General features: G+C 51.3%; 61 protein-coding genes (1 of these 61 running past the window's edge). 40 read left to right on the top strand and 21 right to left on the bottom strand.

The genetic code is table 11. The features are described from left to right. Nucleotides 1–147: 147 nt before the first annotated feature. The gene (locus PsAD26_RS21290) at nt 148–1,320 is read left to right on the top strand and encodes an aminotransferase (RefSeq protein WP_063312011.1); all 1,173 of its coding nucleotides are present in this window, start codon (nt 148–150) and stop codon (nt 1,318–1,320) included. Between the two features lie 219 nt (nt 1,321–1,539). Then, a complete protein-coding gene (locus tag PsAD26_RS21285) occupies nt 1,540–2,562 on the top strand; it encodes an asparaginase (RefSeq protein WP_063312010.1) in 1,023 nt (340 codons plus the stop codon). A gap of 34 nt (nt 2,563–2,596) precedes the next feature. Here the strand turns inward: PsAD26_RS21285 and PsAD26_RS21280 are convergent, their stop codons facing one another. From PsAD26_RS21280 to PsAD26_RS21250, 7 genes are all read right to left on the bottom strand, one after another. Next, nucleotides 2,597–3,967, bottom strand: coding sequence for a TIGR03808 family TAT-translocated repetitive protein (locus tag PsAD26_RS21280; protein ID WP_063312009.1), 1,371 nt, complete (start codon nt 3,965–3,967; stop codon nt 2,597–2,599). A 19-nt stretch (nt 3,968–3,986) separates the two neighbouring features. After that, nucleotides 3,987–4,985, bottom strand: coding sequence for a methylmalonyl Co-A mutase-associated GTPase MeaB (gene meaB, locus PsAD26_RS21275; RefSeq protein WP_063312008.1), 999 nt, complete (start codon nt 4,983–4,985; stop codon nt 3,987–3,989). Nucleotides 4,986–5,127: 142 nt separating this feature from the next. Further along, nucleotides 5,128–5,448 (bottom strand): heavy metal-binding domain-containing protein, encoded by a 321-nt coding sequence (locus PsAD26_RS21270; RefSeq protein ID WP_063295737.1) that lies wholly within the window; start codon nt 5,446–5,448, stop codon nt 5,128–5,130. A gap of 161 nt (nt 5,449–5,609) precedes the next feature. Beyond that, the gene (locus tag PsAD26_RS21265; RefSeq protein ID WP_084403763.1) at nt 5,610–6,368 is read right to left on the bottom strand and encodes an ion transporter; all 759 of its coding nucleotides are present in this window, start codon (nt 6,366–6,368) and stop codon (nt 5,610–5,612) included. A 150-nt stretch (nt 6,369–6,518) separates the two neighbouring features. Beyond that, on the bottom strand, nt 6,519–7,370 hold the full coding sequence (locus PsAD26_RS21260; RefSeq protein WP_063312007.1) for an SDR family NAD(P)-dependent oxidoreductase: 852 nt from the start codon (nt 7,368–7,370) through the stop codon (nt 6,519–6,521). A 304-nt stretch (nt 7,371–7,674) separates the two neighbouring features. Further along, the gene (scpA, locus tag PsAD26_RS21255; protein WP_063312006.1) at nt 7,675–9,840 is read right to left on the bottom strand and encodes a methylmalonyl-CoA mutase; all 2,166 of its coding nucleotides are present in this window, start codon (nt 9,838–9,840) and stop codon (nt 7,675–7,677) included. Then, the gene (locus PsAD26_RS21250) at nt 9,840–11,834 is read right to left on the bottom strand and encodes a methylmalonyl-CoA mutase family protein (protein WP_208985790.1); all 1,995 of its coding nucleotides are present in this window, start codon (nt 11,832–11,834) and stop codon (nt 9,840–9,842) included. Before PsAD26_RS21250 ends, scpA begins: the two co-directional genes overlap by 1 nt. A 747-nt stretch (nt 11,835–12,581) precedes the next feature. On the opposite strand from PsAD26_RS21250, the gene PsAD26_RS30260 reads away from it, so the two are divergent. Continuing rightward, nucleotides 12,582–13,283 carry a LuxR C-terminal-related transcriptional regulator gene (locus PsAD26_RS30260; RefSeq protein WP_057465853.1) on the top strand — a complete coding sequence of 234 codons (702 nt, stop codon included), beginning with the start codon at nt 12,582–12,584 and terminating at the stop codon, nt 13,281–13,283. A gap of 120 nt (nt 13,284–13,403) precedes the next feature. Here the strand turns inward: PsAD26_RS30260 and PsAD26_RS21240 are convergent, their stop codons facing one another. Next, nucleotides 13,404–13,793, bottom strand: a complete 390-nt coding sequence (locus tag PsAD26_RS21240; protein ID WP_084403762.1) for a DUF2780 domain-containing protein — start codon at nt 13,791–13,793, stop codon at nt 13,404–13,406. Between the two features lie 379 nt (nt 13,794–14,172). Here PsAD26_RS21240 and PsAD26_RS21235 point away from each other — a divergent pair, with 379 nt between their 5' ends. Then, nucleotides 14,173–15,561: a dipeptidase gene (locus PsAD26_RS21235; protein WP_063312004.1), complete on the top strand. Its 1,389-nt coding sequence runs from the start codon at nt 14,173–14,175 to the stop codon at nt 15,559–15,561. Nucleotides 15,562–15,658: 97 nt separating this feature from the next. Next, a complete protein-coding gene (locus PsAD26_RS21230; protein ID WP_063312003.1) occupies nt 15,659–16,240 on the top strand; it encodes a TIGR00730 family Rossman fold protein in 582 nt (193 codons plus the stop codon). 75 nt (nt 16,241–16,315) lie between these two features. Here PsAD26_RS21230 and PsAD26_RS21225 read toward each other — a convergent pair whose 3' ends face one another. Further along, the gene (locus PsAD26_RS21225) at nt 16,316–17,221 is read right to left on the bottom strand and encodes a DMT family transporter (protein ID WP_063312002.1); all 906 of its coding nucleotides are present in this window, start codon (nt 17,219–17,221) and stop codon (nt 16,316–16,318) included. A 189-nt stretch (nt 17,222–17,410) separates the two neighbouring features. After that, a complete protein-coding gene (locus PsAD26_RS21220) occupies nt 17,411–18,073 on the bottom strand; it encodes a haloacid dehalogenase type II (protein WP_063312001.1) in 663 nt (220 codons plus the stop codon). A 566-nt stretch (nt 18,074–18,639) separates the two neighbouring features. Here PsAD26_RS21220 and PsAD26_RS21215 point away from each other — a divergent pair. Further along, nucleotides 18,640–19,509, top strand: coding sequence for a branched-chain amino acid aminotransferase (locus PsAD26_RS21215; protein ID WP_063312000.1), 870 nt, complete (start codon nt 18,640–18,642; stop codon nt 19,507–19,509). 46 nt (nt 19,510–19,555) lie between these two features. Here PsAD26_RS21215 and PsAD26_RS21210 read toward each other — a convergent pair whose 3' ends face one another. Then, entirely contained in the window at nt 19,556–20,770 is a 1,215-nt protein-coding gene (locus tag PsAD26_RS21210; protein ID WP_063311999.1) for a YbfB/YjiJ family MFS transporter, read from the bottom strand. A 236-nt stretch (nt 20,771–21,006) separates the two neighbouring features. Between PsAD26_RS21210 and PsAD26_RS21205 the strand changes: the two genes are divergently transcribed. The 5 genes from PsAD26_RS21205 to PsAD26_RS21185 all read left to right on the top strand — a co-directional run bounded on the left by PsAD26_RS21205 (nt 21,007) and on the right by PsAD26_RS21185 (nt 24,838). Beyond that, nucleotides 21,007–21,606, top strand: a complete 600-nt coding sequence (locus tag PsAD26_RS21205) for a superoxide dismutase (RefSeq protein WP_063311998.1) — start codon at nt 21,007–21,009, stop codon at nt 21,604–21,606. 141 nt (nt 21,607–21,747) lie between these two features. Then, nucleotides 21,748–22,356: a TetR family transcriptional regulator gene (locus PsAD26_RS21200; protein WP_063311997.1), complete on the top strand. Its 609-nt coding sequence runs from the start codon at nt 21,748–21,750 to the stop codon at nt 22,354–22,356. Continuing rightward, nucleotides 22,331–22,636, top strand: coding sequence for a hypothetical protein (locus PsAD26_RS21195; protein WP_063311996.1), 306 nt, complete (start codon nt 22,331–22,333; stop codon nt 22,634–22,636). The genes PsAD26_RS21200 and PsAD26_RS21195 overlap by 26 nt, the downstream gene beginning before the upstream one ends. Then, a complete protein-coding gene (locus tag PsAD26_RS21190) occupies nt 22,623–23,783 on the top strand; it encodes an aromatic ring-hydroxylating dioxygenase subunit alpha (RefSeq protein ID WP_084403761.1) in 1,161 nt (386 codons plus the stop codon). The genes PsAD26_RS21195 and PsAD26_RS21190 overlap by 14 nt, the downstream gene beginning before the upstream one ends. Beyond that, nucleotides 23,780–24,838: a ferredoxin--NADP reductase gene (locus PsAD26_RS21185; RefSeq protein ID WP_063311995.1), complete on the top strand. Its 1,059-nt coding sequence runs from the start codon at nt 23,780–23,782 to the stop codon at nt 24,836–24,838. The genes PsAD26_RS21190 and PsAD26_RS21185 overlap by 4 nt, the downstream gene beginning before the upstream one ends. A gap of 1 nt (nt 24,839) precedes the next feature. Here the strand turns inward: PsAD26_RS21185 and PsAD26_RS21180 are convergent, their stop codons facing one another. The 4 genes from PsAD26_RS21180 to msrB all read right to left on the bottom strand — a co-directional run bounded on the left by PsAD26_RS21180 (nt 24,840) and on the right by msrB (nt 28,652). Beyond that, complete coding sequence (locus PsAD26_RS21180; RefSeq protein ID WP_063311994.1) at nt 24,840–25,223, bottom strand: hypothetical protein; 384 nt, start codon at nt 25,221–25,223, stop codon at nt 24,840–24,842. Between the two features lie 48 nt (nt 25,224–25,271). Further along, nucleotides 25,272–25,637, bottom strand: coding sequence for a hypothetical protein (locus PsAD26_RS30050; protein ID WP_208860516.1), 366 nt, complete (start codon nt 25,635–25,637; stop codon nt 25,272–25,274). Nucleotides 25,638–25,855: 218 nt separating this feature from the next. Beyond that, the gene (locus PsAD26_RS21170) at nt 25,856–27,949 is read right to left on the bottom strand and encodes a S9 family peptidase (RefSeq protein WP_063311993.1); all 2,094 of its coding nucleotides are present in this window, start codon (nt 27,947–27,949) and stop codon (nt 25,856–25,858) included. Nucleotides 27,950–28,244: 295 nt separating this feature from the next. Further along, entirely contained in the window at nt 28,245–28,652 is a 408-nt protein-coding gene (gene msrB / locus PsAD26_RS21160; RefSeq protein ID WP_063293251.1) for a peptide-methionine (R)-S-oxide reductase MsrB, read from the bottom strand. 258 nt (nt 28,653–28,910) lie between these two features. On the opposite strand from msrB, the gene PsAD26_RS21155 reads away from it, so the two are divergent. The 10 genes from PsAD26_RS21155 to PsAD26_RS21110 all read left to right on the top strand — a co-directional run bounded on the left by PsAD26_RS21155 (nt 28,911) and on the right by PsAD26_RS21110 (nt 37,339). Beyond that, on the top strand, nt 28,911–31,259 hold the full coding sequence (locus tag PsAD26_RS21155) for a putative monovalent cation/H+ antiporter subunit A (RefSeq protein ID WP_063311991.1): 2,349 nt from the start codon (nt 28,911–28,913) through the stop codon (nt 31,257–31,259). After that, nucleotides 31,259–31,675, top strand: coding sequence for a Na+/H+ antiporter subunit B (locus tag PsAD26_RS21150; RefSeq protein WP_063301932.1), 417 nt, complete (start codon nt 31,259–31,261; stop codon nt 31,673–31,675). The genes PsAD26_RS21155 and PsAD26_RS21150 overlap by 1 nt, the downstream gene beginning before the upstream one ends. Next, a complete protein-coding gene (locus PsAD26_RS21145) occupies nt 31,675–32,052 on the top strand; it encodes a Na+/H+ antiporter subunit C (protein ID WP_063311990.1) in 378 nt (125 codons plus the stop codon). The genes PsAD26_RS21150 and PsAD26_RS21145 overlap by 1 nt, the downstream gene beginning before the upstream one ends. Nucleotides 32,053–32,056: 4 nt before the next feature. After that, nucleotides 32,057–33,643: a Na+/H+ antiporter subunit D gene (locus PsAD26_RS21140; protein ID WP_063311989.1), complete on the top strand. Its 1,587-nt coding sequence runs from the start codon at nt 32,057–32,059 to the stop codon at nt 33,641–33,643. Then, nucleotides 33,640–34,119, top strand: coding sequence for a Na+/H+ antiporter subunit E (locus PsAD26_RS21135; protein ID WP_082827139.1), 480 nt, complete (start codon nt 33,640–33,642; stop codon nt 34,117–34,119). The genes PsAD26_RS21140 and PsAD26_RS21135 overlap by 4 nt, the downstream gene beginning before the upstream one ends. Continuing rightward, entirely contained in the window at nt 34,116–34,469 is a 354-nt protein-coding gene (locus PsAD26_RS21130; RefSeq protein WP_063296268.1) for a cation:proton antiporter, read from the top strand. Before PsAD26_RS21135 ends, PsAD26_RS21130 begins: the two co-directional genes overlap by 4 nt. Then, nucleotides 34,466–34,828, top strand: coding sequence for a monovalent cation/H(+) antiporter subunit G (gene mnhG, locus PsAD26_RS21125; RefSeq protein WP_084403760.1), 363 nt, complete (start codon nt 34,466–34,468; stop codon nt 34,826–34,828). Before PsAD26_RS21130 ends, mnhG begins: the two co-directional genes overlap by 4 nt. A 463-nt stretch (nt 34,829–35,291) precedes the next feature. Then, nucleotides 35,292–35,708, top strand: a complete 417-nt coding sequence (locus PsAD26_RS21120) for a MucR family transcriptional regulator (protein WP_008549808.1) — start codon at nt 35,292–35,294, stop codon at nt 35,706–35,708. Nucleotides 35,709–36,198: 490 nt separating this feature from the next. Beyond that, nucleotides 36,199–36,609, top strand: coding sequence for a helix-turn-helix domain-containing protein (locus tag PsAD26_RS21115; RefSeq protein WP_063311988.1), 411 nt, complete (start codon nt 36,199–36,201; stop codon nt 36,607–36,609). After that, nucleotides 36,593–37,339, top strand: coding sequence for a DUF6456 domain-containing protein (locus PsAD26_RS21110; RefSeq protein WP_063311987.1), 747 nt, complete (start codon nt 36,593–36,595; stop codon nt 37,337–37,339). The genes PsAD26_RS21115 and PsAD26_RS21110 overlap by 17 nt, the downstream gene beginning before the upstream one ends. Here PsAD26_RS21110 and PsAD26_RS21105 read toward each other — a convergent pair. Further along, nucleotides 37,302–37,733, bottom strand: coding sequence for a SufE family protein (locus tag PsAD26_RS21105; protein WP_063311986.1), 432 nt, complete (start codon nt 37,731–37,733; stop codon nt 37,302–37,304). The two genes, PsAD26_RS21110 and PsAD26_RS21105, sit on opposite strands and share 38 nt — an antisense overlap. Before the next feature lie 146 nt (nt 37,734–37,879). Continuing rightward, nucleotides 37,880–38,464, bottom strand: coding sequence for a DUF5330 domain-containing protein (locus PsAD26_RS21100; RefSeq protein ID WP_063311985.1), 585 nt, complete (start codon nt 38,462–38,464; stop codon nt 37,880–37,882). 529 nt (nt 38,465–38,993) lie between these two features. Between PsAD26_RS21100 and PsAD26_RS21095 the strand changes: the two genes are divergently transcribed. Beyond that, entirely contained in the window at nt 38,994–39,872 is an 879-nt protein-coding gene (locus PsAD26_RS21095) for a peptidoglycan-binding protein (RefSeq protein ID WP_063311984.1), read from the top strand. Between the two features lie 33 nt (nt 39,873–39,905). Then, nucleotides 39,906–40,292, top strand: a complete 387-nt coding sequence (locus PsAD26_RS21090; protein WP_063311983.1) for a DUF1491 family protein — start codon at nt 39,906–39,908, stop codon at nt 40,290–40,292. Here the strand turns inward: PsAD26_RS21090 and PsAD26_RS21085 are convergent. Further along, nucleotides 40,266–40,922 carry a hypothetical protein gene (locus PsAD26_RS21085; protein WP_208985789.1) on the bottom strand — a complete coding sequence of 219 codons (657 nt, stop codon included), beginning with the start codon at nt 40,920–40,922 and terminating at the stop codon, nt 40,266–40,268. The two genes, PsAD26_RS21090 and PsAD26_RS21085, sit on opposite strands and share 27 nt — an antisense overlap. Before the next feature lie 388 nt (nt 40,923–41,310). Between PsAD26_RS21085 and PsAD26_RS29460 the strand changes: the two genes are divergently transcribed. Together PsAD26_RS29460 and PsAD26_RS21080 are read left to right on the top strand one after the other, a co-directional pair. Further along, nucleotides 41,311–41,511 carry a hypothetical protein gene (locus PsAD26_RS29460; protein ID WP_153041545.1) on the top strand — a complete coding sequence of 67 codons (201 nt, stop codon included), beginning with the start codon at nt 41,311–41,313 and terminating at the stop codon, nt 41,509–41,511. A 55-nt stretch (nt 41,512–41,566) separates the two neighbouring features. Next, the gene (locus tag PsAD26_RS21080; RefSeq protein WP_063311982.1) at nt 41,567–42,409 is read left to right on the top strand and encodes a hypothetical protein; all 843 of its coding nucleotides are present in this window, start codon (nt 41,567–41,569) and stop codon (nt 42,407–42,409) included. A 14-nt stretch (nt 42,410–42,423) separates the two neighbouring features. On the opposite strand, the gene PsAD26_RS21075 is transcribed toward PsAD26_RS21080, so the two are convergent. Genes PsAD26_RS21075 through PsAD26_RS21065 form a run of 3 tightly spaced genes read right to left on the bottom strand, consistent with a single transcriptional unit; the run spans nt 42,424 to nt 45,946 of the window. Further along, complete coding sequence (locus PsAD26_RS21075) at nt 42,424–43,014, bottom strand: hypothetical protein (RefSeq protein WP_063311981.1); 591 nt, start codon at nt 43,012–43,014, stop codon at nt 42,424–42,426. Beyond that, the gene (locus tag PsAD26_RS21070; RefSeq protein WP_063293242.1) at nt 43,011–43,712 is read right to left on the bottom strand and encodes a DUF1214 domain-containing protein; all 702 of its coding nucleotides are present in this window, start codon (nt 43,710–43,712) and stop codon (nt 43,011–43,013) included. Before PsAD26_RS21070 ends, PsAD26_RS21075 begins: the two co-directional genes overlap by 4 nt. After that, nucleotides 43,709–45,946 carry a PBP1A family penicillin-binding protein gene (locus PsAD26_RS21065; protein WP_063311980.1) on the bottom strand — a complete coding sequence of 746 codons (2,238 nt, stop codon included), beginning with the start codon at nt 45,944–45,946 and terminating at the stop codon, nt 43,709–43,711. The genes PsAD26_RS21070 and PsAD26_RS21065 overlap by 4 nt, the downstream gene beginning before the upstream one ends. Before the next feature lie 112 nt (nt 45,947–46,058). Here PsAD26_RS21065 and PsAD26_RS21060 point away from each other — a divergent pair, with 112 nt between their 5' ends. The 15 genes from PsAD26_RS21060 to PsAD26_RS20990 form a co-directional block, all read left to right on the top strand. Further along, the gene (locus tag PsAD26_RS21060; RefSeq protein ID WP_208985788.1) at nt 46,059–46,553 is read left to right on the top strand and encodes a YcgN family cysteine cluster protein; all 495 of its coding nucleotides are present in this window, start codon (nt 46,059–46,061) and stop codon (nt 46,551–46,553) included. Nucleotides 46,554–47,010: 457 nt separating this feature from the next. Next, complete coding sequence (locus PsAD26_RS21055) at nt 47,011–47,523, top strand: hypothetical protein (protein ID WP_063311978.1); 513 nt, start codon at nt 47,011–47,013, stop codon at nt 47,521–47,523. Next, nucleotides 47,456–48,787, top strand: a complete 1,332-nt coding sequence (locus tag PsAD26_RS21050; RefSeq protein WP_193758326.1) for a terminase family protein — start codon at nt 47,456–47,458, stop codon at nt 48,785–48,787. Before PsAD26_RS21055 ends, PsAD26_RS21050 begins: the two co-directional genes overlap by 68 nt. A 218-nt stretch (nt 48,788–49,005) precedes the next feature. Then, on the top strand, nt 49,006–50,184 hold the full coding sequence (locus PsAD26_RS21045) for a phage portal protein (protein ID WP_063311976.1): 1,179 nt from the start codon (nt 49,006–49,008) through the stop codon (nt 50,182–50,184). Continuing rightward, entirely contained in the window at nt 50,177–50,365 is a 189-nt protein-coding gene (locus PsAD26_RS21040) for a hypothetical protein (RefSeq protein ID WP_057465884.1), read from the top strand. Before PsAD26_RS21045 ends, PsAD26_RS21040 begins: the two co-directional genes overlap by 8 nt. A 51-nt stretch (nt 50,366–50,416) precedes the next feature. Then, on the top strand, nt 50,417–50,596 hold the full coding sequence (locus tag PsAD26_RS21035; RefSeq protein ID WP_057465885.1) for a hypothetical protein: 180 nt from the start codon (nt 50,417–50,419) through the stop codon (nt 50,594–50,596). A 25-nt stretch (nt 50,597–50,621) separates the two neighbouring features. Further along, complete coding sequence (locus PsAD26_RS21030) at nt 50,622–51,047, top strand: HK97 family phage prohead protease (protein ID WP_063296280.1); 426 nt, start codon at nt 50,622–50,624, stop codon at nt 51,045–51,047. Nucleotides 51,048–51,130: 83 nt separating this feature from the next. Next, a complete protein-coding gene (locus PsAD26_RS21025; protein ID WP_084403758.1) occupies nt 51,131–52,462 on the top strand; it encodes a phage major capsid protein in 1,332 nt (443 codons plus the stop codon). A gap of 32 nt (nt 52,463–52,494) precedes the next feature. After that, entirely contained in the window at nt 52,495–53,067 is a 573-nt protein-coding gene (locus PsAD26_RS21020; protein ID WP_193758325.1) for a phage head-tail connector protein, read from the top strand. Beyond that, nucleotides 53,064–53,402, top strand: a complete 339-nt coding sequence (locus PsAD26_RS21015) for a phage head closure protein (RefSeq protein WP_063311974.1) — start codon at nt 53,064–53,066, stop codon at nt 53,400–53,402. Before PsAD26_RS21020 ends, PsAD26_RS21015 begins: the two co-directional genes overlap by 4 nt. Continuing rightward, the gene (locus PsAD26_RS21010; protein WP_063311973.1) at nt 53,386–53,796 is read left to right on the top strand and encodes a DUF3168 domain-containing protein; all 411 of its coding nucleotides are present in this window, start codon (nt 53,386–53,388) and stop codon (nt 53,794–53,796) included. The genes PsAD26_RS21015 and PsAD26_RS21010 overlap by 17 nt, the downstream gene beginning before the upstream one ends. A gap of 24 nt (nt 53,797–53,820) precedes the next feature. Further along, nucleotides 53,821–54,237, top strand: coding sequence for a phage major tail protein, TP901-1 family (locus tag PsAD26_RS21005; protein ID WP_063311972.1), 417 nt, complete (start codon nt 53,821–53,823; stop codon nt 54,235–54,237). Between the two features lie 10 nt (nt 54,238–54,247). After that, nucleotides 54,248–54,598: a gene transfer agent family protein gene (locus tag PsAD26_RS21000; RefSeq protein ID WP_063311971.1), complete on the top strand. Its 351-nt coding sequence runs from the start codon at nt 54,248–54,250 to the stop codon at nt 54,596–54,598. Next, on the top strand, nt 54,595–54,822 hold the full coding sequence (locus PsAD26_RS20995) for a phage tail assembly chaperone (protein ID WP_063311970.1): 228 nt from the start codon (nt 54,595–54,597) through the stop codon (nt 54,820–54,822). The genes PsAD26_RS21000 and PsAD26_RS20995 overlap by 4 nt, the downstream gene beginning before the upstream one ends. After that, nucleotides 54,819–55,240 carry the 5' portion of a phage tail tape measure protein gene (locus PsAD26_RS20990; protein ID WP_063311969.1) on the top strand. 124 nt of this gene lie beyond the right edge of the window, so 422 of the gene's 546 nt are visible here — the first part of the coding sequence; the start codon lies at nt 54,819–54,821; its stop codon lies beyond the right edge, outside the window. The genes PsAD26_RS20995 and PsAD26_RS20990 overlap by 4 nt, the downstream gene beginning before the upstream one ends.

Genomic DNA, 55,240 nt, shown 5'->3' with positions numbered 1-55,240 from the left:
ACGGTTTGGGCACAAAAATCCGCAATAGATGAAACCGCTTTATGTGGAAATACGCAGGAAATGCATCTAATGCAGACTTTGCAGGATGCCGCCTAATCGTTAGCTTGTCGTCCTGCAAAGAAGCGTGTCAGGCAAGGAGCACCCCGGATGAAACCGACAAACTCAGTATTTACCGGAATAGAAACGACGGTATTTGAGCGCATGTCGCGTCTGGCTATGGAACATCAGGCCATCAATCTGGGGCAGGGCTTCCCGGATGTAGATGGCCCGCAGGATGTGAGACAGGTTGCTGCTGACACCTTGATGGAAGGGCCAAACCAGTACCCGCCTATGTTGGGCGTTCCGGCTTTGCGACAGGCTGTGGCGGACAACAACAAGCGCTTCTATGATCTGGATGTAGATTGGCAGAGCGAAGTACTCGTCACCTCAGGCGCCACCGAAGCGCTGGCAGACAGCATCTGCGCGCTAGTTGAACCGGGCGATGAAGTCATCCTCATAGAACCGCTCTACGATTGCTATCTCTCGTTGGTCAAACGGGCAGGCGCCACTCCGGTCTTCGTGCAGGTAACACCGCCAAACTGGGAGCTGCGCGAAGAGACACTGCGCAAGGCGTTCTCCAGCAAAACCAAAGCCATCCTGCTCAACAACCCAATGAACCCAAGCGCAAAGGTCTTCTCCACGAAGGAACTGCAACTCATTGCAGACCTGTGCCTGGAGTTTGATTGCTATGCGATCTGCGATGAAGTCTACGAGCACATCGTCTTTTCCGAGGACAAGCACAAGCCACTCATGACCCTTCCGGGGATGCGTGACCGCTGCATTCGCATTGGCTCTGCAGGGAAGACGTTTTCACTGACAGGCTGGAAAGTTGGCTACATCACAGCCGCCCCAAACCTGCTGGAGCCAATCGCCAAGGCGCACCAGTTCATCACCTTCACCACACCGCCCAACCTGCAAAAAGCAGTCGCTTACGGTCTGAGCAAGGAAGATGACTACTACACCGCACTGGAAGATGACTTGAGAGCAAAGCGAGATCTGATCTCCAAACCGCTGGAAGACATGGGCTTTAAAGTGCTGCCGTGCGAAGGCACCTACTTCGTCACCTGCGACTTCTCTCCACTTGGCTTCAAAGGCAATGACGTAGACTTCTGCCAGAAGATGGTGGAACAGGCTGGGGTCGCAGCTGTCCCAATCTCGGCATTTTATGGCACCGAAGGCCCGCAAACATTCGTCCGGTTTTGTTTCTGCAAAAAGGACGAAGTCCTGCAAGAAGCACTGGGCCGTTTGCGTGCATGGATGGGAGAACTGGCAGTTTCCTGAGGGCTCGCACCAGACGGTAGACACTGCTTCTCTGATAAGCAGTTCTGGCTTTCGGGAATACGCGTAAAAATAAAGACAAATTCGCAAAAGTAGCTCTGCGTTTAAAAATAGGGTATGCAGACTACAACGAGCCGGAGCTGCTTGGTCAGGCAAGGACGACTGACAGCCTCCCGCAAATAACCAATTGGCCTGTAATCCAACCCCTGGAAGTTTGAGTGAATGGATAATCCCGTACTCGTCGAAGTGACACGCGGCACCACAGTCGAGAGCCGTCACCGTGGTTCAATCGCTATCGTTGATGCCGATGGTAAGCTGGCATTCAGCGCAGGTGACGTGGAGCAGGGCATCTTTGCACGCTCCGCAATCAAAGCTCTTCAGGCAATTCCAATGGTGGAATCTGGCGCAGCTGAAGCTCTTGATTTTGATGATGCTGAACTGGCACTGGCCTGCGCCTCTCATAACGGCGAAGAGACCCATGCCAACTCCGCACGCATCATGCTCTTCAAAGCTGGCCTGACAGAAGAAGACCTGCTGTGTGGCGCACAATGGCCTAAGCACATGGATGATTGCGTTGGCCTTGTGAAGACCGATGACAGCCCATGCCAGCTGCACAACAACTGTTCTGGCAAGCATGCCGGTTTCCTGGCCATGGCCAAGACCCTGGGTATTCCAACCGAAAACTACATCGATTTTGACCACCCAGTTCAGATGGAAATCCGCAATGTGCTGGAACAGATGAGCGGTGGCATTCTGGCGAGTGATGTATGCGGCACAGATGGTTGTTCCATCCCGACCTACGCCATGGACCAGCAGAAAACTGCGCTGGCCTTTGCCCGCTTCGCAACAGGTGTTGGCCTCGATCCGGTTCGCGCCAGTGCAGCGGAAACGCTCTACGAGGCGTGCGTCAACGAGCCATACATGGTCGCAGGCAAAAACCGCTTCTGCACCGAGATCATGGATATCTTCAAAGGCCGCGTCTTCGTAAAAGTTGGCGCAGAGGGTGTCTTCTGTGCAGCCTTGCCAGAGCTTGGCTTCGGCGTAACGCTGAAATGTGAAGACGGTTCCGTGCGTGGTGCTGAGGTGATGATGGCATCCACCATCAGATCGCTTCTGGATATTTCTGATGAAGAAGAAAAAGGTCTGAACGCCTGGGAACACCAGCAGTTGAAGAACCGCCGCGATGTTCTCGTCGGCGAAGTACGCCCTGTTGCAGACTTCAAGCGTCTTCTGAACGCCATGTGATACAAGGCAGGAGTTTCATCTCCTGCCGCCTCATCTAAACTGCACTGACAAGATTGTCTGTCACGCGAATGGAGTGTGGCAGATCCTCCGTTGAAACTGCCAGATCGCCGCTCACCTGTTCATCCCATTTGAAGCCAGCGATATTCACCGTGCAGTCTGCAATGATATTCTGGGAAATGAGCGCACTTTGTCCTTTAGCCGCAAAGCTGACGGCAATGCCCACCGGGGCAGAGCGCACAGTATTTTGAGCTGCAATCAAATTAAGCATATATGGCCCCCAACCCAGATTAATGCCAATAACCCGCGCATCCTCGACAACATTGCCAGTCACACTGGTATCCGCCTCAACCGCAATACCAACCCCAAAACTCGGATTGTCCTTCGCATAAGGCCCAGTGCCAGTAATATCGCGCAATACATTGTTGGAGCACACGGCCAGACGACCACCCTCGCGGAAGTTGGTGATGGAAATCCCGTTGGCAGTTGTCTCAATCAGATTATTGCTGACAATAGCGCCTTGAAAACCGAACTCGACAAACAAAGCCACCTCGCCGGAACGAAGGCAGGTATTACCAAGCACCTGAACATTAGACGCAGCATTGGCGCGGATTGCGGAGAACGTGCAGTCGCTCACCTTGTTGTTGGAGATACTAACATCGTCCGCCCGAAACACATTGATGCCATTGCCATTTTGACCGGTTCCATCACTTTGCGCTCGAATGTTGGAGACTTGATTGCTGGAAATGATCGAACCATCATGCCCTTCAGACCACCGATGCACCAGAATACCGCCGTTTCCGCAGTCAGAAACGATATTCCCCTCAATCTGAAGCGCTCTAGCATTGTAGCTGAGAAGAGCAACATCTCCGATTGCGTGGATGTGGTTACCAATAACAGAGCCTGAACACTGCTCCAGCACCAGACCAGCCTTGCTGCTTTTGGTTATCTCACAGGAACTGAGATCAAGCCGCTCACATTGAGAAAACCACAGCAGCGCCGAGACGTCGTCGGATAGTGACAGGCCGTTGCCATCGCAGATAACACCACTCAGGCTAACATGATCTGCTTGAATGCCCTGCAGAAGAGGACCGCTTCCACTGAGCGCCAGACGCGTATGTCCGGGTACACCGCGTAAGGTCAGTCCACTTGGCAGAGTAAGGCCCGAGCACAAATAGCTGCCAGCACCTAGCTGAAGGATTTGCCCCTGCGTTGCAGTCTCATTCATCGCGGTCTGCAGCGCCTCAGAGATATCTTGCTGTAACGGAGGAGCTGGAAATTCCACGATTACCGGTTTTAAAGGAGCTGCCGCCTGGGTGTCTTTAGCAGCAACAAGCGTCCCGGCTCCGGCAATGACACCAGCACCAAGGAGGGCACGTCGCGAAAGTCTCTCTTGATCCTCTGTCATCTTGTCCCCCAACGCTTGCTTAAATCCCGAACAGGCTCGCCAGTTTACTCGCCGCAGCGGTTGCTGGCAGGTTGCCGGACTTCACCGCGCTCTCAACATCAGGTAGAGCTGCTTGAATATCAGGGTTTGCCTTTAAAGCTGCCTGAAGCTTCTCGTTCAGCAAGCCCCACATCCACGCCAGCTGCTGTTCAGCGCGTTTGTTGTTCCAGTCACCGCTCGCCTGCATCCGTTCTTTGAAGATGCCGAGCTGCGCCCACACTTCATCAAGGCCCTCATTGGCAAGGCCGGAAACAGTCAGGACTGGAGGGGACCAATGCTTGGACCGCGGTGCAAGGATATTGAGAGCCGCACGATATTCAGAAGCTGCGGAACGTGCTCGCAACTGCCCGTCACCTTCTGCCTTGTTCACGGCAATAAGGTCTGCAATCTCAAGCACGCCCTTCTTGATCCCCTGCAGCTCATCACCAGCACCCGGCAACATCAGCACGAGGAAGAAATCAACCATCTGCGCAACCGTCGTCTCGGATTGCCCAATGCCAACCGTCTCCACCAGGATGACATCAAACCCCGCCGCCTCACAAAGCAGCATGCTTTCGCGGGTCTTAGCCGCCACACCGCCAAGCGTACCTGCGGAAGGGGAAGGGCGGATGAAGGCATTACGATCTATAGCCAACTGGGCCATACGGGTCTTATCACCCAAAATGGAACCGCCAGTGCGCGTTGATGACGGATCGACAGCCAGCACTGCCACTTTGTGCCCGGCAGCGGTCAGGTTGGAGCCAAATGTGTCTATGGTGGTGGACTTGCCAACGCCTGGAACACCAGTGATGCCAATGCGGAATGCATTCCCGGTGGAGCCCATCACCTTGGTCAGCAGCGCTTCGGCCTGCTCCCGGTGTGCTGGCTTCTTGGATTCAACAAGCGTTATGCCGCGTGCAAGTGCTGCACGCTGCCCATTCAGCAACCGCTCGGCAAGATCACCAATGTTGTCTCTGGAAGAAGCAAGGCGTGCATTCATTCAAATAAGTCCGGTCAGAAGAATCTCTTCTGACAACCTTGAACAGATGACGCCCCTTTGCAAGTCAGCGACTTGGAGAAGTTGTGGGGCAGGGCAGAACCCTGCACCAGTTCTTCAGGAAGGATACGCGAAGAATAATGCGTTAGCGATAAGTGACAGCAGTACCAGTTGCAGTCACCATCAACATGGAACCGTTGCTGCCAACAGTTTCATAGTCAATGTCGATGCCGATCACAGCATTTGCGCCATAACGCGATGCTTCCTCAGTCATCTCATGCAGCGCAATCTGACGGGCTTTCTTCAGTTCACCCTCGTAGGCGCCGGAACGACCACCGACAATATCGCGAATACCAGCGAACAGATCCTTAAAGACGTTCGCACCCAGAATTGCTTCACCGTGAACAATTCCTTTGTACTCAGAAATCTCTTTGCCATCGAGAGAGTTAGTGGTCGTAGTAAGCATATGTCATCCTCAAATCCGTGCCATGGCCCTCAGCCAGACACACATCAATCCGTTCAATCAAAACCAACAAGCCAAGATCGAAGTGCCCGAGCCCATAAATCAAATGAGCGCTTACCTCATGTAGGAAAGGATCTGGAAAATGCCAGAGGCAACTAACTTAGTCAGATGCGTGAATTTTCTTTTTGCTTGCTTAACTCACGTCTCATCTCGGCCAATTCAACGTGAAGCGCGTCAAGCTTAGCCTCTAGAGCCTGTAAATCCTTAGTGTCCGTCTCTTTGTTCTCATTGATAAAAAGATTAGCAACGATTGTACCTGTCAAAGAGGCAAACATACCAACGCCAACGGTCATCAAAAAAGCTGCGATCACGCGACCTACGGGGGAGACAGGAAAGAAATCTCCATAGCCTACTGTTGTGATGGTAACGAAGGCCCACCAGATAGCATTTCTCAGGGTGAGAATATTTGCGCCTTCTGCGTTTTTCTCTACCTGAAGAACAGCAATTGCGGCAAGGATGACAATCAGGATGGAACTGATGAATACAAGAGTGAGAACGCTGTTTGTTCTCTTATTATAGATGTACCGTACAATGGTATGGGAAGCACGAATTGCGCGAATTATTCTGAAGAGCCTGATTACACGTCCGTATCGTAGAGGGTCTACCAATGGGATGCTCGAAACGAGGTCGATCCAGCCCCATTTCATAAAGTCAACTTTCCGTTCTGCTTTTATGAAGCGGATAAGAAAATCAATAAAGAAGATTCCGCAAATTGCAGTATCTGCGTAAATCAGAAGGGTAATGGTTTCTGCATCAAGGTGCATTGCATCCTGAATAAGAAGCGCAGCAATGACATAAATTGAGAGGATGACAATAAACAAATCAAAAAGATGAGGTGCCGTTTGCAAAGAACGTTGGTTCATTACAGAAAATACCTAAAGTTAAATTTGAACGCTATTCCATCGGGATTGAAAAAAACAATCCGATAGATTTGATGCTGATACTTCCTACTCAACACAATGACTTATGCAATTAATAGTTGCTAGTGTCTACAATGCACTAGCTAGCAAAGACTACCTGATCTTTCCAGATTTCTGGAAACTGGCGAACTTCTCGCTGTAGTCTGGATGCCAACGTGAAAGAGCTGGTCGATTTTCGATAATATCGCCAGCTGCCCAGGCGATCCTCAGCTTGTCGGTGTTGGAGTCCACAGCATTGTCCGGGCACAGAATGTAAAAGTCATCTTCCGCCATACGCTGAAGGAAGTAGTCGACCGTTTGCTCACTGGTCCATGCATCCGTAGGCTTCTCTGGATACTGAGCCATATTTATGCCCGTGTGAGTAAAGCCCGGTACAAAGAGATGCACTGAAATGGGTGCATTCGCCTCTCTAAGCTCATGGCTGAGTTGCTCACTAATGACTTTGATACCTGCCTTGGTCGTGTTGTAGGCAGGATTGCCGGGAGGGGTTGTGATCCCTTGTTTTGAGCCTGTGTTGATCACAACAGCCGGACGGTTTGCGTCCACCATGCGCGGCAGGAAAGCATGAACGCCGTGGATCACACCAAACAGATTTACCGAGATGAGCTTCCGCCAATTCTCCATCTCACCCCAGCTTGAAGATGGAATTTCAATCCCGGCATTGTTCATAAGAATTGCTACATCACCAGCCTCAAAGGCTTTGTCGGCCAACGTTTTCACCTGGCTCTCATCAGAGACATCCGTAGGAACACCAAACACGCTCGCAGAACTGGAAGCAACCGCGCGAACGTCTTTTACAGCTTGCTCAAGTCGCCGTCCGGGCAGATCCGCCAGAACTACGCCTAACCCCTGTTGGGCAAACCGAAGGGCAGATGCTTTGCCGACACCACTCGCTGCACCGGTAACGACTGCTAAACCACCGAGTTCAAGAGCTTCTTTAAACATTGTTATTCGCCTGATGACTGGAAGTTCTATTATGGAAGGAGACCTGCTCTTTCTACCCCACCTGTATGAGCTTTATTCATTAAGGGTTCATTGCAGCACAGATCGCAGGCCTCTGAGAGCCAGTCTGTCACGACCATCTGGCGCAGCAGGAGATTTTTAATTTTGGGGGAGGTGTTCGGGCAAAGCTGACTTGCCATCCGCCGATAGAGTCCAGCGAAGGTAAAGAGCATGAAAGCGAGAACAAAAGTCTCGCATTCATGCTGGGTTAAAAGCAGTCATCAACTGTGGGAGTGCCTATCGGTTGTCACTCAGCCGCTTTTTGCGGCTCGTAGCCAAGTTTGCCGTTGAGTTCGTGGATGAGGCCCTCAGCGGCCTCGGAGATCACAGTCCCTGGAGGGAAGATCGCGGATGCGCCAGACGCATAGAGCTCATCATAATCTTGAGGAGGCACAACGCCGCCTACAACGATCATGATGTCTTCGCGGTCTTCATCAGCCAGTGCCTTTTTCAGAGCGGGTACAAGGGTGAGGTGACCCGCGGCAAGGGAGGAAACGCCAACGATATGCACGTCGTTTTCAACCGCCTGACGGGCAGCTTCCTCAGGTGTGGCGAACAATGGTCCGATATCCACGTCAAAGCCAAGGTCAGCAAAGGCAGAGGCGATAACCTTCTGCCCACGGTCATGACCATCCTGCCCCATTTTAGCAACAAGAATACGCGGGCGGCGACCGTCGTTTTCTTCAAACGCCTCAACCAGTTGCTCAATTCTCGAGATGCTCTCAGACATTTCACCAACCTCGCGCTTATAAACGCCAGCAATGGACTTGATTTCAGCTTTGTGGCGGCCAAACGCGTTTTCCATTGCCAAAGACATTTCGCCAACAGATGCCTTCACACGAGCGGCTTTCACGCAAAGGTCCAGCAGGTTACCCTCACCAGAGCGTGCTGCGTCTTCAAGTGCTTTAAGCGCTGCCTGAGTATCCTCTTCGTTGCGCTCTTCGCGCAAACGATTCAGCTTCTCAATTTGCTTGGCACGAACCTCTTCGTTGTCCACTTTCAGAACTTCAAGCTCTTCTTCGCGATCAGGGCGGAACTTGTTCACGCCCACAACAGTCTGATGACCACTGTCGATACGGGCTTGTGTCTTTGCAGCGGCTTCCTCAATGCGAAGCTTCGGAATGCCTTTCTCAATGGCTTTCGCCATGCCGCCAAGGCTTTCAATCTCTTCGATATGCTTCAAGGCTTTCGCAGCCAGATCAGCGGTCAATCGCTCCACGTAATAAGAGCCACCCCATGGATCGATGGTTTTGGTGGTGCCGCTCTCCTGCTGCAGGAACAGCTGAGTATTACGGGCGATGCGGGCAGAGAAGTCAGTCGGCAACGCCAACGCTTCATCCAGAGCGTTGGTATGCAGAGACTGTGTATGCCCCTGTGTCGCTGCCATCGCTTCAACCGTTGTCCGGATAACGTTGTTGAACACATCCTGCGCCGTCAAAGACCAGCCAGAGGTCTGGGAGTGTGTTCGCAGTGACAAACTCTTTGGGTTCTTTGGCTGGAAGTTCTCCTGCATCAGCTTCGCCCAGATCAGGCGCGCTGCACGCAGTTTTGCAACTTCCATGAAGAAGTTCATACCAATCGCCCAGAAGAAGGACAGGCGCGGAGCAAAGGTATCAATATCCATGCCTGCAGCCACGCCAGCACGAGCATACTCAATGCCATCTGCAATGGTAAAGGCCAGCTCCAGATCAGCCGTCGCACCCGCTTCCTGCATATGATAACCGGAAATGGAGATCGAGTTGAACTTCGGCATATTCTCCGATGTATAGGCAAAAATGTCGGAGATGATGCGCATGGAAGGTACAGGCGGATAGATATAGGTATTCCGCACCATGAATTCTTTCAGAATGTCATTCTGAATGGTCCCGGAAAGCTTTTCAGAAGGCACACCTTGCTCTTCAGCAGCCACGACATAAAGGGCCATAACGGGCAAAACCGCACCGTTCATGGTCATGGACACACTCATCTTGTCCAGTGGAATGCCGGAGAAGAGCGTGCGCATGTCATAGATGGAGTCAATGGCAACACCCGCCATACCCACATCACCTGCAACACGTGGGTGATCACTGTCATAACCGCGGTGCGTTGCCAGATCGAACGCGATGGAAAGACCTTTTTGCCCAGCTGCCAGATTGCGACGATAAAAGGCGTTGGAATCTTCCGCAGTCGAGAACCCGGCATACTGGCGCACAGTCCATGGTTGCTGCACATACATGGTTGGGTATGGCCCGCGCATATATGGCGGCAAGCCTGGCCATGTGTTCAGGTGTGTCAGGCCATCAAGATCCTGAGGCCCATAAGCAGGCTTAACAGCAATACCTTCCGGCGTATTCCATGTGGCTTGTGCGTCAGTGGAGGCAGACACGGCGCAGTCTTTGTAATCAATCTGGGTGTAGTCAGGAAACAAGCTCATCAAATTGCCTCCACTTCATCAGCCAGCGAAACGCCAACCACTTCAAAACATGTCTTCAATTCAGCAAGCATATCACAGCCTTGGTATATGGTCCCATCAAGGCCATTCTCGGTCAGTTCAGGAAGAAGGTCCTTCGGACGCCCGGCCAGTGTAATGCGTTTCGCCCCAGCTGCTTTCAATTGTTTCAGAACAGTCACAGCCTGCTCTTCGTAAACCTTGTCAGAGGAGCACAAACACACAACCTTGGCATCGCTGATGCGGAAACAGGAGATCATGTCATCAAGGCTGTCAAATTGCTTGCCACCACCACTGACAAACCCGCCAGTTGCATAAAAGTTGCTGGCAAATGCTGCGCGGGCTGTATGCTGAGCAACCGGCCCAAGCGTTGCCAAAAAGACTTTCGGCGGGTTGCCCTGAGCTTCCTGGAAGGCCTCGGCTTTGTCGCGGAGACTCTCAAATGGTGCTGCCAGACGAGAAAGCTTCAGAGCCTGACAATCATTATCGCCCAATTGTTTGCGGCTGGCCTGAATGTCAACAAGACCAGCACCCTCAGTCAGGGCTTTGGCAACAGCCTCAATCAACTGCCCGTCTGCGCTTGGTTCTGGTAAGTCCATGCGTGTTGCAATCTCACCAATCTGGTCTGCATCTGCTTTCAGCACGTCAACATCAAGCTCGCCCAGGTTCGGGAAAGCGCTTGTGCCAGTCAGTGGATGACGCCCCGTCGCGACCAACTTGTCCTCTTCATGTCTGGCCGTCGTAACATCAGAATAGATCACGCCAGACGCCAGTGCCCCAAGCACGCCGCCTTCCTTCTCTATCTTCTGGAAGTACAACCATGCCGCATTGGCAAGGTCCTCAGTGCGCTCTTCAACCAAACCACTCCCGGCAGCAGGATCACTGACCTGCGCCAGATTGCTTTCTTCAATTAAAATGAGCTGGGTGTTACGGGCTATGCGCCGAGCAAATGCATTCGGCAAACCAAGAGGGCTTGTGAAGGGAAGAACGCTCACACTGTCAGCACCACCAATCCCGGCTGCAAATGCAGCAACTGTGGTGCGCAGCATATTTACCCAAGGATCGCGCTTGGTCATCATACGCCAGCTGGTTTCCATATGAAGATGGAGCGGTTGGGAGGGCAGCTGAGCAGCATTTAGCAAACGAGACCAGAGCTGGCGCATCGCACGCGCTTTGATGATGGTGCCGAACTGGTCAGCACTCGCACTTAGGCAGGCTGATACATGTCTTGGAAGATCCTCGGCAGACACACCGCCTTTTTCCAGCGTGCGCATATAATAGAGCAGGCTGGACAGGATGAGGCCAAGCTCTTGAACGCTGTTAGCGCCTGCATCGTGGTAGCAACGTCCATCGCTGCGCAAAAGGCTGCCCTGAAGGCCGTTGTTGCGGGCGTATCCCGCAAGATCCTGAGCACGCAGTTCGAGCCGCTCAAAGGAATTACGAACCCGCCCGGAGTTGACAAACACACTCAACGGATCGGAGACACCATGAACTGTCAGCTGGTTTGGCTCGATATCCAGACGCTTGCAGGCTTCAATGAGAAGCGCAAGTGTTGCGCTGCCCTCATAACCACATTCAAGACGAAAATCGATCAGGTCAGGTTTGACCCCCTCAAGGAGGTTCAGCATATCGTCTATACGCTGAACACTCAGCCCACCACTCAGAACACGTGGGGAGGCGGGAAGAACCAACTCAATGCTGTCTGCGCCTCCTTCAAGGTCTTCAAGCATCTGGGCGTTGGCCTCGGAAATGATGGGATGATCACTTCGCTGAACGATCTTCCAAGGGTGAGAGCACTCCCTCAATTGCAATGGAGCACTGTCCGTGCGCCCTTGGTATAATGGCTTGTTCTCAAGGCCACCGGCAATTGGTGTGTTTAAGGCATCCAGTGCCGCGCCTTTGAGGGCACGCAGAGCAGATGCTTCCCAGTCGCTGTGCGTCGCTTCTAGGAAATCGCTTGGAAAATCAATATTTTGCATGTCCATCCCATGTCCTTCTGATAACTTTATACGAAGGAACCTTTGATGGTTTCAAGCTATGCGTTAGGACGAGATTGGAAAACAACTGCCTCAAACACTGCGTAAATTGCAGAACTACTGATGTGACAATGGTTAGATAGTTTTCGCATTAGCTTAATTTATCCTAAACTTGTCGCAATTGACCCTAGGGCATGTAACGCTGTTACTATTGCCGAGAGCTAAGCAGTAGTTTCGTACTCTTACTATAGATATTTCGGAGTTTCTGCGAAATAGCTCCTAGTTAAACTGTTGGGGTAATGCGTTTCTGGGGCAACAGTGGGGCCACTATTTACAAGTACTCTGAATACTTGGAGGTCAGTTGATCTACCTCCGAAAATGAGAATGACGGTATTGCCGAGATTGCTGTAATAACAAGTGGTCTAAGAGTAATGCAAAATACAAGAGATGGTTACATCTTGTAGAAGCGAGGCAACTCAAAGAATTGCCAGCAAACTACAAAATACAGCGATTAACAGGCGTGCAATTTATTTTCTGAGCATGAGATACGGCAACTGTCATAACTCCGCGATGATGCAGTCCTGCGCTGAATAACCATTCAAAATGAAGAGTTTTCGAATTTACCTGCGCAAACCATCGGTTTGCGAAAGTTAGTTGGCATGCCTTCGGTATGTCAGGTGGGCAAGTGCGTCTTCAATCCAGCAGCACACGAGCGAGTGCCGAGCGGATAGAAACGGGAAGGCAGGGCAAATGAACGATACTTCAGATATCGAAGCAAAGGTAAAAGCGATTTCAGAAGCACGGGCAGCGAAACCGGTTCTGGATATTGTGGAGTCCTATTTAAGGCGATTGGGTGCGTCCCATATCCTGATCACAGGTCTACCTATGCCAAACAGAACAATTGACAGTTTGGTTCATAGGTTCAGATGGCCTGATGAAAGAAACGGCGGAGTCGAGCGGACAACGCTGAGTGCTGGTGACAGTGCGTTGATGTTGGGACTATCCGGCAATCGCCCGGTGGTCTGGTCCGTATCCAGCACGGACACTGGCAACTCCGAGCTCTTTGCAGCAATTGGTGAAGGTGCACGAGTCATGGTGATCCCGGTAGATGCTCTTCATCCGTTCCAGGCAATGGTGGTTGGTGCAGGGCATCAGATCGCCGCTGAACCTTATGATCTGGCATCGCTGGAAATTGTATGCTCGGCAGCATTCCGGCGCTTGTTCGAGCTGGGCGTGATCTCTGATCAAAGACCGGGAGATTTGTCAGCACGCGAACGCCGTGTTCTGGAATTGACCGCGCTAGGCAAGACGGCTCATGAGATCGCGGAACTTCTGGAGATTTCACAAAGAACGGTTCATGCGCACCTGCAAAACGCAAGTGCCAAGCTCAATGCATCAAATAAGACCCACACGGTGGTTGAAGCATTGCGCTACGGACAGATCAAAATCTGACCAAAACGTTCTCTCAGAACTGGTGAAAAGCAGGCTCATTTTAAATGCGTCTGCTTTTTGCGTGAGCGAATTATATGGAGAGGCTATGATCTGAGTTACACCACGAAAGTCCCAAGACACCTATGTTATTTCTGCAAGTCCGGGTACACGAGCAACGATTTCATCTGTCATTTTTGGACCGACTTTTTCGCGAGTATATTGAACGGTTTCTTTCGCAACCTGCTGAATTTCTTCAACCGAGAGTCCAAGGCTGGTCATCTCATTCAAGGCAGCCAATACGCCAACACTGGCATTCATTTTGCTGGCAAGACCGCCCAGAAGCCCTTTGTTCTCAGTGGCTTCATCAATAGCAAGAAAGCCCTCGGCAGCAGGGAAGGCCTCCAGCAAAGCTTCGACTTCTTCTTTACTGCTGTTTTTGGCAATGAAGTTCAGCATGATCCCAACAGCAGGTTGAGCCTTCGCAGGATCCAGCCCGGTTCTTTCGGTAATGCGATCAACAAGTACGTGCATTGTAATCTCCTGTCCCCTAATGAATCTAATATAGTGATCATCGGGTGCAATGTTAGAGACAACGGAACAGGCGCAGGGCAACTCTGTGTTACCATCCCTTAAAAATCAGGCCTGGTCTCGCGTGTTTCCTTCAAATTCCGCATCGCATGGCCTCTTATGTGCCTTCGTTGTACAAAGTATCGCTCACGCACCTTAAAAGAGTTTAACCGACCTGTTTAAACAGTGCATCGGAATTACAAGTGGTTACCAAGGCAAAGCCGTAGCTTTGGCTTTGAAAATTATGTTAGAGCTTCTAACAGCCTCATATCTACGCAATGACCTGCGTCCTATCCCATCCTACAGGTGATAAACACGAGCCTGCACTACAAAGGAATGAACCATGTCGAATCTCGACAAAGTCCTTGATCGTATTGACCAAAATCTGGATCAAAGTCTCGATCGGTTGTTTGACCTCCTGCGCATCAAAAGCATTTCTACCGACCCTGAATATAAGGGTGATTGCCGCGAAGCAGCGGAGTGGATGGCCAGAGAACTGACAGCAATTGGCATTCCTTCAAAGGTCAGAGACACCACTGGCCACCCAATGGTTGTTGGTCATCGCGTCGCTGATGGAAAGCCGGGTCCACACGTTCTGTTTTATGGTCACTACGACGTGCAGCCAGTTGATCCGATTGAACTTTGGAATGCTGATCCGTTTGACCCGCAGGTTGTTACCCGTGAAGACGGCTCTAAAATGATCGTCGCTCGTGGGGCAAATGATGACAAAGGCCAGTTGATGACCTTTGTTGAAGCTGTCCGCGCGTGGGTTGAAGAATCTGGTGATGTTCCGATCAACATCTCTGTTCTGCTCGAAGGTGAGGAAGAAAGCGGTTCTCCATCCCTTCAGCCATTCCTGGATGCAAACAAAGAAGAGCTGTCTAAAGATCTGGCACTCGTTTGTGATACCTCCATGTGGGACAAAGATACTCCTGCAATCTCCGTCATGCTGCGTGGTTTGGTTGGTGAAGAAATCACCCTGAAGGGCCCAAGCAAAGACCTTCACTCTGGTATGTATGGGGGCGCAGCACGCAACCCGCTTCACGTTCTTTCTGATATGGTCGCTGGTCTGCGTGACGAAAACGGGCGCATCACGCTTCCTGGCTTCTACGATGGCGTTTTGGAACTGCCAGAAGACGTCAAGAAAATGTGGGATAATCTCGGCTTTTCTACTGAGGAGTTCCTTGGTGGCATCGGCCTAAAAGATCTTGGGGGCGAGAAAGACCGCTCTGGCCTGGAGCAGATCTGGGCACGCCCAACCTGTGAGGTAAATGGCTTGTGGGGTGGGTATACCGGTGCGGGCTTCAAAACAGTTATCCCTGCAGAAGCACATGCAAAAATCTCCTTCCGTCTGGTGGGTGATCAGGACCCTGAGAAAATCAGAGAGGCATTCCACTCTTACCTCAAGTCCAAAACACCAGCTGACTTTGAGTTGGAACTGCATCCTCATGGTGGTGATCGTGCGCTGCGCATGGACTTTGATGCACCCGCTCTGGCCAAAGGCCGCGCTGCGCTCTCTGCTGAATGGGACAAGCCTGCGGCTTTGGTTGGCTGCGGTGGTTCCATTCCGATTGTTGGTAGCTTCAAACGTACGCTTGACATGGATAGCCTGCTGATCGGCTTCGGTCTGGATGAAGACCAGATCCACTCACCAAACGAAAAGTACGAGCTGAAGAGCTTTCACAAAGGCATCCGTTCCTGGGCGCGTGTTCTGGAAGAGCTGGCGAAGTAATCAGTCATTGAAAATTTCTGGCTCTGGATTGCTTAGTGCAGAGCCAGCATCTTTGAATTGAAGTTGTATTTTGGGCTCAGCCGACTGGAGAATTGAAATGGCATCTATCTGCGTGTTTTGCGGATCATCAATCGGGAAACGTCCGGAATATGAAGCTGCTGCCCGCGTTTTGGGCACCGAAATTGCAAAGCGCGGCAATCGTCTCGTTTATGGGGGGGCTGAGGTCGGGTTGATGGGTGTCGTTGCAAATGCAGCGCTGGAAGCCGGCGGAGAAGTTGTTGGCGTATTACCAGAAGCACTTGCAGCAAAAGAACTGGCGCACAGAACTCTAACGGACCTACACATTGTCGGCTCTATGCACGAGCGTAAAGCGATGATGGCTGATCTGTCTGATGCGTTTGTGGCACTGCCAGGTGGCATCGGCACCATGGAAGAGCTCTTTGAGGTTTGGACATGGGGACAGCTCGGCTACCACAACAAGCCATGCGGCCTTTACAATGCGAACGGTTTTTACGGTCGCATGCTGGCATTTCTGGACTTCATGGAAGAAGAAGCGTTCATGAAGAAAGCACACCGTGACATGCTGTTGGTTGGTGACAATCCGACCCAGCTACTGGACCAGATTGAAAACTATCAGGCGCCGATCGGCCATAAATGGATCACACGCGCCGAAACTTGATAGCTTACTGCTCTGCAGGACTGATTATCTCCTGATTAAAGCATGTTGCGTGAATGCATATGACTGCAACGTGCTTTAATCTTGCAAATATCGAGGAAGGCGGGAAGGTTCGTTTGTCAGGTAAAGCGCGCCCAGCAAAAAAATGAAGCCGGTAGCTTGTCCGATACCTAAAGGCTCTGCAAAGACCCAATACCCTGTCAGGATTGCCAATCCAAACTCAATGAAGCCGGTGGTGTACGCTGTCTTTCTACCAGATTTGTCTGAGCTTCCATAGGCAAGTAAAAGCTGCGGCAACAATCCTGCAATCAGTGCCAGCCCAAGAATTGGAAGGGTACTCGGCATGGAACCTGCACTGTCCCAAACCTTGAGTTCGATAAGCGCAAACGGAAAAGCGGTCAAAATCGCTCCGGCAAAAATGCAAGCGGCAATGGATAACGAGGGTAGGTAACTCGGGGTTCTTCGGCTGACCATCTGCAATCCGCCATAACACAAAGGCCCAACCAACCCGATTGCAACGGCGACAAAATCCACATCAGGCAATGGTGTTGAAGCAATGATGATCAGCAGTGCTCCAAACACCAGTCCAAGCGTGAGTTTGTCACTGCCTCTCAACTTTTCACCGCCAATAGCTCTCAGAATCACCAGAAGTGCGGGATAGGAGAAAAATAGGCTGGCAGCCAGATAGATCGGCAAAACGCTCAGAGCATAAAAATAGCTCCATGCGCCAAGTCCCATTATCATACCGAACAGCACATAATGTCGGCTGCTTGGGCCGGACTTAAGCGCTTGTGGCAGGTAGGGAGCAAGCAACACTGCTGGCAGAATATAGCGCAAGAGAACTGCTGCGCCAGGTGAGATTCCGGCAGCAAAGCCGATCTTTGCAAAGTAGGGGATGCTTCCAAAACAGGCAGCACCCAAACCCAACGCAATCAGGCCCACAAACCTGTGGCCTTTGCCTCCACTATTAAATCCATGAAACATGAAGTCTAAGTAACGCCGATTGCTTCTACTCTGAAATAGGTTCTGGCCTCAAAGCCGCCACAAATATGAAACCTGCACGGGCTAAGAGCAAGTTTATTCGCTGAGCCAGCCGAGTTCGAGCTCAGATGGCCACAGAAAACACACCTGCAAAGAGGTTTATGCCAATTCAAGGTCAGGTGTACTCAAGGTTCAACCCAGTGCAGGAAGTCCGCTCAGGTCTTTCAAAACAGCAGATGGCGCCAGGTCTGTATATTCATCTGGCATCTGAGAGCGATTGATCCAGACCGTCCGCATACCGTACTTTGTTGCACCTGCGATATCCCAGCGGTTGCTGGACTGGAATGAAATCGCTTCCGGATACATACGGAAATGAGTGGTCACAAGATCATAAACATCTGGATGCGGCTTGTAGGTTTGCACCGGATCAACCGAGAAGACTTCGTCAAAGGAATCCGTGATACCAGCGTTCTTGAGGGCACCATCCATCATCTTCATTGGAGCGTTTGACAGGATCGCGAGCTTGGAACCACGTTCACGCAGATCTTTCAGAAGTTGAGGAACTTCCGGATAGCAATCCAGTTCCCAGTAAGCGGCCAACAGCTCATCGCGGGCGCTTCTGTTTGCTTCTGGTACAAGCGCAAATGCAGTGTCCAGAGCTTGAACTGTCAGCTCCCAGAAATCTACATACTGCCCCATAAGGGAACGAACCCAGGAGTACTCCAGCTGCTTCTCACGCCAGATGGATGAGAGTTTTTTGCCTTCAGGACCCACGGCACCCATGTGTTTTCTGGCGGCAGCATGCACGTCAAAAAGAGTTCCATAGGCATCAAAAACATAAACTGAGTGGCTCATCTCTGCTCTCCGGCTTTGCACCAAGCGTCAAGATTGGCAAATTCCAACACCTCTAAGAAAGCCATGTCATGCGTGTTCGTCAAGGCATGGTAAATACGTGCTCCCTATGCTTTGGGCGCAAAAATTTAACAATTGTCCCAGGAAACCAACATTTGACTCCAAAATTGCTGGTATGCGCACAAAACACGGCCAGAATCTTTAGCCAGCTCTCACGAAGGTTGCGGCAATCTCAAAAGTCTTCAAAACACGATTGCGTTAAAACTGTGCAAAAGAACAAAGAAGAAGCGTCAGGCCTGTAAACTACACGTAAGTCACAAGTCGCAATGTAATTGCGTTTTCTCACCATTTATGTAGGTGCAGTGATATTTAGTTGCGTTTCAAAGCTGAATTAACTGCGGGATATAACTTTGAGCCTGTTCGTGTTGGGCATGATGACCGCTCCTTGATGCTTTATCTTCTTTGTCGAGAGTATGGTTGACCCCATTTGAATTCTCAGGTCGACTGACAAAATATAATTGGGCGGGGCCTTTCAGGCTCATAAGCCGACTTTTGAGGAGAGATTAATTATGGCCGAAATGTCGAAGACTCGGACATGGGTTGAAGGCAAATGGTACGAGGGCAATCCACCACTGATCGGTCCGCGTACGCATTCTTTTTGGTTGGGTTCGAACGTATTTGATGGTGCCCGTGGATTTGAAGGCGTTATGCCTGATCTTGATTTGCATTGTGAACGTCTGAACCGGTCTGCCGTAAACCTTGGTATGAAACCAACCATGCGCTTTGAAGAGATGGTTGAGCTTGCGACAGAAGGCATGACCAAGTTTGAAGCAGACGAAGCAGTTTACATCCGTCCGATGTATTGGGCTGAACACGATGGTCCTGGTATTATTGACGGTGACCCGGAATCAACTCGCTTCTGCATGTGCCTGTTTGAAGCTCCAATGCCCCCCAAAGGTGCATCCAACAGCCTGACACTGTCTCCGTTCCGCCGGCCAACAATGGAGTCTATGCCAGTTAATGCTAAAGCTGGCTGCTTGTATCCAAACAATGCGCGTGCATCGCGTGAAGCAAAGTCTCGTGGCTTTGACAATGCAATCATGCTGGATGCTCTGGGCAATGTTGCGGAGCTGACCTCAGCTAACATTTTCATGGTCAAGGATGGTGAGGTGCTCACCCCTTACTGGAATGGCACCTTCCTGAATGGCATCACCCGTCAACGTATTATCAAACTGCTGAGCAGTGCGGGTTATAACGTGCATGAAACAACACTGACCTTTAAAGACTTCCTCGAGGCTGATGAGATCTTCTCAACCGGTAACTACGGCAAGGTGGTTCCTGTCCACAAACTGGAAGACCGCACAATGGACCATGGTCCTGTTGCTGCCAAAGCAAGAGAACTCTATTGGGAGTTTGCGCACGCCAAAGTGGCTGCATAATCTCAAGAACTAGCAAATTACGAAGGGAGGCCGTTGCCTCCCTTTTTTATGCCGGTGTGAAACGCTTGATTGTGAGTAACGCGGCAAGAATGAGAGCACCAGCAGCGACTAGCGAGGCCAGCAAGAAGTCGCCGTTCAGCTCATATAGGTAACCGGCAAAGCTCGGGCCAAACATCTGGCCTAAACCAAAGGCAGCGGTCATCAGACCGACGATCTGGCGAGGGTTAGAACTTGCAAGACGACGGGCCTCAACAAGTCCGATCGATGTAATGCCAACAAACGTACCACCCAACAAGATCGCAGCCGCGGAGAGCCCGGCAATAGTTGGCATCAGTACACTTAAAGCTACGCCAATGGCTTCGAGTGTGCAGGCAACTGCAATTGCCCGGCCATATCCAATACGGACTGCGAGCTTCTCCCAAAAGAAGACGGAAGGGATGATAGCAAGTCCAACCAGCAGCCAGCCAAGAGATTGCATTGGCGCCAGCTCAGGCGTCGAACTAGCCAATGCGCCGAGGAATGTGGCGGTGATGACGTAGCCAAAACCGAAGCAGCCGTAAGCAAAGATCAAGCGCCACGCACTCAGGTTCAGTGGCTTGGCCGTAGCCTCTGCTTGGATGGCATGCGAAGCTGATTGAAGATGAAGCTCTTTTCGTGGAGGCAAAAGAAACGGCACGCACAATGAGAGTAGAAGACTGAGCGCACCGCTTGCGACCCAAAGCTGAGATGAACTTTCCAAGCTTGTACCAAGCCATTCAATCATAAGGGACGAACCGGCTATGCCTATGCCTACCCCAGTGAAATGGATCGGAAAGAAATGAAGGCTGCGGGTCTCTGCTAGCCGTTGCATGACTATATTTGCGACCAATACAAATGCATAAGCGCTTGCCAGCCCAGCTAGAAAGCGAATGACAACGAACCAGTAAGCGCCAAGGCTAAACGCCATGAGAAAGGTGACTACGGTGCTCGTGATTAACGCGATCATGAAGATACGATAGGGACCGCCGGGCAGGGGAGCGCGAGCTGCCAGCAATGCTCCAAGCAGATAACCAAGATAATTGGAGGAGGCGATAAAACCTGCGCTGACTTCGTTTAATGTACCGTCTTGCAACATGAACGGCAAAACCGGTGTATAGACAAATCTTCCGATACCCATGACTGCAGCCATAGCAAGGCACCCGCCCACCGCAGAAAGGACTGCAAACTGGTCTTTTTCGGGCGTAGTGGATGTTTTCATGAGTTTTTCGGAGGCATCTGTCACAAATTGATTCCTTATAAGCCGCAGAAAACAGCCATTAATGTGACCTCACAGCTCCTATAATTTCCAACTTAGAAGTTCTACTTACAAAAAAACAAGAAAAATATTTGCAAATTATGCTCTTCACCCGTTGCTCATACGGAAAAACATCACTATTTTGCACCATGAGTTGCAGCGCTGATCGGTTGTAAAACCGAAAAGTACTGCGCCTAAACTTTCCTTTCCCATGGAGGTAAACCATGTCTTTCGCTCTTGAAGACCTGCCATACGCATACGACGCTCTGGCCCCTTATATGTCTGCTGAAACTCTCGAGTTCCACCATGACAAACACCATATGGCTTACGTAACCAACGGCAACAAGCTGCTCGAAGGTTCAGGTCTTGAAGGTAAAAGCCTTGAAGAGATCGTTAAAGAAAGCTACGGCACCAATGCAGGCCTGTTCAACAACGCTGGTCAGCACCTTAACCACCTGCACTTCTGGAAATGGATGAAGCCAAATGGCGGCGGTTCTTCCCTGCCAGGCGTTTTGGCTAAGAAGTTTGACGAAGACCTCGGTGGCTTCGACAAGTTCCGCGCTGACTTCATCAACGCTGGTGTAACTCAGTTTGGTTCCGGTTGGGCATGGCTCGCTCTTAAAGATGGCAAGCTCGTAGTGATGAAAACACCTAACGGTGAAAACCCAATCGTACACGGCGCAACCCCAATTCTTGGCTGCGACGTATGGGAACACTCCTACTACATCGACTACCGCAACGCGCGTCCTAAGTACCTGGAAGCGTTCGTTGATAACCTGATCAACTGGGAATACGTGGAAGAGCTGTACTCTGAAGCTGTTTAATCCCAAAGACAGATTATAATCAAGGCGGCCTCGTGCCGCCTTTTTTGTCTCGATGGCTTTGATTTTTTAAATTGTCACTATTGACAGTTAATTAATTGGAGCCTATCTCTACTCGTGTCCGATGAGTGAAAGCACATACCCATGCCGCGTCCAAGTGTTCAATCCGCCAGACTGAATGAAATCGTTGAAGCTGCTGCAAAATGCGTTGCTCAATATGGTTTGGAAGGTGTGACGCTGGATCGCATTGCTGATGAAACCGGACTGAAACGACCGCTTATCCGGCATCACGCCGGTAATCGGGAAGAGATAATAAACGCTGTTGTAACCCATGTTCTGTCAGGCTTTAGTGAGCTAACGACAATGTTCGCAAACGCTTTGCCAGCAAAACGTGGTTCCTACGCTGCCGTTGACCATCTGTTTGATGATCGTGGCCACTCTGATCCAGCTGAGATGATGGTATTCCAATCCATCGTCGCAGCAGCAGACAGGTTTCCTGCTGAGGCAGAAGCTCTTCTGAAATGGGTTGGTGATTTTACAGCAGTTGTCGTCGAGGCAATTAAACGAGACTTTCTTGAAGTGGAGAGTGAAGCTGCCGAAACCGTTGCCCATGGCATCGTAGCGCTCTACTTCAACGTTGATTCCTTGGCTCCCCTCAAGCCGCCACATGCGTGGAGGCGTTATGCAAAAAATGCAGCATTGCTGCTGTTGAGGTCCTTGGAAGATAATGCAGGTAGTCAAAGAGCTCCTTAGAAAGATAATCAGCTACGGCAAGTGGCGAACCATTTTTGCTCTGATCCTGATTGCCGCCTCGCTTTATTACGGCTGGCAATGGGTTTGGGGTGCGCTTTTCCTCCTTTGGACATTTAGAGCGTGGCGGAGCCAGTCCGTCTATGTTGTCGAAACTCTCACACGTGGTGATAACCCGTTCCTGTTCTGGATCACGATCATCCTGTGGGCGACGCTTTCGCTCTACCTCATCCTCGCAGACTTGATAATGAAGCTAGGAGGCGTTCCCCATGTCTACTCATAGCAACGGTATGCCCGTTCTGCCCAAAGAGGCCTACACTTCGCAAGAGTGGTTTGATCGAGAGCAGGCCCAAATTTTCTCCAAAACCTGGTCGCTCGCAGGCTTTCGGGAAGACATCACTGAACCGGGCCAATACATCTCCGTTCAGGCTGGCCTGAACAATATCTTCATCGTAATGGGTCGTGACCATCGCTTGCGTGCGTTTCACAACATCTGCCGCCACAGAGGCACTCAGCTTCTGCGGGCTGAAGGCAAAACGCAAAAGGCGATCACATGCCCTTATCATGACTGGACTTATGACCTTGAAGGCAATCTGATTTCTGTCCCGGAACAGGAAAAAGAGTTCCCAGATATCGATCTGTCCTGCAATGGTTTGAAAAAAGCATCTGTCGATATCTGGCGTGGAATGCTCTGGGTGCACCCAGATGAGAATGCTCCATCCATCATCAATTGGTTTGGAGAGGTAGAGCCATATCTTGCACCATATGATCCAGCCGGATTAATTGAGACGGAAGAGGGCTACTCAAAGCACGAGATCAAGGCCAACTGGAAGATCATTGTCGAGAATTACATCGACGGATATCATCTTGCACACCTGCATTCTCATACGCTCAACATGTATGACCACTCGAAGATTGAGTGCGAGTTCATCGGCCCGCACTTCGCCTTCTGGGAGCCTCTTGCAGATTTCTATGCTGCTGAGGTGGAGAAAGTCACACCAATGCCGCTCATTCCGGGCATCCCAAAAGATAAAATGGGGGCCTGGGTGCCAATGTTGTTCCCCGGGATTGGATTGGGTGAATCTGAAAACTCATGGTCCACCTTCCATATAACGCCAATTGCCCCGGACAGATCCATGGTTGAGATACGGACACGTGTAGCAAATGAATCCACTTGGGCCTTCACAAAAGCGGCCATGGCATCAGCCTCCTTCTGGGATAAGCATCTGGGCGCAAAATACAACGAAGACCCAAAAGTAGATCCAATGTCGTCTGGCGACTTTATGCAGGAAGATATCTATGCCTGTGAGCAGCAGCAGAAGTCCCTGCAAAGCCCATACTTCGAGCACGGTCCATCCTCCAAGCACGGTGAAAAGCCCGTTCGCGATCATCAGCGTGTCGTGGCTGAATGGGTGGAGCGTAAACCGTGAGAAATATCACTTATTCACTGAGGGTTTCAGAGGTTATCTCTGAAGCAAAGCATGCGAAAACTATCAGGTTTGACGTCCCTGCAGAGCTGAAGGAGGAGTTTCTCTGGAAGCCAGGACAGCACATCACCATTGAGCTGGATGTAAATGGTGAGAAGGTACGTCGTCCCTTCACGATTTCAGCGGCCCCCAGTCGCGGCAAAGCGCTACAGATCACAGTCAAACCCAATCCAGATGGCCTTGTCTCCAGATATCTTTGCTCAAAGGTGAAGGCAGGTCAGCAGCTAAATGTGATGCCACCCTTCGGAGGTTTCACGCTTGAGCCTCAGAAAGACCAGCAAAGAACGCTCTACTTCTTTGCTGGTGGAAGTGGAATTACACCGGCTGCAGCCATGATTGAAGCAGCATTGGACAAAGAGCCACGTTCGAAACTGTTCTTGCTATATGCGAACCGGACAGCTGATGACATCATCTTTAAGGAACAACTGGAGCAATTGGTAGAGCGCTTCTCATCTCAGCTGGAAGTCAGACATATTCTATCAAAACCGTCCATGTGGTCTATGTTTTCACCCTGGAAATCTGGCCGGATAACCAAAGACGTAACCGTGGAGTATTTGTCCGAATGCCGCCCGGTTGCTCAGAATACGCAATACTTTATTTGCGGTCCTGGCACCTTGAACGCAGATGTGCGCAAGGCTCTTCAAAACTGCGATGTTCCGACAGATCGTATCCATGCAGAGAGTTTTGGTGGAAGCCTTGAAACGCAAAAAGAAGTGTCCAGCGTACCAGCTCTGCTGAAGCTCGATTATTACGGCGAAGCCATCGAGCTGGAAGTTGCAAAGGGACAGTCGGTCATGAATGCTGTCCGGGCAGCGGGCTTGGAGCCACCTTACTCCTGCCAGTCAGGAATCTGCGGAGCGTGCCGGGCGCAGATCAAGAGCGGCGCGGTAAACATGCAGGCCAGAATGGCTTTGGAAGACTCTGAAGTCGCCAAAGGGGCTATTCTGACCTGCCAATCCTATGCAAAAACCGCAGAACTATCGATCAGCTTTAAGTAATTCAAGATCCGAACAGCTTGGCGAAGAAGCCCTTTTCATACCCAAGCTGACACCGGGATGTAATGATCTGATCTAAAACTCCGTTCATGAGATAGAGGAACGCTTCGCACTCATTCTGAGTTGTGAAGCAAGCCTCTGTCGAAACGTTGTAGGGCTGATTATCACTCAGGACGCGCCCGCCAACATTTGCTTGCCATATATTGGTTGCGCCGTGTTCTGCAGTCGCAATGGAACAATCATACTGAGTGCCTCTCACACGCGGCATAATCGGCCCAGTACGAGGTATGAGCTGTCGTTCCAGATAATTGGTGCTTGGTGGTTGACTGCAGCTTACAAGAAAAAGAGACGCTGCTGCAAAGCAGGCGAGTGGGGCAATTGTCTTCATTTACTCAACGCTTTCGGGCCTTATCGGCCTCTTCTGTCAAAGTTATTTTTAAAACCAGCCAAAAAGACCTTTGTAATATCCGTGCTGGCAGCTGGCACTGCGCGTAAGTTCCAAATACCCACGCATGAAATTCAGATAAGCCTGACACTTCTTCATTGTACGGAAGCAGGCAACGCTGGAGATATTGCGGCTGGGATCGCTGAAATATCCGGTCACAAACGCCTGATAAACATTCTCTGCCCCATCCTCTTTCACTCTGATCCGACAATCATACTGCGACCCATAAATCCGCGGCGCCGACCGCAAGTCATTCGGGATCAGATGATTAAACGGATAAAGCTTATTGTTGACCTGAGCGGCTGTGGGCGCAGGCAGCATGATGGTAAGAAGCAAGATAACCAGAATGGCACGCACAGGATGTTCCAGACTTTTTTGTTGTTTATGTCTTTAACATTGAGCGCCAAGAGGAGTTAAAGCTCCTCATTCGACCAAACAATCTTAGTCCTATGTTGGTTCCAGTATTCTTAACGGAGTTTTTGAACTGAGAATAAGGTTAAGGTAAACTTGCAGCTATATTAAATAGAAAAGGCGCCGTTTGAGGCGCCTTTTTGAAATTGCTCTTTGAGGGTTGGTTAGGCCTTGCCAGTTTGTTTCAAAGCAAAGGCATAGACCAATGCGACCTCTTTCAGGCGGTCAAAGCGGCCTGATGCGCCGCCGTGTCCAGCATCCATGTTGGTGCGCAACATCACTAGACTATCGTTACTCTTCTTCTCACGCAGTGTCGCAACCCATTTGGCTGGTTCCCAATAGGTAACGCGCGGATCTGTCAGGCCTCCAAGTGCGAAGATCGCCGGGTAGTCTTTCGCTTCCACGTTATCAATAGGAGAATAGGACGCGATGTACCCATACGCGCTCTTATCACGGATCGGATCACCCCATTCTGGCCATTCAATCGGGGTGAGCGGTAAGGTATCGTCCAGCATTGTGGTAAGTACGTCCACGAATGGAACTTCAGCAATCATCGCTGCAAAAGCCTCTGGTGCCATGTTTGCGCATGCGCCCATCAACATGCCACCAGCTGAGCCTCCATGGGCTACGATCCTGTCATGAGCGGTGAAGCCTTCGCTGGCCAGGAACTTTGAGGCTGCGATGAAGTCATAAAAGGTGTTCTTCTTGAACTCACGACGCCCGTTCTTGTACCATGCATAGCCTTTGTCTTTGCCGCCACGAATGTGCGCAATCGCATAAACAAAACCACGATCAACCAGCGACAGAGCATTGGTGGAGAAGCTTGCAGGAATTGAAATACCGTAGGACCCATAACCGTAGAGCAGGCATGGGGCGCTACCATCAAGAACTGTCGAGCGTTTGTAGAGTAAGGAAACCGGAACCAGAGTGCTATCATGGGAAGGAGCCATCAAACGGCGCGTAATATATTCCGATGCATCGTGACCAGATGGCACTTCCTGTCGCTTGCGGAGCACTCTATCACGCGTAGCAAGGTCATAATCGTAAACCTCGCTTGGTGTTGTCATGGAAGAATACGTGAACCGGATAGTTGTGGTGTTGTACTCAAACCCTGCAGCGATACCGAGGCTATAGGCTTCTTCATCAAATTCAATGCTATGTGAAATGCCATCAATGAAACGATGGACGACAATGCGCGGTAAGCCATCAACGCGCTCAAGCCACACCATGTAGTCCTTGTAAACATCGTGCGATAGGATCAGGCGACCAGGTTTGTGGGCAATCAGATCAACCCAGTGAGACTTTCCCGGAAGGGCAAGTTGAGCGACAAGTGGCACACTGATAATTTTGAAGTCTTCAGCTTCACCAGCATTTGTCAGGATCAGTAGACGATCACCGTTGTCTTCTACGGAATATTCCACGCCTGTCTCGCGTTTGGCAACCAATGTGGGAGCTGCCAAAGGTTCATCTGTCGGGATGAGCCAGACTTCGGTGGTTTCATGGTCACCAGAACCAACACAAATGAAGCGTCCGGACTGTGTTCTGCCAAGCCCCACGAAGAAGCTTGTGTCCTGTTCTTCATATACAAGAACGTCTTCAGACGGAGCTGTACCAAGCTTGTGGCGGAAGAGCTTGGAAGGACGATGGTTTGCGTCTACCTGAACATAAAACAGATACTGACCATCCGTAGACCAAACGCCACCAGCACCCGTGTCTGGAATGGTGTCCTCCAGATCCTGTCCTGTTGTCGTGTCACGCACTTTCAAAGTGTAGTATTCAGACCCTTTGTCATCGTAGGCCCAGGCCAGATATCTATGGTCATCGCTGTGAGATGCGCCGCCAAATTTGAAATATGCTTTGCCGTCTGCTTCAAGGTCGCCATCAACAAGAGTTACGGGGTCACTACCGTCCCGCTTGCTGCGCACAAATTTGGGATGTTGGCCACCTTCAACAAACTTGGTGGCATAGGCGTATTCACCATCAGGAGCAGGGACAGAACTGTCATCTTCTTTGATGCGGCCCTTAAGCTCTGCAAAGAGTGCCTTCTGCAGCTCTTCGGTGTCTTCCATCTCGTTTTCGGTATAAGCATTTTCTGCTTCAAGATAGGTGCGGATCTCAGCATCAAGCAGAGTGGGATCTCGCATAACCTCCTGCCAATTGTCTGCGCGCAGCCAGGCATAAGGCTCGTTGCGAGTAAAACCATGATGGCTGGTTTCATGAGTGCGCATCTGGGCGCGAGGTGGAGCTGACTTTTTCATTATACCTGACTGAGTTTGCGCTGATCACTTTGAGATCTGATTTCTGTTGTTCAGCATTTTAATCGGGAACGGACATAAAGCCAGTTCCCGATTAAAACTTATCCCTGAGAAGATATGCGCTCTATCGAAGGTATAAATTTGAAGTCAAAGCTTTTTACACCGATAATTTTTATGCTCATATGTCTTTCGAAGAGAGCAGATAATATTATTTCAATGTAGTTGGAGTTGTTCTTCCACAGCTTCAAAACGTCGCTCTTTTGCTTCGCGATAACACCTATCTTAGCTTTGATCAAAACTACGTGTCAGGTGTGAATGTCATCGAAGTACCATTCATGCAGTAGCGAAGTCCTGTTGGTGGTGGGCCGTCAGGGAAAACGTGTCCGAGATGTCCTCCACAACTTGCGCAGCAAATCTCCGTACGCACCATGCCAAGAGTAGCGTCTTTATGTTCCGTCACCGCATCGGGTGAGACCGCTTCAAAGAAACTTGGCCAACCGCAACCTGCATCAAATTTTGTATCTGATTTGAATAGCTTAGAGCCACACGCAGTGCAGCTGTAGGTGCCAGTTTCAAAGGTGTTCCAGTAGGGGCCAGTGAAGGCGCGTTCGGTACCTTTTTCCCTAAGGATACGATATTGCTCTGGAGTCAGTTGTTCCCGCCATTCCGACTCGGTCATGTCCTTAGGTGATTTTTTGTTAAACATGATAGAAATCCTTATTCAACGGGCTCAATGGTAGGGCCATGTTAAGTTTACCAAGACATAAACAAACAGCCAATGTCTAAAAGGCAAGTTACAATTAGGTGAGGTTAGAGTTTATTGAAACCTGACAAAACTAGAATGTGATGAACTTGCCCTGCTTGGGTGGGCAGATTATGTCTTTGGAGTGGTCGGGGGAGCGTGTTTGGCAAATTCGACTCGGTCTTATAGGTTAACCACACTAATTAATTTACGGAGTGCTACATGCCTTTATTCGGTGTCGAGGCAACGTTCTGGGCGTTATTAGGCCCGTTTGTTGCCGCTGCGCTTAGTCCCTTTCTGGCAAAGACTCTGAAACACAATGCTGCATGGCTTCTCGCTGTTATTCCTGCATTGGCGTTCTTACAGTTTCTCTCCTTTGTGCCAGGAATTGCCGAGGGGCAAACATTCAAGGCGAGCTTGGAGTGGGTTCCCACCTTCAACGTAAATTTCTCGATTTATCTGGATGGCCTGTCTGTCTTATTTGTGCTTTTGATTTCGGGAATTGGAACGCTCATTACGCTCTATGCAGGTGGATACCTGAAAGGTCATGAGAATCTTGGACAGTTTCTGTCCTATCTGTTCCTGTTTATGGGAGCTATGCTGGGCGTTGTTGTTGCTGACAACGTCATCACGCTCTTCGTTTATTGGGAGTTGACGTCCATCACGTCCTTCCTGTTGATCGGGTTTGACCACCTGCGCCGTGCCTCGCGCCGCTCTGCTGTGCAGGCGCTTGTTGTGACTGGCGGCGGTGGTCTGGCGCTCATGGCTGGTCTGATCTTAGCTGGATACCAAGGTGGCAGTTTTGAGTTGAGTGAGCTGCTCAATTCTGGCGACGTTTTGCGCGAAAGCCCGTATTACACCGCGATCTTCATTTTGGTCGTGCTTGGCGCCTTTACAAAATCTGCTCAGTTCCCATTCCATTTCTGGCTTACAAACGCAATGGAAGCACCGACACCGGTTTCTGCGTACTTGCACTCTGCGACTATGGTGAAAGCTGGTGTTTATCTGCTCATGCGTATGCATCCGGTTCTGGGAGACACTGAACTCTGGATGACTGTGCTTCCGATCTTCGGTGGCATCACGCTGCTTGTCGGCACCATCCTTGGCATTCGGCAGACGGATCTCAAACTCGTTCTGGCGTACACAACAGTTGCATCTCTTGGGCTGCTTGTGATGTTAACGGGCACATCAGATCCAGTCGCTATTCAAGGCGCCGTTATATACCTGTTCGCGCACTCTCTCTTTAAGGGCTCTTTGTTTATGGTGGTCGGAACCGTCGACCATGAATCAGGCACACGCGATCTGAACAGGGTCGGGGGCTTGTTCTCACTGATGCCGATCACCGGCACTGCTGCAGTCCTCTCAGCTCTATCAATGGCGGGTTTACCACCCCTTGTCGGCTTTGTTGCAAAAGAAGTTCTTTATGATGGAACATGGCACGCAATGAATGGCGGACTTTGGACCGGCTTTGCCGTATTGGGCAACGCCATGATGTTTGCTCTGGCTGCAACCGTTGCCATCAAACCGTTCTTCGGTGCCAAGGTGAAAACACCAAAAGTTGCTCATGAAGGAACAGTCCTACTCATTGCAGGGTCAATCACTCTCGCGGTTCTGGGTTTGGCTGCAGGCGCATTCATTGCATCAGTTGGTCATCAACTCTTGTCACCAATGACCTCTGCAATTCTCGGCACACCGTTTGATGAAGAGTTGCATCTGTTCCCGACATACCTGTCACCTGCGCTTTATCTATCTTTGGCGACAATTGCCCTTGGTATTATCATCTTCATGTATATGGATAAGCTTCGTGTGATTGTTGCCGACGCCCTGCGCGCCATTGGGTGGGGACCGGATAAAGGTTTCGACCAGGTCCTGGAAATCATCATTCGCTTTGCCACCACACTGACCCAAACTGTTCAAACTGGCAGTATGGTCACTTACATGCGTGCCACGTTCACTGTCATTGCATTCGTACTATTTGTGCCAATGATCCTCACTGGCAATTGGCCGAAGCTGCAAGGTATAGGTAGCTTCTACGCCTATGAGTGGTTTATCGCTGCCATTGCCGTGATTGGCGTTTATGCCGTGCTGACTGCACGTTATCGAGTGACCGCAATTGTCCTGCTTGGTATTCAGGGTTTTGCAGTGGCATTGATCTACCTGCTCTTTGGTGCTCCGGACCTGGCCTTCACGCAGTTTATGGTCGAAACCCTTTCCGTTGTGATCCTCGCATTGGTAATGACCCGCCTGAACCTGAAGCCAACGGATGCCCGGTCGTCACGTGGCAAGGCTTTTGACATCAGTCTGTCAGTGCTTTGCGGTGCTGGTATCAGCATGCTGCTCATGTCTATTGTCCAGCTGCCGTTTGACCCAACACTCTCTGAGTTCTTCACACAGTACAGTAGGACGATCGCGCATGGCCGGAACATCGTGAATGTTATTCTCGTTGATTTCCGTGGCTTTGACACCATCGGAGAGATCTCTGTTGTGATGGTAACCGGTCTGGCGGTCCTTGCACTTATCCGAGTGCGACCTAAATCAAACGGAAACTCGAACTCGGAGAAAAATCGCTAATGAATACGCTTATATTCAGAACGGTCGCTCCGTATCTCTCTGCCCTGATGATGCTCTTTTCCGTCTTCGTTTTGCTCCGTGGGCATAATGAACCAGGTGGAGGCTTCATCGGTGGGCTTATTGCTGTCTCCGCCTTTGCAATTTATGGCATTGCTTGCGGTGTCTCAGCAGTTCGCCGGGCAATGAAATTTCATCCCATGTCCATTGCTGCATCAGGTTTGCTCCTGGCGGTGGTGTCTGTGTTGCCGAGCCTGTTCTTGGGACAGCCGGCAATGACAAGTCAGTGGCTTGCTCTCCCGTTCTTGGGCACTGTGATTGATCTATCAACACCGCTGTTTTTCGACATTGGGGTTTATCTGGTAGTGGTAGGGGCGATTTCGTCGATCGCTCTTTCTCTGGAAGAAAGGGCAGACTAATGGAAACGCTTTTCTCTGTTCTGGTCGGGATCCTTTTTGCTGGTTCCATTTATCTGCTACTATCTCGCAAACTCGTGCGGATCCTGCTGGGCATTGCCATTCTTGGGAATGCCGTGAACCTCTTGATCTTCACAGCAGGACGTCTCACACGTGATGTCCCGCCAATCATTCCGCTTAAAAGCTTTCTCCCAGTAGAAGCAACAGCGAACCCTCTGCCTCAGGCATTGGTGCTGACCGCAATTGTGATCTCGTTCTCCTTCCTGGCATTCTTCCTGGTCCTTGGGTACCGGGCCTATCAGGAACTGGGAACGGATGACTTGCTTGATATGCGCGTCGCAGAACCTAAAGAACATTCTGAACCGCCGCTGGGGTACTAAGTAGATGGCTGCAACGAAGACTACAGTTGATATTACAGCGGCAATGGTGACGGAGGCCGTGCCTCTTGCGGACTGGCTTTTGGTTGCTCCTGTCCTGCTCACCATGGCAGGCGGTGCAATTTCAATTATTTTCCGAAAGAAATCGGCGACTCAGCCTTGGATCGCGATCACAACAATCGCATTGGTGATCCTTTCAAACATTGGCTTGCTTAACCACGTTCTCACCAACGGTGTCGTGACAATGGTGATGGGCAGTTGGCTCCCGCCATTCGGTATCGCTTTTACGGCTGACCCACTTGGCGCGTTGCTGGCGCTGACAGCCTCTGTAGCAACCATGTGCGTTGCCGTCTTCGCAATGAACTCAATTGCCGAAAATGAACGGCGTTACGGTTTCTATCCGTTCCTTCTGATGCTGCTCTGCGGTGTCACTGGATCATTTCTAACGGGTGATATCTTCAACCTCTATGTTTGGTTTGAAGTCCTGTTGATCTCATCCTTCGGTATGCAGATCCTCGGAAATGAAAAGGTGCAGATCGACGGTGCTGTAAAATATGCAGTGCTGAACCTGATTGCGACAACGCTGTTCCTTGCAGCAACTGGCTTGCTTTACGGGCTGGTTGGTACGCTGAACATGGCGGATATCGCTGGCAAGCTGAAAGCCTTCGACAATTCTGGTCCAATGCTTGGCTTAGCGACGCTTTACTTCCTCGCATTTGCTATGAAAGCAGCGGCATTCCCGGTCAACTTCTGGCTTCCGGCTTCTTATCACACGCCACGTTTGGTAGTGGCCGCAATCTTTGCAGGCTTGCTCACCAAAGTCGGTGTTTATGCGCTGCTCAGAGTGATGCTTCTGCTGATGCCGGAAGGTCGTGATTGGCTGGCCTCGTTGATTGGGATAGTCGCAATCGCAACGATGTTGACCGGCTCGCTCGGCGCATTGGCTCAAACAGATATTCGTCGCTTGATGGCCTATCTTGTTATCGCCGGTATCGGTGCCATGATGGCAGGTATCGCAGTTGGCAATGAAGTTGCTGTATCTGGCGCAATCTTCTACTCCATGCACTCCGTTCTCATCATGACCGCGCTTTATCTTCTGGTCGCCTTTATGTTCCAGATGAGTGGTACATTTTCCTTGCGGGAAATCGGCGGGCTCTACATCCGTACTCCTTTGGGCGCCGGGATAGGCTTGATCCTCTTGCTCGCAGTTGCTGGCTTGCCACCTTTTTCTGGTTTTTGGGCTAAATTGCTCCTCGTAGCAGGTGCGTTAGAAGCTGGTCGTGGCTGGGTCGCAGCAGGTATTTTGGTCTCAGGACTGTTTACGACCATCGCCGTAGGACGTCTCTGGATCTTCGCATTCTGGCGGGGTGGCAACGAGCACACGGTAGATGGCATTCAAGCTCTTCCCATTGCCGGAAGCTCTGACGCCGCCGATATATCCTGGAGTATCTGGTTACCGCTCATCGTACTGACGGCACTGATCTTCGTGATTGGAATCTTACCGGAAACCATGATGTCCATAACTGAAAATGGAGCAAAAACGCTGATTGATCCGACAGCCTATATCGGTTCCGTGTTTGGAGGTATCCGATGAACAATATGGTCTTTCTCATGAACTTGCTGCTTGCGGCAGCATGGGGGGCGGTCACCGGCTCATTCACACCGCTCAATCTGATTTTTGGCTTTATCTTGTCCAGCATCGCGCTGTTCCTGATCCGGGAGCAAATCGCATTTCGGGATTACTTTCAACGCGGAGGGAAGGTCCTCATTCTTGCAGGCAGTTTCTTCAAAGAGTTGGTTCTGTCCTCATGGCGTGTGCTGATGATTGTCATCAAACCGAAGATCAAGCTCCATCCGGGCATTATCGCAGTGCCGCTCTCAGTCAGTGAAGACTTTGAGATCACATTGCTGGCAAACATGGTCACACTGACACCGGGAACGCTATCGGTCGATGTATCAGAAGATCGAAAGGTCTTGTTTGTGCATTGCCTCAATGTACCAGACCCAGAAGAAACAATTGATGGCATCAAGAATGGTTTTGAACGTCAGATCTTGGAGGCGTTTCGATGAACGGATTTGAGGCTTTTGCAGCAGATTTCCTGTATGCCTGTGTGAGTATTGCACTCTTTATTCTCGGTCTGACATTCTTGTTAATTGTCTATCGTATTATCAAAGGCCCAACTTTGCCTGACCGTATTGTTGGACTGGATCTATTGGTAGTTGTCGCTATCGGTCTGATCGCCACGGTAGGTGTTGGGTCATCATACACGCTCTACATCGATATCTCGCTTGCACTCGGACTTGTCGGCTTTCTGGCAACCGTTGCCTTCGCTCGCTTTATCTTGAACCGAGGACAGGCGAAAGACTTTATTATTATGCAGGAAATCAAAGATTCCGAAAAACAGGAGGAGCAGAAATGATGTCAGCAGTTATCTCCATCCTGACCGGAATAATGCTCATTATTGGAGCAATCTTTGCAGCCGGTGCTGCGCTCGGGATCAACCGTCTACCAGACGTCTATACACGCATGCACGCGGCGTCCAAGGCTGGCACCTTAGGGTCTGGTCTGATGGTGTTGGCACTTGGTCTCTACTCACAACAGTGGGATGATTTCATGCGCGCTGTCGCGACCGTCTGCTTCTTTCTGTTGACGGCTCCGGTTTCTGCACATCTCATCGCACGAGCTGCCTATGTGGTGGGTTATAAACCTTGTAAGGAAACCAAGTTGGATGAGCTGAGTGTAACGAAGAAGTCTGCAGAGCCTGAAGCTCCGCAATAATATGTCGACTTTAGCTAAGATTTTTGGGCTTTAGTGCAGTCAGGGCACCAGAAATAATCGACAATGCCCTTTGGTAAGGCGATTCACTAGAAACGCGAGTTTCACCGGCATCGCCTTGCTAACAGCCGATTACGCAGTACAGTCACATTCTTTTGCCTGTACATTACGGCAAGCAGTTTATCTAGTTTACTTCTATGATTTCTCAAGTTTGTTGGAAGTCTGTAAGGTCCTTCTAAATCACAATGCACAAAAAACCATAGTAAATCTGCTTTTTCATGCCGAATTTAACTTGTTATCCTTATTTCCTGTCTCTATAAAAGCCCCCTATGGTTTTTGCTTGTTTAGAGTCGAAGCTTAGCTGAGATAAGTACGGATCTAACGTTTAATCTTCGGATTGAAGTATTAGTCCTGTAATATACAAGCATACCTACGAAATTTAGATCCACAAGATGACAGGTTAGAGATGAGCGAGATCCCTGCAGATAACAATTTGATGGAACTGACTGCTGATATCGTGTCAGCCTATGTTGGTAATAACACTGTGGCCTCTGCCGATTTGCCTGTGCTGATCAACGACGTTTACGTCGCTTTGCAGAAAACCAGTGGCGATCTTTCTGAGCCAGAGCCTGAGCCGCTCAAGCCAGCTGTGCCAGTTAAGAAGTCTGTTACGAACGATTACATCATCTGCCTTGAAGATGGTAAGAAGTTCAAGTCCCTTAAGCGTCACCTACGCACGCATTACGATATGACACCTGAAGAATATCGTGAAAAATGGGGTCTGCCTTCAGACTACCCAATGGTTGCTCCTCATTACGCGGCAGCTCGTTCTGAGCTTGCTAAGAAAATGGGTCTCGGCCAGCAGCGTAAACGCGCTAAGTAATTTCAGGATATATCCTGACAGAAAACCAGCCTCATTGGGGGCTGGTTTTTTTTATTCCCCTTCTGCTATTTCTTACTCCCCCATTATTGATGAATTTCCCTTAAGGATGCACATGCTGTGCATAGTGACAAGGCACGCCTTGTTTCAGCTTCCGTAAAGGTAAAATCAGCTCATCTGACACTAGAGCTTAAGTTCTAATTTTCTTGCGCTTTCCTAAGTTGTGATCTCAAAACGCCTGCAAGTTTCATAAGTTAATTCAAAAATGTAATTCGATAAGGTTTTACGGAGAGCCTTCGAGAAACCAAAACGGCACTTGAGAATCGGCTAATTCTGCCGGTCGTTTAGAAAAATTTATGTTTTGAGGCCGCGAGGTTCCAATCTTATCCCCCCCGAGTATCGCTAGGGCAACAATCAATTGTTCTTTGACGATAACCAATCAGTTCATTGGAGTAATTAAATGCCAAGAATTTCTGAGGGGGAGAAAAATAAGATGTCCAAGAGTCCGTGTTCGGAGTCTTCGGTTCATTCTGGACTGTTGCAAAAGCCTCTGTCAGCGGTGGACTGGATGGCCACAGGTCATGTCGCACTTGCGTTTGGTTTGAAGCCTGAGGAGCTTCACTCTGCTTCTCGTGGCTATGCAAAGGCCGCGCAGGCACGACAAGTCTCAATGTATATTCTTCACGTCTCAATGGGTATGACCCTGTCCCAAGCAGGTGCAGTCTTTGGTCGTGACAGAACAACCGCAGCTCATGCCTGCAAGGTTGTTGAAGATTTAAGAGAAGATCCAAGATTTGATGCCGTCCTCTCTGAGATAGAGGGCCAGCTGTCGGCCTCTGTTGCCAGTGCCCGCATGCATTCTTCTCTGAGCTCAGGAGGTCAATCTGATGCCTACACAGCCTGAGGAAGCAGTATCTGAAATGCAACTCATCAAGTTCTGTAAAGGGCTCGCAGTTGCAAAGAAGCATCCGGAACCTGAGGGGGATGTTAAAGCTATCTTATCGCGTGCAATAGCCCTGTCACTGGTTGCTTCCTATGCGGAGGACTACCAGTTGACCAAAGAAGGCAAAAGCTGGTTGCGGCGAAAATTGAGCCAAGGAGGATTGGAAACTCAATCCAAAACGGAGCAATCTCAGATCAACACCATTAACTCAGAAAGCCCGCTCGCCTGGCTAAAGAGTAGAAAAGACAAAACTGGGAGAGGTTACATCTCCGAACTGCAATTTGAAGCAGGTGAGCGATTAAGAGAAGACTTCACCTACGCGCAACTTTGGGGAACCGTTAGATCGAACTGGCGCACTGAGCAATCATCACGATCGAGTACCAAGGTAGATGATGTATCCGACAGCGTTTACGATGCCAGAGATCGCCTTCAAAGAGCTCTCTCAACTGTCGGACCGGAGCTCTCCGGCGTTCTCATGGATGTATGCTGTTTCTTGAAGTCTCTGAAACAGGTAGAGAGCGAACGCCAATGGCCACAACGAACGGCTAAGGTTGTTCTGGGGTTGGCGCTAGATCGACTTGCTACACATTACGGTTCGTCTCGTAATCGTGCGGTCGGTCCCAAAAACGCTCAGATGGCGAGCTGGGCAGCGTCTAATTCTGAGTTAGAGCTGCAGACGCATCATCCTTGATACGCTGAACCATGGAATTCAGCCCATTGGAACGCTGAGGCGTCAGATGTTCTTTGAGGCCAATCTTGCCAAATATGCTTTCGATGTCCGTTGCAAGAATTTCCTTTGCAGAAACACCGGAGTATTGCGCAAGAACGATAGCAACAAGACCGCGAACAATGTGGGCGTCGCTGTCACCCTTATAGAATAGGATTGGGCCTTTATCGGTATCTTCCTGAATGTTCTTCGAAAGCCAGACCTGAGAAACACAGCCATGAACGCGGTTTTCCTCACTGCGTTCATCATCTGTCAGAGGTTCAAGTTCTCGGCCGAGCTCGATGACATAGCGATAGCGGTCTTCCCAGTCTTCGAGGAATTCAAAGCCTTCCAGAATATCAGCGATCGCAGTGGTCATAATACTATTCTTTCACTCAGGGTTTTGCAGGCGTTTCTACCGCGCCAATCGGTCAGGGGCAATACGATTAGATTCAAAATATAGAACGGCCCACACTCCAAGCTAGAGTATAGGCCATAAAAGGCTCAGTATTATGGAGATTGGTCTTAATTCCGGCCGTAATAAAGGGGATTAGGACGCGGCAACGGTACAGCAGCAACCGGAGTTGCATAGATTGGCTGAACTTCAGCAAACAGACCTTGTTCAGATGGATCTGCCTGCGCAGAACTGTTCTGTTGCTGGTCTTGATTGAGCTGCCATGGAATGTCCCGATCAGCTGAACTAAGTGTACCGGAATGTGCAGGCTCGTCAGATGGGCTTGTAAGGCTCGGCAGCAGCTGGCCAGCTGCAACCTCATCAAACGGAATAGCTTCGATAGTATCTTGCGCTGAAGGCAAAGCAGCAAACTTTGTGGGTTGCAGGTCTTCCGTCTCACTGTCACTGAGGTAATTGTAAGTGAGCCTAGCAGCCTCTTTTGCCTTTAAACCGACGAGCGTGATGACAGAACCACCCATCTCGCAGGCATTAGGATTGCGGTCACAAAAGCCGCCGAAGTCCTTCACTGTGGATTGTGCTGCAAGATAAACCTGAACGATCCCAATAGATGGTGCATCTTCATCGCTACCAGTTCCGATTGGGAGCAGAAGCAATACAAGTCCGATCCAAAATGTAGTTCTAAGCAAAAAGAACATTGGTTTCGCCCGTGGGTTTCAATTGCGCCGAAGAGGCCGACAACTTTTAGATAGTCGCTTAACTTGTTGAAACTATAGGGTTTACTCTCAAATATAACATATATTGTTCTCAATAAAATTGAATCAAATTTTATGTAAATTTGAAAACTACTGAAATTTATTGCTATTTTTCGTCTTTATGAGTTTTCGGAAACCGTGCCTATGATTAATAAAAGGTGTAGAAAAAGTATCCCAGCGGCGTCTCGTTGAAGTGAAAAAGCCACCAAATGAGGCTCACAATTAAAACTCAAAAGTGCATATAAGAGCTTTTTTAAGCAAAACTTGATAGAAACAGTAGGCTTGGAAAACTGAAATAAAGCCCAATTTAACCCAAGGTTTTATGGTTGTTCTCAGTGGGCAGAGATCTATTCAAAGTGGACTTGCTGAGGTGAGGGCGATATCTCTAACCTCTCAGGAAGACACCAGTTAGAATTGGTGGTGACCGGGTACTCGGGTAACACATGAATTGCGTTGAAAGAGGTAGTGCTTGATGGTGGGGCGAAAGCCAAACGGTAAAAAAGCGAGCAAAGGTGGAGCCCGTAAGGGGGCTGCACAAACGCAGCCTGATGGTGATTACCAAATGCACGTAGACTATGACGAAGACGGCGTTTTCTATGAAAATGGCGAAGTCGATCATGCTGCTGTTGCAAACGCTGCCTCCAAAAAATCCGCTGGCATGAACAAGCTTTCAACGCTGGTGTTGTTAGGTTTTGTTGGTATGGCATCACTGATCGCGGTGAATGCAGCCTTTTTGCAAGATGCCAAGCATCCCTCTCCAATGATCGCCACTCGGATCTCTCAAAGCCAGTTAGACAGCTCAGAACTTGTAAGAGCAACTCAAAGATTGAGGCAGCAAGAGCTGGTCGCTGAAGTGCAAAAGGAGTTGCGTCGTTTAGGTGTCTACCCGGGCAGCCTTGATGGCCAATTCGGTCCTGCAACAGAGCGTGCGGTCCGTGCTTATCAAAGACAGCGGGCGATGAGTGAAAACGGGCAGGTGACTGAAGCACTGCTCGCACGACTTACAATGGACTTTGACGCGTTTACGCCTTCCCCCAATACTGCAGCTGCCGAAGGTGCTGAGATTCCTATCCCTCGGGCAAGCCCTGAGGAAATAGAGGCGCTGACGCAAAGTGGCTCTAATCTGACGCAAGTCTCGGGTCAAACGGATGCAATGACTGAGCGCATCAAGCGCCTACAAAAAACATTGGCGGATCTGGGGTACGGCCCGCTTACAGTTGATGGCATTCCAGGTGGTCAGACTGCCTCTGCAATTGCCGCATTCCAACGCGATAATGCTTTGCGGATAGATGGGCAAATGAGCGAAGCCCTCTTCTCCAAACTTGCAGCAATCAGTGGTACACGGATCTGATCGCGCGACTTCTTCAATAAGAAAGACAACTTGATGCGAGTAACCTCTGAATTCTGGGTCGCTGCTTACACACGCCGGTGCTTCTCGGAAGGTGCTTTCGCAGGTATACGCCGCAAAGGTGCGCTGGAAGCCGGTGCAATCTTCATCATTGTTGATCGGTTGGACACGACCTACGACTTTTACGGTCCTGCCCCACAGTCTTTCTTTGAAGAGGAAAAGCCACTTGATCGCGAGTTTGAATGTTTGATGGAAAAGACTTCGCGAGAGGAAATTGAAGCCAAACTCACACGCGAAGAGCGTATGGATCCTGACTTCTGGGTCGTCGAAGTGGAAGATAAGGAAGCCAGAAGCTTCCTGTCATTGCCAAAAGAGCCAGGGCCTGAGGACTTATTCTCAGGCTTTAAGGGTCGCAAGTTCTGAATGGTAGTGTGAAGGCCGCGTCAAAGATGTGCCCTGAGCTTTTAGTTCCCGCACTACTGTCTCAGTTGCTTCAAAAATCGTATGATAGCGCGGCTGAGAAGGCTCAACACTCCAGCTGCTGAGCAATTGACGTGCAATCTTCTTATTAACGCCAGCAGCTGATTTTTGCAGGTCTCTCATGTGATCCGTCTCAATGAGTGTGCCCCAAAACCGTACGAGCAGCTGATCAATTAGACGCGAAGAGAAACCAAGACCAGCGAGCATGACAATGAACCCGTCTGGAGAAGAATGCGTGCAGCATTGATGTATCTGATCTAGAGACATGCGGCAGGCGTGAGCCAGCTGACCAACCATGCTCGTGTGGCCGTATTTTAATCCCCGAAGCGTAAGCTCTTGCGCCTCATTTTCCGTCAGAGCGTCGACCGTGTCATCTGAAGCTGAAGCATCTGTCAGGCTTGCCGAAAGGTCTTTGTATGATGAGATCGGTGCGCTCTCTAGGAAGAGACCAACCAGATCTTCTACAAGCTCATCAGAGGAACTGGCTGGATGTGAAGGAGCAACGGTACTCTTAGAATTGAGAGCAACGTATTCTCCAATCATCTGGTCATGGTCATTTGCAAGAGCTTTCATCACGGCCTCCGGAGCATGAGAGATCGGGCACAACAGATGCGCTACCTTCAGTCGACTTGCCCTGGTGGCTGATGACAGGTGTTGCAGCGCTAACTCCTCATACATATGAGAACTTGCATGAGAGTGGCCGGTTTGAGCAAAAGCCTCTGTTGCTGCAATTAAGAGTTGAGACCTGTCTTCCATGAGTGAAGGAACCTGTATACGCAAAACAATGATTTATCGATGTTTTTCGCATTCGCCAGAAATACGCAGCGATACATATGACATCGAATAGAATTACTAGCTAAATTTAGGAGCAAATGCTTTACAGCTCATTAACTGAAACTCCGCTTAACTGGGAGCTAGAAGAACCACGAAACTGACCCGCAAATGTGCCAGAGGACAAACAATGGGTACACTTCATGATCTCGTGACTGAGCGGTCTCGCAGGCAGCCCTTGCAGATACGTAGAGGCTTTGACCGTCAGGTTTCATCTGCCCAGATCCATATCTTCCCAGGTGTTTACAAAATGCCGTCGGGACTGGCCTGCGGTGGCAGAGTTGGCATCATTCGGGTTGTAGAAGAGCACTCGGAATACGAGAGGGACTAGCTTCCTACGTTTTTTGCCTGTATCTCCATTGCTGCAAGCAGTGGGATTGTGAGTCATGGGCAAATTCGGGAAAACAGGGTTGATCAGCAAAGGCCGCACCTTTGCGACTTGTCTCCTACTTGTGTCTTCAACCAGCCTGCTGTTGTTTGCCTGCGCCAAGCCCACTGGAGATTTTGGCCGAGCAAAGCCCAATTTCCTTCATGACCGCGTCGCAGAAGATCTGGGCATGCTCTACCGCTATTCCCAGAAGCAAGACGTTTCCAACCTCAATTTGACAGATCAGGAAAATGAACTGCGTGATCGCGGATGGACACTGGTTGTACCGCCGGCCTCTGAGGATTGGATTGGAGCCAACAAGGCTCAGTTGGAACGCCAAGGGTTTTTGAAAGATCCTTATGCTGCGATCAATCCATCAAACTATTACGTTTATCTGCGCTCGGATAAGTACCGCTCTAGTGAAACGCGTTATACCCGCCTGATTGATGACATGAGGTCTGATCAGAAACTCCTGCTGCCGTTTTGTAAGATCGCTCGTCAGGTGCTGGTGAGCGATCATGAACGCATGGAGGCACTGAACCGCCAAACTCAGGTGAACCCGCAGTTCGCGACGGGAGTAAAGGCGAGAGTGCGCGAGAATAAGTCCTTTGTGGACTGGGTACTCCGTGCCACTGGTCGCCGTCTGCAAGCCTATCAGATCGCCATCAATGCGCTCGAAGTAGAAACCCCGTCTGCCCAGCAGATCTGGGATGCGAGCAAAGGCTACGAGCAGCTGCGTCGCACCTACGAAGAGCTGCCATCCAAATGCTATGCCGAAGTTAAGCGTCCGGCCGAAAAGGTCGAAAAGCCGTCTCGCATCTTTACCGGATGGGGTTTAGAAAGCGCTGCTCCGAAAAAATAGCCGGAAGGTTTGCTCTAAATCTTTGGCAGATCAGAGCAAGTTGCGGCTCGTAGCGCTGCTGAAATCTGTGGCAGATACGCGTTGGACGGTGCAAAGGCGCGGAACAACGCAAACCCCTTCAGCTCATTCGTCTCAACCACAATCATCTCTTCCAGATCTTCTGGCGGGTTCTCACGCAGGATCGAAAGCTGCTGTGGTGTCAACACCAGCATGCGCACAGCTTCACCCTCAGACGTCTTGTCATTCAGACTGTAAGTCACCTGTCCCTTTTCATTGAACAGGCCAAGTGACCAGAACGGAGAGGGAGCAAACGCGTTCACAATCAGTGGCCCGTTCTCGAGAGAATAACGACAGATCGCATGGCGCATAGATGGGTCGAGATCTGGCAGTGGCTCACTTCGTGGCAGGATCGGTGGCAGCATCTGAAAACTGCGATCGGCGCCAAAGCTGCCAACCCGCTCATAAGGAGAATGCGGAACGTAAGCGGGAACGCTCAAAACAATGGCCACATGAATTATCCCCGCGACGAGCAAACCACCGATGCCCCACAAAATCCAGCGCGGGGAAATGTAAAGGTCCTGCAGTTTTTTGAGGAGATCATTCATTTGCAACTCACCAATTCAACAGCGGGCATCACTGGGGCACTCAAACCGGCACCCGTGGTATAGGGGATATCGTAAAGACGCATGGCAAACACCAGCCCGTTACTCCCCCCAGTCGGCAGCCAGTTCCCTGGCCGCGCTTCAGGCGAAACCTGAATTGCAAACGCACCTGTGTGATCTGTCAAAATCCCATGGCTATGCAAGGAGGCGCGGCCAGCATCGGTCGCAAGCAGCTCCAGCGCGTTGTTCAAAGCCGTAATGGTCCATAGGCGAGTAGAAGGCACCTTACCCGCAATTCTGTAATTGCACTGGGGGTCTAGCGCCCGTCCACTGTCATCAAAGGCAGCGTAAAATGCAATGCCTTCACCACTTCCAAGCGGTACGCGTCCGGTTCGTGCAAATATCGCCGTACTGTAAGGATCACTGTCGATTGTCCCTGCATGCGGGTGTGCTACCCATACGCCACTCTCCAGTGCGCTGAACGGTGAACCTCTGTTGAGCGACAGATAAGCACTGCCTATCCCCACAATCAAAGCGATCATGATGGAGAATAAAAACGGCCCGAATGAGAAAAACGGCGCTTTGAAAAGCAATGGCGAAATATGAGGCCAAGGCTTTTGCCAGGAGGTTTCTCCATCAAAAATCTGGGTGGTTTCTGGTTCGCGAACCGCCACCAAAGGCATGTGAGGGGTGTGTGTCATCGGGTATAAGTCACATCCGCCTTTGTGTCAGAGCCCAGTTGGGCCTGCACGTTTGACTGAGAAATACTGTTGAATGGCAGAGCGCGTAGTCGCTTACCAAGCGCTTCCAGAACTTGCTGAGACGTTCTGTTGAGCAGCTCTGGTGGGCCGGTCACCTCAACATCACTAAGACCGTTTGCGGCAATAACATCCTTACCTTCTGGCGGCTCCACACCGGGCATAGCTTTTAGCTCCAACCCTTGGTGCGCATACTTCATAAAGTTGCCCCAGGTCATCGCAGGCAAGCTACCACCGGTCATGCGGCGTGAGGAAGAGAAGTCATCGTTTCCATACCAGACCGCAGCCGCAAGGTTGCCCGTGTAGCCAATGAACCAGGCATCGCGATAAGCCTGTGTCGTACCAGTCTTACCGGCTGCAGTAATTCCATCCAGCCGGGCACGTCGGCCAGTGCCACGTTCCACCACGTTCACCAGGATATCATTCATCATCGAGACCTTATCAAACGGTAGAATCCGCAGAGAAGGGCCAGCGTCACGATCATGGTTGTAAAGCAACTCGCCTTTTGAATTACGCAGCTCTAGTATGGCGTAGGGGTCAACCTTCTTCCCGCCAGCTGCGAAGGCCGCGTAGGAACTTGTCATATCAAGAACCGTAACCTCAGAGACGCCAAGCGGCATCGCGCGCGTAATACGCAGCTCGCTGTTGATGCCCATCATATAGGCTGTGGTTGCAATCTTATCGCGTCCGATGGCCTGTGCCAGACGAACGGGAATCGTATTGATCGACTTGGTCAAAGCCGTCTTCAGCGTCACGGCACCTGCATAGCGGCGGGTATAATTGCGTGGGCTCCAGCCGCCAATGTTGATCGGACGATCGGGGACAACACTCTCGCTTTCATATCCGTTCAGGAAGGCAGTCATATACACAAAGGGCTTGAAGGAGGAGCCTGGCTGACGAAGCGCATCTGTTGCTCTGTTGAACTGGCTTTCATCGTAATCGCGCCCACCAACCATAGAGCGCACGGCGCCCTCGGTGGTGATAACTGTCATGGCTGCTTCTTCAACGCCGTAACGTTTGCCGTATTGGCGCAAGGTGCTTTCAATTTGGTTGGTAGCTTCCCGTTGCAGGCCCGGATCAAGCGTAGTGCGAACGGAGATAACTCTGTCATTACTGAGCTCTGGGTACTGTTCCGCGAGATCTTTCACCTGCTCAAACGCCCAGTCTAGGAAGTGATCCGGAGCCTGGCTTTTGCTCCGGTCAATCGCTTCTGCCGGATTACGTCGGGCGCCAATAACTTGCCCTTCGGTCATGAAGCCAGCTTGGACGATATTCGTCAGTACCTCATTGGCGCGGGCGCGGGCAGAGGGCAGGTTTTTATGCGGTGCATATTTGGAAGGGGCCTTGTAAAGCCCTGCTAACATTGCAGCTTCTGCCAGCGAGATTTCGCGCACGTCTTTGCCGAAGTAAAATTCTGAAGCGGCGGCAACGCCAAATGTCCCGCCGCCCATATAGGCGCGATCAAGATACAATTTGAGGATTTCTCGCTTCGTGAGGTTCATCTCAAGCCATATAGCGAGATAAGCCTCCTTGATTTTGCGTTGTAATGTGCGTTCGTTTGAAAGGAATAGGTTTTTTGCAAGCTGCTGGGTAATCGACGAGCCACCCTGCACAACAGAACGTGCTTTTATGTTGGCAACCATGGCGCGGAAGGTACCAACAAAGTCAATTCCCAAGTGATCAAAAAACCGTCTGTCCTCGGTAGCAAGGGTGGCTTGGATCATGTGATCAGGAATTTCATCCAGCGGAATTTTATCGTTCAGCAAAATGCCACGTTTGCCGATCGGGTTTCCGAACCGGTCAAAAAAGCTGACAGAGAAGTCGGAGGTGGTTTTCCAGTCGGAGCGTTCTGTTGCTTTAAAGGCCGGCTGCGCAAAGGTCAGCACGATCAGAAAGCCGAACGCGCAATAGGTCAGCCCTTCAGAAGCAAGCCCTGCGATGAATTTGGCAGGACCTCGAAAGGAGAAGCGGCGCATGAAGGCCGCGTATTCACGAAAGAAGACCCCAAGAAACTGTGAGGTATGCCAAAGCGCAGAATCCAGCCATGCATCGGTTGCAAGCATCCGCTGAGATAGATCATGAAGGGTAAAAGATCGCTCCTTACCCTTTTTTCTCTCATTATCAGCAGAATTTTTCGTGACATTCTGCTTTTCGCTGTTATCAGAGTTCTCTTCCAAACTGATTACCCGTAGTACCGGTCACACCCCTGAATGCGCAAAGGGGGACAATGAACCAAACCGAAGAACTAGCTAAGCGACATCCTCGCGATATTCCCATCGGAATTTTGCAATGAGAACGACAAAAATGGTATCCGTAAACTCTGAGAGTCACCGCCCTTTCTGGCAGACCAAAACCCTAGATGCGATGACCCATGAAGAATGGGAGTCACTCTGTGATGGATGTGGACGCTGCTGCCTGAACAAACTTGAAGATTGGGACACAGGCGCAATCTACTGGACAAACGTCGCGTGCACTCTGCTGGATGGAACCACATGTAGGTGCAAAAACTATGAACAGCGCTTCGACACTGTGCCCGATTGCGTTCAGCTTTCGCCGGAAACTGTAAGAACTTTGAAATGGTTACCGCCAACATGTGCGTATCGTCTAATCCGTGAGGGCAGGGATCTGTACTGGTGGCATCCGCTTGTTTCAAAAGATCCGCAAAGCGTGCATGACGCTGGAATCTCAGTCCAAGACAAAACCATCAGCGAAGATGGAATGGAGCCAGAAGAGTTCGAAAACTATCTCGTCGACTGGCCGGATGAGGAATACACCAAAGACTGATCCTGTAAAATATGTTTATATTCAATTACTTCTCCACAGGAGAGAAGCGGGTATAAGTCAAAATTCAAAGCAATTGTAAAGCCAGCGCAGTGCCTCAGGGCCTGCGCTTTTTTGAATGTCGCATCAAAGCCTTACAGCTTTCTTTATTTAAAGTTGAACGAGTTTCAATCCTAACGTGAAACGGGGATAAGTGTCCATGCCTCTTTGGACGACTTTCCTTAGGAATATAATCTTGACAGCGCACCGCTGTTTTGATAGGGTTTTGGCATGCTAGAGAAAGTGTGACGGTGCCTGCAGAGGCAGTCTTACTCTTTCTATCTGCACTACATTTTAGAGAATTGACCAGCTGCTCCTTGTTTCAATGGGCGGCTTTTTTTGTGCCTACAGCGTATCGCCGAAAAGTGGGTACCGGTTTTCGGATCAAGATGCACAAACAGCTTTCGCGACAGGAGGAACGATGGCGGAGGAGCAAGAGCCCCAACAGGAGGATGAGCAGGCAGCACGACTGCGTGTGCCATTAGAGGTCTGGCAGGTCGTCCGCCGTATGGTGGAAGAAGAAGCCATCTCAATTGCGGATATTGCACGCAAAACAGGCCTGCCGAGCAGCACTATCACCACCAAGATCAAACGGGAAGGATGGTTGCGGAAGTGGGAACTGGCGCAGGAGCTTGCAAGCTCTCAGCCAGAAGAACGCAGGCGCTTGATTGCTCGTCTTTATGCTGCCTTTGAAAAACAGGTCAGCGCACTGGAAGCCAAACTGAAAAAGCTAAGCGGCGATCCGCAATCAGCAGCGGGAGAGATGGATGCTACGGCAAAAGCCATCACCAGCCTCGCCAAGACGCTGGATATGTTGATCGACCTGCAGCAAGCACACGGTGAGGACAGCACAGAAGAGGTGAGTGATGACCAGATGCGACAACAGCTTTCGCAGCGCATTGAAAGCTTGTGTGGCGCAGGGCAAACTTCATGACTTTGTCGCCTCCTTGAATGCACATGAACTGAGTTATCTTCAATATAACTGGCAGGTGTTCGCGCACGCCCATCAACGACCGCCAGATGGAAGTTGGACCACATGGCTGCTTATGGGCGGACGCGGTGCAGGCAAAACCAGAGCAGGGGCAGAATGGGTCAGGGGCAAGGTTGCAGGAGAAGCATGGGCTGGTCCGGCGGCTGGCAATATTGCGCTCGTCGGGCAAACCTATGCGGATGTGCGGGAGGTCATGATCGAGGGCATTTCCGGTCTGCTCACCGTCCACCCGGCAGGTCACAAGCCTCAGTGGAACCCATCACGCCGCCGTTTGGAATGGGCGAACGGAGCGGTCGCTCGGGCCTTTTCTTCAGAAGACCCTGAGGCTCTGCGCGGCCCCCAGTTTGATGCCGCCTGGTGTGATGAGGCAGGTAAGTGGAGCAACGCAACAGATACCTTCGACATGCTACAGTTTGGTCTGCGTCTTGGTGTGCAACCACAGCAGCTGGTGACCACAACGCCCAAATCCACGCCGCTGTTAAAGCTGCTGCTGCAAGACAAAGGCACCGTAGTGACCAAGGCTGGCACGAAAGCGAATGCCGCCTTTCTGGCAGAGGTTTTTCTGCAACAAATGACAGAGCGTTATGGCGGCACACGGCTCGGTAGGCAGGAGCTGGACGGCGAACTGATTGAAGACCGGGACGACGCTTTGTTCGCCCGCAAATGGTTCGAGATGGGCCGGGTGCGGGATGCTCCCGAACTGAAGCGCATTGTTGTTGCCGTGGACCCGCCGGCCACATCGGGCCGGACTGCAGATTCCTGTGGCATCGTTGCAGCAGGTATCACAGAGGCAGGTGACCTGCATGTCTTGCGAGACAGAACCGCCCAGGGCCTGCGCCCCGCTGCATGGGCTGAGCAAGCCATCAAACTCTATCATGAGCTGGAGGCGGACTGCTTATTGGCAGAGGTCAATCAGGGTGGCGAGATGGTGCGTGAGGTCATTGAAAGTGTCGATGCCAGCGTGCCGGTAAAGTCCGTCCACGCAACCAAAAGTAAACGCCGCAGAGCAGAGCCAGCCGCCCTGTTGTACGAGCAGGGGCGCGTTCATCATTGCGGTGTCTTTCCTGAGCTGGAAGATGAGCTCTCCGACTTTGGGGTTGGTGGCCTGAGCAACGGAAGATCACCAGATCGGCTGGATGCACTGGTCTGGGCCATAACAGAACTCAACCGCCGCCCTGCAGGCAAACCACGCTTGCGCAAACTGTAAAAACACCAATAATTTGAAGGGTTAGCTCGCAAACTTGAATCTGTTTGTGAGGATTAGCCCTCCGTGTATCGCCGAAAAGTGGGAACCGGTTTTCGGATAAGGATACGCGAGAAAATGAGTTAAAGCTGTTTATCAAGGCAGACCAAAAGCAAACAGCTTTTGTACACTCAAATACATGAATCAAAACATTAAGTTAGAGCGAAAAGGACTCTGATCTCATGGGGTTACGCAGACTTCTTGATTCAGTTTTTTCACCAGCAACTGAGCAAAAGGCATCGCGGGCAAAATCAGTCGCCTTCATGCGGTTTGGTGAAGGGGCCGTCTGGACCCCGCGCAACTATGAATCACTTATAAACCAAGGGTATTTACGAAATCCTATCGCCTACAGATGCGTACGCCTCATCTCCGAAGCCGCCGCAAACGTGTCCCTCACTGTGAAGGTGGGCGATGAAGAGCTGGAAGCCCATCCCCTGATGGAACTTCTGAACCAGCCCACCCCCATGCAAACACGGTGTTCATTTCTGGAAGAGGTTTACGGCTTCCTGCTGGTCTCCGGCAATGCCTATGTAGAGGCCGTCTCGCTGGAAGGCGCACTGCGTGAGCTCCACGCTCTCAGGCCCGACCGAATGAAGGTGCTGGTGGATGACGCAGGCTGGGTGGAGGCCTACGAGTATCAGGTGGCAGGTAGAAAAGTGGAACTGCGCAAAGCGCCCGGTGACAAGGTCCAGCCCGTTCTGCACATCAAGCTCTTCAACCCGCTCAACGACCACTACGGCTTCGCGCCCATTGAGGCCGCGCAAATTGCCCTCGACATTCATAACGCAGCCGGAGAGTGGAACAAGTCTCTGCTCGATAATGCCGCCTGTCCAACCGGTGCACTGGTCTATGGCGCAGGCGATGCCATGAACATGACGGACGACCAGTTCCACCGCCTCAAGGAAGAGTTGGAAAGCTCCTATCAAGGGGCGAGGAATGCAGGCCGCCCCATGTTGCTGGAAGGTGGGCTTGACTGGAAGCAGATGGGCATGTCGCCCAAAGATATGGACTTCATTGAGCTGAAGAATGTCGCCGCTCGCGAAATTGCACTGGCCTTCGGCGTGCCGCCCATGCTGCTCGGTATTCCGGGAGACAACACCTACGCCAATTATCAGGAAGCCAACCGCGCCTTCTGGCGTTTGACGGTCGTGCCGCTCGCCGCGCGGGTTCTCTCCGAGCTCTCCAATTGGCTCTCTGCAGCCTATGACGAGCAGGTCACACTGGAGCTGGACCTTGATGCTGTCGAAGCGCTGGCGCTGGAACGCAAAGCACTGTGGGATCGCATCACCGCAGCGGACTTCCTCTCCCGCGATGAAAAGCGCATCGCCGTTGGATATGGGGCGGAGGGCAAAGATGAATGAGTTACTGGCAGCGCTCGCTGCAAAAGGGGACCTCGCCCATGTGGCGCTTAGCGCCTGGGCAGGCACCTCCACATCACTGCTCTTGTGGGCACTTAAGCAAGTCATCCGGTTCAATCGCAGGTTCGAGGAGTTCATGAGTGAACTGGAAAAACTCAACCAGCTGCTGCGCATGGATCCATGAAAATCGCACACTCGAACTATTGAGATTATTTGAAAGGTTGAAGGTGAAGCCTTGACCCAAAATCACAAAACACAAGCCGTGCCCGTTGAGCAAAAACAACAGCCAACTCAGCGCGGCAATGAAGCCCCCGCACAGACCTTCGCCAACTTCACCAAGGCACTCGCCGGAGCATTGGTGGAACGACGCGCGGCAAAGTCGGAGGGAGCAAACTCCGGTAGAAAAAACAATTGAAAGCTCGCTAAGGGAGGCAATCAATTTGAACACAGATCACCCCATCGCCATTGAGGGCTACGCCAGCCGGTTTGAACTGAGCGATCAGGGCGGCGATGTGATGCGCAAAGGTGCATTTCAAAACACGCTGCAAAAGCAAAAACTCACGGATGTAAAAATGCTCTGGCAGCACGATCCATCCCACCCCATTGGCAAGTGGCTGCACATTCAGGAGGACAGCATCGGCCTCTTTGTAAAGGGCTTGCTCTATCCGGGCATCACACAAGGCCGACAAGCCATCGCCATGGTGCAAACGGGTATTCTGGATGGACTGTCCATCGGCTTCAAAACCCGCCGCGCCCAGCGCAACAACAAAACCGGCAGACGGGATGTGCTGGCGGTAGATCTCTGGGAGATCTCGCTGGTCACGTTCCCGTTGCTGCCATCAGCACGGCTGACTGTGGTCTCCTGAAGCTCCTGACTATTTGAAAGTACGATCTGTGGTTCCAATCGGCGCCGCGGTTTTTTTATATGCTTTACGAGGAAAATAATCCTATGAAAAACACATGCAATCCAGCATTAGAGACCAAAGACTTCGCAAGGGAAGCTGCAGGAAAATCAGCTCATCCCGCACTTTCTGGCCCGGCAACAGGGCAGTTTGTGTCTGGAATGGAGGCCTCTGGCAGCTTTAACCAGCTGAACCACGCTTATTCTGAGTACACCCAGACCAACGACATGCGTTTGGCTGAGCTGGAGCAAAAGTCCGGCTCGGATGTGCTCCTGGACGAAAAACTGGCCCGTCTGGACGAGATCATCGACGGTCAGCTGCGTCATCTGAACGAACTCCAACTCAAATCCCAGCGCTTGCCGCGCTCTACGCCAGAAACCACCGGCGGCCCATCAGCTGAGGTAGAGCACAAATCTGCGTTTGAGACCTACATGCGTGACGGGCAGGAGACCCGCCTTAAAACACTGGAGCAAAAGGCCATGTCCTCCGGCACTGCAGGCGATGGTGGGTATCTGGTGCCGGAGCAGCTGGAAACGGACATCCTGCGTCGCATCACAGCTCTGTCCCCCATCCGCTCCATTGCGTCCAACCGCAAAATCTCAGGCGCATCCTACCGCCGTCCTGTTGTGACGGTGAACCCGGATGCGGACTGGGAAGGCGAAACCGATGCCCGCAGCACGCCCACAAACGCAATGAAATTTGAGATGCGGGAGGTAAAGATCTTCGAGCTTTCTGCTCTGCCAGCTGTCACCCAAACCCTGCTGGACGATGCAGCGGTCAATATCGGGGAAATTCTGGCAGAAGAGGTGGAAACCGTCTTTGCAGAAAAAGAATCCGCCGCCTTCCTCAATGGCAACGGCACCAGTCAGCCGCAAGGGCTGCTCAAAGGCACAATTCACGGCACGCTGAATGATACAGGCCTCTCCATCGGGTCCATCAAGACAGGACAGGCAGGGGCGTTTCCCTCTTCCAACGGAAGCGATCTGCTGATCTCGCTGATTTACGGCGTCAAAACCGCCATCCGCCGCAACGCCCGCTTCCTCTTCAATCGCAGAACACAAGCCGCCATCCGCAAGCTGAAAGACGGGCAGGGCAACTACATCTGGCAACCACCCGCAGCTGCAGGCGCTGACCCAAGCCTCATGGGCTTCCCGGTCACGGAAGCTGAACACATGCCGGACATCACTGCTGGCTCTGATCCATACGCCATCGCGTTTGGTGACTTCCACCGTGGCTACATGGTGGTGGACCGTGTCGGCATCTCTGTTCTGCGTGATCCGTACACCAGTAAACCAAACGTGCTGTTTTACATCACCAAACGCGTCGGCGGCGGCATCATGGATTTCGATGCCTACAAACTGCTGAACTTCAGCGCCTAATCATCTTCATCAACAATCGAGGAGGAGCCGCCGTGACGGCTATACTCACAGTGCCACCGGCTCTGGAGCCGGTTTCGCTTGCCCAGGCGCATGCGCAGCTCAGGGTCTCCCACACCCACGAGGAAGATCTGATCGAGCGTCTGATCAAAGCCGCGCGGGAACAGGTGGAGATCCTCACACGGCGGGCTCTCATAGATCAGGAATGGCGACTGCTTCTGGATGATCTTTCACCAGACCGCCTGATCCGCCTGCCTGTCGCGCCGGTCGCACAAATCCTGCAGGTCTACACCTATGACAGGGAAGGCAACCAACATCTGGTGTCGGCGTCGAACTATCAGGTGGATTTGGCCGGAAATCCCGCCCGCCTGCGCTTCAAGGCAGGCACGGTTGGGTCGTTGCGAGACCTCAACGGCATCGAGGTTGACTTCAAAGCTGGCTACGGCTCAGCAGCAACCTCGGTTCCCGCAGGTCTGCAAACCGCGATCCTGATGCTGGTCGGCTTCTGGTACGAGCGCCGCACCATGCTGGAAGAAGACCGCCTCACAGGCCTCATGCCCCACGGTTTCGAGGCTGCGCTCTCCCCTTACAAGGTGCTCAGGATATGAGAGCAGCAGGCACACTCAACGACCCCCTGCTGTTACTCAGTCCAAAGATCACCAATGGCACGGATGGCTCTGTCACAAGGAGTTACCAGCAAATCGCCATGGTCTGGGGGCTGGTAGAGGCATCCACTGGCTCACAGAGTACCGTGGCAGGCCGCATTGCCAGCGCTTACCCGCTCACGCTCACCCTCCGCCGCCGCACAGATGTGGCGGAGGGCTGGCGGGTGGAGCGGGATGGACAGAGCCTCAGAGTAAAAGCAGTTCTCCCGCACTCAGAACAGGCGCCCTTCATGCAGATCCTTTGCGAGCAGGAGGAGGGTGATGATGGGGGAACTTGAATTCCGCAAAGCCCTGTTTCAGGCAATCCACGCCAAGGCCTCCCTGACACCGTATCTGGGAGATCCCAAGCGGGTGTTCGACGGCGTGCCAAGGGGGGCAGCACTACCCTATGCAACGCTGGAAGCCGTCACCACTCAATTGCTGACAGGTCATCTGGACGATGGTGGCAGGCTCACTGGCTCCATCGGCATCTACTCGCGCCATGCAGATCGGGCTCAAACCCAGGAAATCCTACAGATCTTCAACGAACTGCTGGAAGCCGGTGTCACGTCATCCGCTGGAACCGAGGCAGCAGGCTTGACCATGACCGAAACCAGCTGTCGCCGCCTGAGTGATGGCCGCACATGGTACGGGCGCATCAAGTTCTCTGTCCTGCTGCAACAGACCGCTTAACACCAATCTTTGAGAGGAAAACAAATGGTCGCTCAGGCCGGAAAAGACCTGTTGTTGAAACTGGACACAGTGGGGGATGGCACCTTTGAAAGCGTGGCAGGCTTGCGCTCAAGACGCCTCGCCCTAAATGCCACGCCCATCGATATCACCGATGCAGAAAGCACAGGCCGCTGGCGGGAGCTGCTGGCAGGGGCTTCCACCCGCCACGCCTCACTCTCTGGCAGTGGCCTGTTTCGCGACAAAGCATCTGCAGAAAAAGTTCGCACGGCCTTCTTTGCCGGAGAACTTCGTAGTTGGCAGGTCATTCTGCCGGGCTTTGGAACGCTGGAAGGCCCATTCCACCTTTCTGCACTGGAGTACTCTGGTGATTACAGATCCGAAGTGACCTTCGAGATTTCATTGGAATCTGCCGGTGCTCTCACGTTCACCCCGCTAACTTGAGGAGCATACGATGCCATCAAAAACCTATGACCGGGGCGTTAATCGCAGGCGCGGTGAAGTCCTCGCGGACCTCGGCGGTCAAAAGCACATATTGGTGCTTACACTTGGGGCTCTGGCTGAGCTGGAAGACGCGCTCAGCTGCAACACATTGCAGCAGCTGACCGAGCGGTTTTCCTCTGGCCAGCTGAGTGCTGCCGACATCATCAAAGTGCTCGGTGCAGGCCTTCGCGGTGGGGGATTGATCATTGAGAACGAAGAAGTCGCAGAACTCTCCCATGAAGGCGGCGTTGCAGCCCTTGCCAAGCTGGCAGGTGAGCTCCTGGTCGCCACGTTCTCTCCATCTCAGCAGTCTCAATCGTGAAGCATGAGCAATCTGAAAACCAACCGGTGCCCTGGCATGACCTGATGCACAAAGCCTGCCGGGAGCTTGGCTGGTCACCAAACACCTTTTGGCAATCAACACTGGTTGAGCTGGAAATGGCCTTCATCCCGCCGGGAAACCGCAATGCACGCACAATCACGCGGGGCGTACTGGAGGAGCTGGTGTCCCAATTTCCAGACAATGAGGATCAACAAACACCATGACAGATAGTTTTAATGAACCGCTGAATGTAGAAGATGCACGCGAGCTGGAAACAACCATGCAGGAGGTCAACATCCTTGCCAAAGAGTTCTCTTCAGAGCTCGGCAAAGGTCTGCAAAGCGCAGTCACTTCTGGCAAAGACCTGCAATCGATCCTCTCACAAGTCGCGCTCAACATGTCCAGTTCTGCTCTCAACAGTGCCTTAAAGCCGCTTGAAAACCTGCTTTCTGCCGGAATTTCATCAGCCATCGGCAATGTGGCAGGCGTAACGCCCTTTGCAAAAGGTGGTGTGGTTTCCAGTCCAACCATGTTTGCGGCGGGCAATACAGGCTTGGGGGTGATGGGAGAGGCGGGGGCAGAGGCAATCCTCCCCCTGCAGCGCAGTAGTGACGGTCGTCTCGGCGTTGCGATGAATGCGGG

The sequence above is a fragment of the Pseudovibrio sp. Ad26 genome (assembly GCF_001623285.1).
GTDB classification, from domain to species: Bacteria; Pseudomonadota; Alphaproteobacteria; order Rhizobiales; family Stappiaceae; genus Pseudovibrio; species Pseudovibrio ascidiaceicola.
The sequence above is the reverse complement of the archived record's forward strand: the minus strand, read 5'-3'. Positions and strand labels throughout refer to the sequence as shown.

What these genes read in the sequence shown, in the direction of transcription:
- PsAD26_RS30260 (WP_057465853.1), top strand. Translation starts at nt 12,582, where the DNA reads ATGAACGATACTTCAGATATCGAAGCAAAGGTAAAAGCGATTTCAGAA.
- PsAD26_RS21050 (WP_193758326.1), top strand. Translation starts at nt 47,456, where the DNA reads ATGACCAGATGCGACAACAGCTTTCGCAGCGCATTGAAAGCTTGTGTG.
- PsAD26_RS21005 (WP_063311972.1), top strand. Translation starts at nt 53,821, where the DNA reads ATGGTCGCTCAGGCCGGAAAAGACCTGTTGTTGAAACTGGACACAGTG.
- PsAD26_RS21195 (WP_063311996.1), top strand. Translation starts at nt 22,331, where the DNA reads ATGCAGGTAGTCAAAGAGCTCCTTAGAAAGATAATCAGCTACGGCAAG.
- PsAD26_RS21235 (WP_063312004.1), top strand. Translation starts at nt 14,173, where the DNA reads ATGTCGAATCTCGACAAAGTCCTTGATCGTATTGACCAAAATCTGGAT.
- mnhG (WP_084403760.1), top strand. Translation starts at nt 34,466, where the DNA reads ATGATGTCAGCAGTTATCTCCATCCTGACCGGAATAATGCTCATTATT.
- PsAD26_RS21190 (WP_084403761.1), top strand. Translation starts at nt 22,623, where the DNA reads ATGTCTACTCATAGCAACGGTATGCCCGTTCTGCCCAAAGAGGCCTAC.
- PsAD26_RS21095 (WP_063311984.1), top strand. Translation starts at nt 38,994, where the DNA reads ATGGTGGGGCGAAAGCCAAACGGTAAAAAAGCGAGCAAAGGTGGAGCC.
- PsAD26_RS21265 (WP_084403763.1), bottom strand. Translation starts at nt 6,368, where the DNA reads ATGAACCAACGTTCTTTGCAAACGGCACCTCATCTTTTTGATTTGTTT.
- meaB (WP_063312008.1), bottom strand. Translation starts at nt 4,985, where the DNA reads ATGAATGCACGCCTTGCTTCTTCCAGAGACAACATTGGTGATCTTGCC.
- PsAD26_RS21290 (WP_063312011.1), top strand. Translation starts at nt 148, where the DNA reads ATGAAACCGACAAACTCAGTATTTACCGGAATAGAAACGACGGTATTT.
- PsAD26_RS21040 (WP_057465884.1), top strand. Translation starts at nt 50,177, where the DNA reads ATGAATGAGTTACTGGCAGCGCTCGCTGCAAAAGGGGACCTCGCCCAT.
- PsAD26_RS21280 (WP_063312009.1), bottom strand. Translation starts at nt 3,967, where the DNA reads ATGACAGAGGATCAAGAGAGACTTTCGCGACGTGCCCTCCTTGGTGCT.
- PsAD26_RS21220 (WP_063312001.1), bottom strand. Translation starts at nt 18,073, where the DNA reads ATGAGCCACTCAGTTTATGTTTTTGATGCCTATGGAACTCTTTTTGAC.
- PsAD26_RS21080 (WP_063311982.1), top strand. Translation starts at nt 41,567, where the DNA reads ATGGGCAAATTCGGGAAAACAGGGTTGATCAGCAAAGGCCGCACCTTT.
- PsAD26_RS21240 (WP_084403762.1), bottom strand. Translation starts at nt 13,793, where the DNA reads ATGCACGTACTTGTTGATCGCATTACCGAAAGAACCGGGCTGGATCCT.
- PsAD26_RS29460 (WP_153041545.1), top strand. Translation starts at nt 41,311, where the DNA reads ATGGGTACACTTCATGATCTCGTGACTGAGCGGTCTCGCAGGCAGCCC.
- msrB (WP_063293251.1), bottom strand. Translation starts at nt 28,652, where the DNA reads ATGTTTAACAAAAAATCACCTAAGGACATGACCGAGTCGGAATGGCGG.
- PsAD26_RS21150 (WP_063301932.1), top strand. Translation starts at nt 31,259, where the DNA reads ATGAATACGCTTATATTCAGAACGGTCGCTCCGTATCTCTCTGCCCTG.
- PsAD26_RS21100 (WP_063311985.1), bottom strand. Translation starts at nt 38,464, where the DNA reads ATGTTCTTTTTGCTTAGAACTACATTTTGGATCGGACTTGTATTGCTT.
- PsAD26_RS21075 (WP_063311981.1), bottom strand. Translation starts at nt 43,014, where the DNA reads ATGAATGATCTCCTCAAAAAACTGCAGGACCTTTACATTTCCCCGCGC.
- PsAD26_RS21130 (WP_063296268.1), top strand. Translation starts at nt 34,116, where the DNA reads ATGAACGGATTTGAGGCTTTTGCAGCAGATTTCCTGTATGCCTGTGTG.
- PsAD26_RS21180 (WP_063311994.1), bottom strand. Translation starts at nt 25,223, where the DNA reads ATGAAGACAATTGCCCCACTCGCCTGCTTTGCAGCAGCGTCTCTTTTT.
- PsAD26_RS21155 (WP_063311991.1), top strand. Translation starts at nt 28,911, where the DNA reads ATGCCTTTATTCGGTGTCGAGGCAACGTTCTGGGCGTTATTAGGCCCG.
- PsAD26_RS21110 (WP_063311987.1), top strand. Translation starts at nt 36,593, where the DNA reads ATGCCTACACAGCCTGAGGAAGCAGTATCTGAAATGCAACTCATCAAG.
- PsAD26_RS21225 (WP_063312002.1), bottom strand. Translation starts at nt 17,221, where the DNA reads ATGTTTCATGGATTTAATAGTGGAGGCAAAGGCCACAGGTTTGTGGGC.
- PsAD26_RS21085 (WP_208985789.1), bottom strand. Translation starts at nt 40,922, where the DNA reads ATGAAAGCTCTTGCAAATGACCATGACCAGATGATTGGAGAATACGTT.
- PsAD26_RS21170 (WP_063311993.1), bottom strand. Translation starts at nt 27,949, where the DNA reads ATGAAAAAGTCAGCTCCACCTCGCGCCCAGATGCGCACTCATGAAACC.
- PsAD26_RS21105 (WP_063311986.1), bottom strand. Translation starts at nt 37,733, where the DNA reads ATGACCACTGCGATCGCTGATATTCTGGAAGGCTTTGAATTCCTCGAA.
- PsAD26_RS21230 (WP_063312003.1), top strand. Translation starts at nt 15,659, where the DNA reads ATGGCATCTATCTGCGTGTTTTGCGGATCATCAATCGGGAAACGTCCG.
- PsAD26_RS21090 (WP_063311983.1), top strand. Translation starts at nt 39,906, where the DNA reads ATGCGAGTAACCTCTGAATTCTGGGTCGCTGCTTACACACGCCGGTGC.
- PsAD26_RS21060 (WP_208985788.1), top strand. Translation starts at nt 46,059, where the DNA reads ATGAGAACGACAAAAATGGTATCCGTAAACTCTGAGAGTCACCGCCCT.
- PsAD26_RS21285 (WP_063312010.1), top strand. Translation starts at nt 1,540, where the DNA reads ATGGATAATCCCGTACTCGTCGAAGTGACACGCGGCACCACAGTCGAG.
- PsAD26_RS21140 (WP_063311989.1), top strand. Translation starts at nt 32,057, where the DNA reads ATGGCTGCAACGAAGACTACAGTTGATATTACAGCGGCAATGGTGACG.
- PsAD26_RS21010 (WP_063311973.1), top strand. Translation starts at nt 53,386, where the DNA reads ATGATGGGGGAACTTGAATTCCGCAAAGCCCTGTTTCAGGCAATCCAC.
- PsAD26_RS21070 (WP_063293242.1), bottom strand. Translation starts at nt 43,712, where the DNA reads ATGACACACACCCCTCACATGCCTTTGGTGGCGGTTCGCGAACCAGAA.
- PsAD26_RS21215 (WP_063312000.1), top strand. Translation starts at nt 18,640, where the DNA reads ATGGCCGAAATGTCGAAGACTCGGACATGGGTTGAAGGCAAATGGTAC.
- PsAD26_RS21270 (WP_063295737.1), bottom strand. Translation starts at nt 5,448, where the DNA reads ATGCTTACTACGACCACTAACTCTCTCGATGGCAAAGAGATTTCTGAG.
- PsAD26_RS21120 (WP_008549808.1), top strand. Translation starts at nt 35,292, where the DNA reads ATGAGCGAGATCCCTGCAGATAACAATTTGATGGAACTGACTGCTGAT.
- PsAD26_RS21205 (WP_063311998.1), top strand. Translation starts at nt 21,007, where the DNA reads ATGTCTTTCGCTCTTGAAGACCTGCCATACGCATACGACGCTCTGGCC.
- PsAD26_RS21000 (WP_063311971.1), top strand. Translation starts at nt 54,248, where the DNA reads ATGCCATCAAAAACCTATGACCGGGGCGTTAATCGCAGGCGCGGTGAA.
- PsAD26_RS21025 (WP_084403758.1), top strand. Translation starts at nt 51,131, where the DNA reads ATGAAAAACACATGCAATCCAGCATTAGAGACCAAAGACTTCGCAAGG.
- PsAD26_RS21260 (WP_063312007.1), bottom strand. Translation starts at nt 7,370, where the DNA reads ATGTTTAAAGAAGCTCTTGAACTCGGTGGTTTAGCAGTCGTTACCGGT.
- PsAD26_RS21145 (WP_063311990.1), top strand. Translation starts at nt 31,675, where the DNA reads ATGGAAACGCTTTTCTCTGTTCTGGTCGGGATCCTTTTTGCTGGTTCC.
- PsAD26_RS21115 (WP_063311988.1), top strand. Translation starts at nt 36,199, where the DNA reads ATGTCCAAGAGTCCGTGTTCGGAGTCTTCGGTTCATTCTGGACTGTTG.
- PsAD26_RS21200 (WP_063311997.1), top strand. Translation starts at nt 21,748, where the DNA reads ATGCCGCGTCCAAGTGTTCAATCCGCCAGACTGAATGAAATCGTTGAA.
- PsAD26_RS21015 (WP_063311974.1), top strand. Translation starts at nt 53,064, where the DNA reads ATGAGAGCAGCAGGCACACTCAACGACCCCCTGCTGTTACTCAGTCCA.
- PsAD26_RS21250 (WP_208985790.1), bottom strand. Translation starts at nt 11,834, where the DNA reads ATGCAAAATATTGATTTTCCAAGCGATTTCCTAGAAGCGACGCACAGC.
- PsAD26_RS21045 (WP_063311976.1), top strand. Translation starts at nt 49,006, where the DNA reads ATGGGGTTACGCAGACTTCTTGATTCAGTTTTTTCACCAGCAACTGAG.
- scpA (WP_063312006.1), bottom strand. Translation starts at nt 9,840, where the DNA reads ATGAGCTTGTTTCCTGACTACACCCAGATTGATTACAAAGACTGCGCC.
- PsAD26_RS21135 (WP_082827139.1), top strand. Translation starts at nt 33,640, where the DNA reads ATGAACAATATGGTCTTTCTCATGAACTTGCTGCTTGCGGCAGCATGG.
- PsAD26_RS21055 (WP_063311978.1), top strand. Translation starts at nt 47,011, where the DNA reads ATGGCGGAGGAGCAAGAGCCCCAACAGGAGGATGAGCAGGCAGCACGA.